Annotated in this window: 56 protein-coding genes and 1 riboswitch (2 of these 57 running past the window's edge); of the genes, 42 read left to right on the top strand and 14 right to left on the bottom strand. The window is 64.6% G+C overall.

What is annotated here, in order from left to right; genetic code table 11:
* The 6 genes in view from sufB to AOT83_RS09495 are tightly spaced (at most 15 nt apart) and all read left to right on the top strand, a layout consistent with a single transcriptional unit that may run on beyond the window.
* Positions 1 to 580: the final stretch of a Fe-S cluster assembly protein SufB gene (gene sufB, locus AOT83_RS09520; protein ID WP_057965914.1), read on the top strand. It extends 848 nt beyond the left edge of the window; 580 of the gene's 1,428 nt are visible here — the last part of the coding sequence; its start codon lies off the left edge, out of view; it ends in the stop codon at positions 578 to 580.
* A 3-nt stretch (positions 581 to 583) separates the two neighbouring features.
* Entirely contained in the window at positions 584 to 1,750 is a 1,167-nt protein-coding gene (gene sufD, locus AOT83_RS09515) for a Fe-S cluster assembly protein SufD (RefSeq protein ID WP_057965913.1), read from the top strand.
* 15 nt (positions 1,751 to 1,765) lie between these two features.
* Entirely contained in the window at positions 1,766 to 2,530 is a 765-nt protein-coding gene (sufC, locus tag AOT83_RS09510; RefSeq protein ID WP_046253847.1) for a Fe-S cluster assembly ATPase SufC, read from the top strand.
* Positions 2,531 to 2,532: 2 nt separating this feature from the next.
* Positions 2,533 to 3,816 carry a cysteine desulfurase gene (locus AOT83_RS09505; RefSeq protein ID WP_057965912.1) on the top strand — a complete coding sequence of 428 codons (1,284 nt, stop codon included), beginning with the start codon at positions 2,533 to 2,535 and terminating at the stop codon, positions 3,814 to 3,816.
* Complete coding sequence (gene sufU, locus AOT83_RS09500; RefSeq protein ID WP_044103925.1) at positions 3,813 to 4,280, top strand: Fe-S cluster assembly sulfur transfer protein SufU; 468 nt, start codon at positions 3,813 to 3,815, stop codon at positions 4,278 to 4,280. Before AOT83_RS09505 ends, sufU begins: the two co-directional genes overlap by 4 nt.
* Entirely contained in the window at positions 4,277 to 4,621 is a 345-nt protein-coding gene (locus tag AOT83_RS09495; RefSeq protein ID WP_030093465.1) for a metal-sulfur cluster assembly factor, read from the top strand. The genes sufU and AOT83_RS09495 overlap by 4 nt, the downstream gene beginning before the upstream one ends.
* On the opposite strand, the gene AOT83_RS09490 is transcribed toward AOT83_RS09495, so the two are convergent.
* Both AOT83_RS09490 and AOT83_RS09485 read right to left on the bottom strand, forming a co-directional pair.
* Positions 4,618 to 5,385 (bottom strand): DUF5666 domain-containing protein, encoded by a 768-nt coding sequence (locus AOT83_RS09490; protein ID WP_057965911.1) that lies wholly within the window; start codon positions 5,383 to 5,385, stop codon positions 4,618 to 4,620. The two genes, AOT83_RS09495 and AOT83_RS09490, sit on opposite strands and share 4 nt — an antisense overlap.
* Positions 5,386 to 5,495: 110 nt before the next feature.
* Positions 5,496 to 6,257, bottom strand: a complete 762-nt coding sequence (locus AOT83_RS09485) for a DUF5666 domain-containing protein (RefSeq protein WP_220098494.1) — start codon at positions 6,255 to 6,257, stop codon at positions 5,496 to 5,498.
* 52 nt (positions 6,258 to 6,309) lie between these two features.
* On the opposite strand from AOT83_RS09485, the gene AOT83_RS09480 reads away from it, so the two are divergent.
* From AOT83_RS09480 to AOT83_RS09450, 7 genes are all read left to right on the top strand, one after another.
* Positions 6,310 to 7,437, top strand: coding sequence for an NADH:flavin oxidoreductase (locus tag AOT83_RS09480; RefSeq protein ID WP_057965910.1), 1,128 nt, complete (start codon positions 6,310 to 6,312; stop codon positions 7,435 to 7,437).
* Between the two features lie 43 nt (positions 7,438 to 7,480).
* Entirely contained in the window at positions 7,481 to 7,834 is a 354-nt protein-coding gene (gene trxA, locus AOT83_RS09475) for a thioredoxin (protein WP_030093461.1), read from the top strand.
* A 66-nt stretch (positions 7,835 to 7,900) separates the two neighbouring features.
* Positions 7,901 to 8,710, top strand: coding sequence for an enoyl-CoA hydratase (locus tag AOT83_RS09470; RefSeq protein WP_057965909.1), 810 nt, complete (start codon positions 7,901 to 7,903; stop codon positions 8,708 to 8,710).
* Between the two features lie 37 nt (positions 8,711 to 8,747).
* Complete coding sequence (locus AOT83_RS09465) at positions 8,748 to 10,376, top strand: ABC-F family ATP-binding cassette domain-containing protein (RefSeq protein WP_030093459.1); 1,629 nt, start codon at positions 8,748 to 8,750, stop codon at positions 10,374 to 10,376.
* Positions 10,377 to 10,494: 118 nt separating this feature from the next.
* Positions 10,495 to 10,677, top strand: a complete 183-nt coding sequence (locus AOT83_RS09460) for a helix-turn-helix domain-containing protein (RefSeq protein WP_030093458.1) — start codon at positions 10,495 to 10,497, stop codon at positions 10,675 to 10,677.
* 64 nt (positions 10,678 to 10,741) lie between these two features.
* On the top strand, positions 10,742 to 11,374 hold the full coding sequence (locus tag AOT83_RS09455) for a hypothetical protein (protein ID WP_057965908.1): 633 nt from the start codon (positions 10,742 to 10,744) through the stop codon (positions 11,372 to 11,374).
* Positions 11,375 to 11,452: 78 nt separating this feature from the next.
* Positions 11,453 to 12,022, top strand: a complete 570-nt coding sequence (locus AOT83_RS09450; protein WP_057965907.1) for a hypothetical protein — start codon at positions 11,453 to 11,455, stop codon at positions 12,020 to 12,022.
* On the opposite strand, the gene AOT83_RS09445 is transcribed toward AOT83_RS09450, so the two are convergent.
* The 3 genes from AOT83_RS09445 to acnA are packed head-to-tail and all read right to left on the bottom strand — an operon-like array spanning position 12,019 to position 15,911.
* Complete coding sequence (locus AOT83_RS09445; RefSeq protein WP_057965906.1) at positions 12,019 to 12,549, bottom strand: DinB family protein; 531 nt, start codon at positions 12,547 to 12,549, stop codon at positions 12,019 to 12,021. The two genes, AOT83_RS09450 and AOT83_RS09445, sit on opposite strands and share 4 nt — an antisense overlap.
* A complete protein-coding gene (locus AOT83_RS09440) occupies positions 12,533 to 13,105 on the bottom strand; it encodes a TetR/AcrR family transcriptional regulator (protein WP_030093454.1) in 573 nt (190 codons plus the stop codon). Before AOT83_RS09440 ends, AOT83_RS09445 begins: the two co-directional genes overlap by 17 nt.
* A 16-nt stretch (positions 13,106 to 13,121) precedes the next feature.
* Positions 13,122 to 15,911: an aconitate hydratase AcnA gene (acnA, locus tag AOT83_RS09435; RefSeq protein ID WP_057965905.1), complete on the bottom strand. Its 2,790-nt coding sequence runs from the start codon at positions 15,909 to 15,911 to the stop codon at positions 13,122 to 13,124.
* A gap of 269 nt (positions 15,912 to 16,180) precedes the next feature.
* Between acnA and AOT83_RS09430 the strand changes: the two genes are divergently transcribed.
* From AOT83_RS09430 to AOT83_RS09390, 9 genes are all read left to right on the top strand, one after another.
* The gene (locus AOT83_RS09430; protein WP_030093452.1) at positions 16,181 to 16,738 is read left to right on the top strand and encodes a DUF6676 family protein; all 558 of its coding nucleotides are present in this window, start codon (positions 16,181 to 16,183) and stop codon (positions 16,736 to 16,738) included.
* A gap of 316 nt (positions 16,739 to 17,054) precedes the next feature.
* Complete coding sequence (locus AOT83_RS09425) at positions 17,055 to 18,500, top strand: NlpC/P60 family protein (protein WP_057966029.1); 1,446 nt, start codon at positions 17,055 to 17,057, stop codon at positions 18,498 to 18,500.
* 38 nt (positions 18,501 to 18,538) lie between these two features.
* Positions 18,539 to 19,261 (top strand): NlpC/P60 family protein, encoded by a 723-nt coding sequence (locus AOT83_RS09420; RefSeq protein WP_057966028.1) that lies wholly within the window; start codon positions 18,539 to 18,541, stop codon positions 19,259 to 19,261.
* Positions 19,262 to 19,442: 181 nt separating this feature from the next.
* Positions 19,443 to 20,591: a MoxR family ATPase gene (locus AOT83_RS09415; RefSeq protein ID WP_057965904.1), complete on the top strand. Its 1,149-nt coding sequence runs from the start codon at positions 19,443 to 19,445 to the stop codon at positions 20,589 to 20,591.
* On the top strand, positions 20,588 to 21,559 hold the full coding sequence (locus AOT83_RS09410) for a DUF58 domain-containing protein (RefSeq protein WP_030093448.1): 972 nt from the start codon (positions 20,588 to 20,590) through the stop codon (positions 21,557 to 21,559). Before AOT83_RS09415 ends, AOT83_RS09410 begins: the two co-directional genes overlap by 4 nt.
* Positions 21,556 to 22,566 (top strand): VWA domain-containing protein, encoded by a 1,011-nt coding sequence (locus AOT83_RS09405; RefSeq protein WP_030093447.1) that lies wholly within the window; start codon positions 21,556 to 21,558, stop codon positions 22,564 to 22,566. Before AOT83_RS09410 ends, AOT83_RS09405 begins: the two co-directional genes overlap by 4 nt.
* Positions 22,567 to 22,641: 75 nt before the next feature.
* The gene (fabG1, locus tag AOT83_RS09400) at positions 22,642 to 23,388 is read left to right on the top strand and encodes a 3-oxoacyl-ACP reductase FabG1 (RefSeq protein WP_057965903.1); all 747 of its coding nucleotides are present in this window, start codon (positions 22,642 to 22,644) and stop codon (positions 23,386 to 23,388) included.
* A gap of 71 nt (positions 23,389 to 23,459) precedes the next feature.
* Positions 23,460 to 24,269 (top strand): NADH-dependent enoyl-ACP reductase InhA, encoded by an 810-nt coding sequence (inhA, locus tag AOT83_RS09395; RefSeq protein ID WP_030093445.1) that lies wholly within the window; start codon positions 23,460 to 23,462, stop codon positions 24,267 to 24,269.
* Positions 24,270 to 24,277: 8 nt separating this feature from the next.
* Positions 24,278 to 25,300 (top strand): ferrochelatase, encoded by a 1,023-nt coding sequence (locus AOT83_RS09390; RefSeq protein WP_057965902.1) that lies wholly within the window; start codon positions 24,278 to 24,280, stop codon positions 25,298 to 25,300.
* Here AOT83_RS09390 and AOT83_RS09385 read toward each other — a convergent pair.
* A complete protein-coding gene (locus AOT83_RS09385) occupies positions 25,297 to 26,124 on the bottom strand; it encodes a hypothetical protein (protein ID WP_057965901.1) in 828 nt (275 codons plus the stop codon). The genes AOT83_RS09390 and AOT83_RS09385 overlap by 4 nt on opposite strands.
* Before the next feature lie 65 nt (positions 26,125 to 26,189).
* On the opposite strand from AOT83_RS09385, the gene AOT83_RS09380 reads away from it, so the two are divergent.
* The 8 genes from AOT83_RS09380 (at position 26,190) to AOT83_RS09355 (ending at position 32,569) form a co-directional block, all read left to right on the top strand.
* Positions 26,190 to 26,615 (top strand): NfeD family protein, encoded by a 426-nt coding sequence (locus tag AOT83_RS09380; protein WP_030093442.1) that lies wholly within the window; start codon positions 26,190 to 26,192, stop codon positions 26,613 to 26,615.
* Positions 26,616 to 26,645: 30 nt separating this feature from the next.
* Complete coding sequence (locus tag AOT83_RS09375) at positions 26,646 to 27,800, top strand: SPFH domain-containing protein (protein WP_030093441.1); 1,155 nt, start codon at positions 26,646 to 26,648, stop codon at positions 27,798 to 27,800.
* 61 nt (positions 27,801 to 27,861) lie between these two features.
* A riboswitch (M-box (ykoK) riboswitch) is annotated at positions 27,862 to 28,030 on the top strand.
* A gap of 231 nt (positions 28,031 to 28,261) precedes the next feature.
* Entirely contained in the window at positions 28,262 to 28,399 is a 138-nt protein-coding gene (locus tag AOT83_RS27830) for a hypothetical protein (protein WP_044103922.1), read from the top strand.
* Positions 28,400 to 28,536: 137 nt separating this feature from the next.
* Positions 28,537 to 29,841, top strand: a complete 1,305-nt coding sequence (locus tag AOT83_RS09370; protein WP_057965900.1) for a CBS domain-containing protein — start codon at positions 28,537 to 28,539, stop codon at positions 29,839 to 29,841.
* The gene (locus AOT83_RS09365) at positions 29,838 to 31,559 is read left to right on the top strand and encodes an Nramp family divalent metal transporter (RefSeq protein ID WP_057965899.1); all 1,722 of its coding nucleotides are present in this window, start codon (positions 29,838 to 29,840) and stop codon (positions 31,557 to 31,559) included. Before AOT83_RS09370 ends, AOT83_RS09365 begins: the two co-directional genes overlap by 4 nt.
* An 86-nt stretch (positions 31,560 to 31,645) precedes the next feature.
* Complete coding sequence (locus AOT83_RS28345) at positions 31,646 to 31,777, top strand: hypothetical protein (RefSeq protein WP_256364546.1); 132 nt, start codon at positions 31,646 to 31,648, stop codon at positions 31,775 to 31,777.
* A gap of 52 nt (positions 31,778 to 31,829) precedes the next feature.
* A complete protein-coding gene (locus AOT83_RS09360; RefSeq protein ID WP_057965898.1) occupies positions 31,830 to 32,198 on the top strand; it encodes a DoxX family protein in 369 nt (122 codons plus the stop codon).
* Positions 32,195 to 32,569, top strand: coding sequence for a DoxX family protein (locus AOT83_RS09355; protein WP_057965897.1), 375 nt, complete (start codon positions 32,195 to 32,197; stop codon positions 32,567 to 32,569). The genes AOT83_RS09360 and AOT83_RS09355 overlap by 4 nt, the downstream gene beginning before the upstream one ends.
* On the opposite strand, the gene AOT83_RS09350 is transcribed toward AOT83_RS09355, so the two are convergent.
* Entirely contained in the window at positions 32,566 to 33,297 is a 732-nt protein-coding gene (locus tag AOT83_RS09350; protein WP_030093436.1) for a TVP38/TMEM64 family protein, read from the bottom strand. The genes AOT83_RS09355 and AOT83_RS09350 overlap by 4 nt on opposite strands.
* A 180-nt stretch (positions 33,298 to 33,477) precedes the next feature.
* Between AOT83_RS09350 and mutA the strand changes: the two genes are divergently transcribed.
* From mutA to AOT83_RS09330, 4 genes are read left to right on the top strand one after another with little or no spacing between them, the layout of a single operon-like run.
* On the top strand, positions 33,478 to 35,304 hold the full coding sequence (gene mutA, locus AOT83_RS09345; RefSeq protein ID WP_057965896.1) for a methylmalonyl-CoA mutase small subunit: 1,827 nt from the start codon (positions 33,478 to 33,480) through the stop codon (positions 35,302 to 35,304).
* Between the two features lies 1 nt (position 35,305).
* The gene (scpA, locus tag AOT83_RS09340; protein WP_057965895.1) at positions 35,306 to 37,585 is read left to right on the top strand and encodes a methylmalonyl-CoA mutase; all 2,280 of its coding nucleotides are present in this window, start codon (positions 35,306 to 35,308) and stop codon (positions 37,583 to 37,585) included.
* Positions 37,586 to 38,545, top strand: coding sequence for a methylmalonyl Co-A mutase-associated GTPase MeaB (meaB, locus tag AOT83_RS09335; protein ID WP_057965894.1), 960 nt, complete (start codon positions 37,586 to 37,588; stop codon positions 38,543 to 38,545).
* A 21-nt stretch (positions 38,546 to 38,566) separates the two neighbouring features.
* The gene (locus AOT83_RS09330; protein WP_030093432.1) at positions 38,567 to 39,115 is read left to right on the top strand and encodes an exonuclease domain-containing protein; all 549 of its coding nucleotides are present in this window, start codon (positions 38,567 to 38,569) and stop codon (positions 39,113 to 39,115) included.
* Here the strand turns inward: AOT83_RS09330 and AOT83_RS09325 are convergent.
* The gene (locus AOT83_RS09325) at positions 39,104 to 40,156 is read right to left on the bottom strand and encodes a putative nucleotidyltransferase substrate binding domain-containing protein (protein WP_057965893.1); all 1,053 of its coding nucleotides are present in this window, start codon (positions 40,154 to 40,156) and stop codon (positions 39,104 to 39,106) included. The two genes, AOT83_RS09330 and AOT83_RS09325, sit on opposite strands and share 12 nt — an antisense overlap.
* Positions 40,157 to 40,171: 15 nt before the next feature.
* Positions 40,172 to 41,044, bottom strand: a complete 873-nt coding sequence (locus AOT83_RS09320) for a LysR family transcriptional regulator (protein ID WP_057965892.1) — start codon at positions 41,042 to 41,044, stop codon at positions 40,172 to 40,174.
* A 91-nt stretch (positions 41,045 to 41,135) separates the two neighbouring features.
* On the opposite strand from AOT83_RS09320, the gene AOT83_RS09315 reads away from it, so the two are divergent.
* Positions 41,136 to 42,392: an MFS transporter gene (locus AOT83_RS09315; RefSeq protein ID WP_057965891.1), complete on the top strand. Its 1,257-nt coding sequence runs from the start codon at positions 41,136 to 41,138 to the stop codon at positions 42,390 to 42,392.
* Positions 42,393 to 42,610: 218 nt separating this feature from the next.
* On the top strand, positions 42,611 to 45,820 hold the full coding sequence (ileS, locus tag AOT83_RS09310; RefSeq protein ID WP_057965890.1) for an isoleucine--tRNA ligase: 3,210 nt from the start codon (positions 42,611 to 42,613) through the stop codon (positions 45,818 to 45,820).
* Between the two features lie 10 nt (positions 45,821 to 45,830).
* On the opposite strand, the gene AOT83_RS09305 is transcribed toward ileS, so the two are convergent.
* Complete coding sequence (locus AOT83_RS09305) at positions 45,831 to 46,400, bottom strand: class I SAM-dependent methyltransferase (RefSeq protein ID WP_193601820.1); 570 nt, start codon at positions 46,398 to 46,400, stop codon at positions 45,831 to 45,833.
* A gap of 136 nt (positions 46,401 to 46,536) precedes the next feature.
* Here AOT83_RS09305 and AOT83_RS09300 point away from each other — a divergent pair, with 136 nt between their 5' ends.
* Positions 46,537 to 47,907 (top strand): DNA polymerase IV, encoded by a 1,371-nt coding sequence (locus tag AOT83_RS09300; protein ID WP_081343738.1) that lies wholly within the window; start codon positions 46,537 to 46,539, stop codon positions 47,905 to 47,907.
* Here the strand turns inward: AOT83_RS09300 and AOT83_RS09295 are convergent.
* A complete protein-coding gene (locus AOT83_RS09295) occupies positions 47,872 to 48,789 on the bottom strand; it encodes an asparaginase (protein ID WP_057966026.1) in 918 nt (305 codons plus the stop codon). The genes AOT83_RS09300 and AOT83_RS09295 overlap by 36 nt on opposite strands.
* A 101-nt stretch (positions 48,790 to 48,890) precedes the next feature.
* On the opposite strand from AOT83_RS09295, the gene lspA reads away from it, so the two are divergent.
* The 4 genes from lspA (at position 48,891) to dnaE (ending at position 55,326) form a co-directional block, all read left to right on the top strand.
* Entirely contained in the window at positions 48,891 to 49,556 is a 666-nt protein-coding gene (lspA, locus tag AOT83_RS09290; RefSeq protein WP_324610507.1) for a signal peptidase II, read from the top strand.
* Complete coding sequence (locus AOT83_RS09285; RefSeq protein ID WP_046253815.1) at positions 49,553 to 50,470, top strand: RluA family pseudouridine synthase; 918 nt, start codon at positions 49,553 to 49,555, stop codon at positions 50,468 to 50,470. The genes lspA and AOT83_RS09285 overlap by 4 nt, the downstream gene beginning before the upstream one ends.
* Positions 50,467 to 51,381, top strand: a complete 915-nt coding sequence (gene rarD, locus AOT83_RS09280; protein WP_057965888.1) for an EamA family transporter RarD — start codon at positions 50,467 to 50,469, stop codon at positions 51,379 to 51,381. The genes AOT83_RS09285 and rarD overlap by 4 nt, the downstream gene beginning before the upstream one ends.
* A 387-nt stretch (positions 51,382 to 51,768) precedes the next feature.
* Positions 51,769 to 55,326 (top strand): DNA polymerase III subunit alpha, encoded by a 3,558-nt coding sequence (gene dnaE / locus AOT83_RS09275; protein WP_030093421.1) that lies wholly within the window; start codon positions 51,769 to 51,771, stop codon positions 55,324 to 55,326.
* Here dnaE and AOT83_RS09270 read toward each other — a convergent pair.
* On the bottom strand, positions 55,323 to 55,700 hold the full coding sequence (locus AOT83_RS09270) for a metalloregulator ArsR/SmtB family transcription factor (protein ID WP_057965887.1): 378 nt from the start codon (positions 55,698 to 55,700) through the stop codon (positions 55,323 to 55,325). The genes dnaE and AOT83_RS09270 overlap by 4 nt on opposite strands.
* A 171-nt stretch (positions 55,701 to 55,871) precedes the next feature.
* On the opposite strand from AOT83_RS09270, the gene AOT83_RS09265 reads away from it, so the two are divergent.
* Positions 55,872 to 56,288: a DUF5313 domain-containing protein gene (locus AOT83_RS09265; RefSeq protein ID WP_030093419.1), complete on the top strand. Its 417-nt coding sequence runs from the start codon at positions 55,872 to 55,874 to the stop codon at positions 56,286 to 56,288.
* Between the two features lie 7 nt (positions 56,289 to 56,295).
* On the opposite strand, the gene AOT83_RS09260 is transcribed toward AOT83_RS09265, so the two are convergent.
* Together AOT83_RS09260 and AOT83_RS09255 are read right to left on the bottom strand one after the other, a co-directional pair.
* The gene (locus tag AOT83_RS09260) at positions 56,296 to 57,111 is read right to left on the bottom strand and encodes a DUF6498-containing protein (RefSeq protein WP_256364547.1); all 816 of its coding nucleotides are present in this window, start codon (positions 57,109 to 57,111) and stop codon (positions 56,296 to 56,298) included.
* Between the two features lie 5 nt (positions 57,112 to 57,116).
* Positions 57,117 to 57,671 carry the 3' portion of a hypothetical protein gene (locus AOT83_RS09255; protein WP_057965886.1) on the bottom strand. Its footprint extends 204 nt past the window's final position, so only the last 555 of its 759 coding nucleotides appear in the window; the start codon falls outside the window, past its right edge; the stop codon is at positions 57,117 to 57,119.

Below are 57,671 nucleotides of genomic sequence, written 5' to 3'. Positions count from 1 at the left end.
CAAGCGTGCCCGGGCTGAGGCGGGGGCCACCATGGAATGGGTCGACGGCAACATCGGCTCCAAGGTCACCATGAAGTACCCGGCCGTGTGGATGACCGGTGAGCACGCCAAGGGTGAGGTGCTCTCCGTGGCCTTCGCGGGCGAGGGACAACACCAGGACACCGGCGCCAAGATGCTGCACCTGGCGCCGAACACGTCGAGCAACATCGTCTCCAAGTCGGTGGCGCGCGGCGGTGGGCGGGCCTCCTATCGGGGCCTGGTCCAGGTGAACAAGGGGGCGTACGGTTCCCGTTCAACCGTCAAATGCGATGCGCTGCTGGTCGACTCGGTCAGCCGCAGCGACACCTACCCCTACGTCGACATCCGCGAAGACGATGTCACGATGGGGCACGAGGCAACCGTCTCGAAGGTCAGCGACGATCAGCTGTTCTATCTGATGAGCCGCGGCATGACCGAGGACGAGGCGATGGCCATGGTGGTGCGCGGATTCGTGGAGCCCATTGCCAAGGAACTGCCGATGGAGTACGCGCTTGAGCTCAACCGTCTCATCGAGCTGCAAATGGAAGGCGCGGTCGGTTAAGACATGTCGAATCTCACTGAAGCCGTAGAGGGTGCGGCTGTCAACAAGGGTGAGCTGTTCAGCTCCTATGACGTCAGCGCATTCGAAGTGCCCGGCGGCCGTGACGAGCTCTGGCGTTTCACCCCGTTGCGCCGGTTGCGTGGTCTGCACGACGGCAGTGCCACCGCGACCGCCGAGCCCACAGTGGCTGTCGGCACTGTTGACGGTGTGACGGTCGAGACCGTGGACCGCACCGATGAGCGGCTCGGCCGGGGCGGCGTACCTTCGGATCGAGTTGCCGCGCAGGCGTACTCGTCGTTCTCGAAGGCGACCGTCATTTCCGTCGGTAAGCAGGCGGTGGCCGCGGACCCGATTGAGATCACGGTGACCGGTCCCGGTGCCGGGCAGGTGGCTTACGGGCACACCCAGGTTCAGGCCGGCGAGCTTTCGGAATCGGTGGTGGTCATCGACTACCGAGGCAGCGGAACGTACGCCGAGAACGTCGAATTCGTGCTCGACGATGCCTCCCGGCTTACCGTCGTCTCGATCGCCGACTGGGCCGATGACGCGGTGCATGTCTGCGCACATCACGCCAAGCTCGGCAAGGACGCGGTACTGCGCCACATCGCGGTCACCCTGGGCGGCGATCTGGTCCGTCTCACCGGCACTGTCCGGTTCGGTGCGCCGGGAGGTGACGCCGAGTTGCTCGGTCTCTACTACGCCGACGACGGCCAGTTCTTCGAGCACCGGCTGCTGGTGGATCACGCTCAGCCCAACTGCCGCTCCCATGTCACGTACAAGGGTGCGCTGCAGGGTGATCCGGCTTCCGATAAGCCTGACGCGCACACGGTCTGGATCGGTGACGTGCTCATCCGCGCCGAGGCCACCGGAACCGACACCTTTGAACTGAACCGCAACCTGATCCTCACCGATGGCGCCCGGGCCGACTCCGTGCCCAACCTCGAAATCGAGACCGGTGAGATCGCCGGGGCCGGGCACGCCAGTGCCACCGGGCGTTTCGATGACGAGCAGCTGTTCTACCTGCGCTCGCGCGGTATCGCCGAGGAGGATGCGCGCCGACTGGTGGTGCGCGGCTTCTTCCAGGACATTATTGGCCGGATCGGGATCGAGTCAGTGCGCGACCGCCTCACCGCGGCCGTCGAAAACGAACTCGCCCAGACCAACTCGTAGATAGAAAGCAACTCAATGACCACTCTGGAAATCAAGGACCTGCACGTCAGCATCTCGCCCAACGAGGGCGAGGCCATCGAGATCCTCAAGGGCGTCAACCTGACGGTGAACTCGGGGGAGACCCATGCGGTCATGGGCCCCAACGGTTCCGGGAAGTCCACGCTGTCCTATGCCATCGCCGGACACCCCAAGTACGAGGTGACCTCGGGGTCCATCACCCTCGACGGCCAGGACGTGCTGGAACTGTCCGTCGACGAACGCGCGCGTGCTGGTCTTTTCCTGGCGATGCAGTACCCGGTCGAGGTGCCCGGAGTCTCGATGTCGAACTTCCTGCGCACGGCCGCCACCGCCGTGCGTGGCGAGGCTCCGAAGCTGCGCCACTGGATCAAGGAAGTCAAGGAAGCGATGGGAGAGTTGGAGATCGACTCCGCCTTCGCCGAGCGCAGCGTGAACGAGGGCTTCTCGGGCGGCGAGAAGAAGCGCCACGAAATCCTGCAGCTGGGCCTGCTCAAGCCGAAGATCGCCATCCTGGATGAGACGGACTCCGGCCTTGATGTCGACGCCCTGCGGATTGTGTCCGAGGGCGTGAATCGCTACGCGGAGCGTGAGCACGGTGGCGTGCTGCTGATCACCCACTACACCCGGATTCTTCGTTACATCCAGCCGCAGTTCGTGCATGTCTTCGTCGGCGGGCGCATCGTCGAGTCGGGCGGTCCTGAGCTGGCCGACGAGCTGGAGGAGAACGGCTACGTGCGCTTTACCCAAGCGGTGGGAGCCTGACCGTGACGGCCACGGTGCCGCTGGACACCACCCGGATCTCGGAGATCAGGGATGCCTTCCCGATCCTGAGCCGGACGGTGCGTGGCGGTAAGCCGTTGGTGTACCTGGATTCCGGTGCGACCTCGCAGCGGCCCATCCAGGTTCTCGATGCCGAACGTGTCTTTCTCACCGAGCGCAACGCCGCGGTTCATCGCGGTGCACATCAGCTGGCCGAAGAAGCCACCGATGCGTACGAGGGCGCGCGGAACACCATCGCTCGTTTCGTGGGTGTCGATGACGGCGAGATCGTCTTCACCAAGAACGCCACCGAATCGCTGAACCTGGTGGCGTACACCCTCGGTGACAGCCGGTTCGGCCGTGCGGTGGGCCCGGGCGACGAGGTCGTCATCAGCGAGCTGGAGCATCACGCGAACCTTGTTCCCTGGCAGGAGCTTTGCCGCCGCACCGGGGCCACCTTGCGCTGGTACGGCGTCACCGATGACGGTCGCATCGATCTGGATTCACTGGAGCTCACGGGTGCCGTCAAGGTTGTCGCCTTCACGCACCAGTCCAACGTGACGGGTGCGGTGGCTCCCGTTGCCGAGCTGGTGCGCCGCGCTAAATCCGTTGGTGCCCTTGTCGTGTTGGACGCCTGCCAGTCCGTCCCGCATATGCCGGTGAACTTCCGTGAACTGGGTGTCGACTACGCGGCGTTCTCAGGGCACAAGATGCTCGGCCCCTCGGGTGTCGGCGTGCTGTACGGCCGTCGCGAACTGTTGGAAGCCATGCCTCCGTTCATCACGGGTGGCTCCATGATCGAGACGGTGACCATGGAGGTCAGCACCTACGCGCCGCCGCCGCAGCGATTCGAGGCCGGTGTGCCGATGACCTCGCAGGTGGTCGGCCTTGGCGCTGCCGTTGACTACCTCAACGCCATTGGCATGGAAGCCGTTGCCGCGCATGAATATCAGCTGGTATCGGCCGCGCTGGCCGGGCTCGGAAGTGTCGAGGGCGTTCGTATCGTCGGTCCAACGGAGAACGTCGACCGTGGTGGCGCGGTCTCCTTCGTGGTGGACGGAATCCACGCGCACGATCTGGGTCAGGTGCTCGACGACGAGGGTGTGGCGATACGGGTCGGGCATCACTGCGCCTGGCCGCTGCATCGACGCTTCGGTATCGCGGCGAGCGCCCGGGCTTCCTTCGCGGTCTACAACACCCTGGATGAAGTCGACCGATTGGTGGTAGGAGTCCGTCGCGCGCAGGAGTTTTTCCTGGGCGAGCGGAGCGACAGGGGATCGTTCCTGTGAGGCTTGAGCAGATGTACCAGGAAGTCATCCTGGATCACTACAAGCATCCGCATCATCGCGGGCTGCGTGAGCCGTTCGCGGCCGAGGTGCACCACGTGAACCCGACCTGCGGCGATGAGGTGACCCTGCGAGTCACCTTGGATGACAACAGAATCGCCGATGTGTCCTATGACGGACAGGGCTGCTCGATCAGTCAGGCCGCGACCTCGGTCCTGACGGATCAGGTGATCGGGCTGACCGTGGATGAGGCACTCAAGACGGTGGCCTCGTTCAACGAGATGATTTCCTCACGCGGCACCATTGACGGGGACGAGGATGTCATCGGTGACGGCGTCGCGTTCGCGGGAGTTTCGCGGTACCCGGCCCGTGTAAAGTGCGCGCTCCTAGGATGGATGGCATTCAAAGACGCTCTCGTGCAGGCAGACGCCGCGACCAGCGGCACTACTGAGAAGGTGAAGCGATGACCGAAGTGTCAGCGGAAGTGAAGCTTCTCGAAGATCTCGAAGAGGCAATGCGTGACGTTGTTGACCCCGAGCTGGGAATCAACGTCGTAGATCTGGGACTTGTGTACGGGCTCAACGTCGAAGAGGGCGAGAGCGGCAAAGTCGCCATGATCGACATGACGCTCACCTCGGCGGCATGCCCGCTGACCGATGTCATCGAGGACCAGTCGCGTAACGCGCTAGTGGGCGCCGGGCTGGTCAACGAGATCAAGATCAACTGGGTCTGGGTGCCGCCGTGGGGCCCGGACAAGATCACCGACGATGGTCGGGAGCAGCTCCGGGCCCTCGGCTTCACCGTCTAGTGCTGGTGGTGGCCTTCTTGGCCGCCTTCGCATGAGCCGTCCTTCGCGGCGCGAAGGGTGATCGTCGCGGCCTGCAGATTGCCCGAAGCGTCATCGGCGCCGTGTGCGGCGAGACACTTGCCTGCGGCGATCGCGCTCTGGGCCGCCGGAGCACGCTTGGCATAGGCGGTGTCGTTGTTGACAGTCACCGTCTCCGGGGTGGCGGCTCTGCCGTTCGGGTCGGTGGCGGACACGGTGATGGTGTTTCCGCTGACGGCGGAGACTGTCCCGCGAACAGCCTGATGCTCGGGGCGTTTCTCCGATGTCGGGGCCGGGGAAGACTCGGGCGAACCCTTCTTGTGTGCTGGTGCGCAGTTGCCGTCCTCGGCAGGCCAGATCATCACCCGGCGGGCCGTTGGCGGGTTGGAGTCCTGTTGTGCCATCGCGGCGATACAGCTTCCGGTGGTGACGTCGGACAATTGCGCGGAAGTGATCTCGGAGACTTTCGTGGATTGACTGAATCCGACGGTCGCGGTGCCGTCCTTCTTGGTCACCTGGATGGTGCTGCCCGAGACCGAGGCGATGAGTCCGGCTACATGGTCCTTCCCGTTGTGTTCACCGTGGGGTGCGGCCGAGGACGTAGCCGGTGCCGATGAATTCGTGGACGCGCCGTTGGTGTTTGTAGGCGTGCCGCAGGCGGCCACCGAAAGCGCGGTGAGTCCGGCGAGTGCGAACAGTGCGCCGCGGGCGAGCCGTGGTGGGGCGGGTGTCTGGTGTGGGGACATCGGTGTTCTCCATGTTCGATGAATGGGACACCTCAGCGTGCTGGCGCGGGCTGAGGGTGCGCTCCGGCATGCGTGAGAAGTTGCTGTGTATCGCGGATGCCAGATCGGACCTATCGCGGGGCAGGTCCACATCGCCCGTCGGTCGCCGGGCCTAGGTCGATCTTGGTGGCCTGCAGCACTCCCTCGGCATCTTTGGTGCCGTGTGCATCCGCGCATTTGCCGGCGATGATCGCGGTGGCCTCGGTGGGTTGCCGTTGGTCGTAACGGGTGTCGGCGGTCACCGTGACGTTGGTCTGAATCTCCGACGCCCCACTGGGATCGGTATTCGACACCACGATGGTGCTGCCATTGACCGACGCGACGGCACCCTGGACGCTGGGGCCGCCGAATGGGGGAGGTGAACCCCCGGGTGCGCCGCCCGGTGGTGGCCCCGGCGGTATGCCGGGAGGTGGTGCGCCGCCGGGTGGTGTCTCCAGCGCACATTTGTTGTCCTCGGCCGCGCTGATCAGCACCCGTTGCGCCGTGGCCTGTTCCGACTCATCTGCCCCGGCTGTCGCCTGCACGCTGACGCAGCTGCCCACGATCACATCGGACAGGTCCGCGGGTTGCACCTCGGTGAGCTTGGTCATGGTGTTGAAGTCGATATCAATGCTGCCCACGGGGTTGGTCACCTGGACCGTGTGCCCCGACACCGAGGAGATCAATCCGCCCGCCCTGTCGTGCCCACCTGCGTGCCGTATGACAGTGGTCGAGGCAGGGCCCGCTGACGGCTGGGCCGGCTTATCCGCGGAGCCACCACACGCTGCGCTGGCGAACACGACGACTCCGGCGATCACGAGCAACGTAGGCCGTGGCCGGAGATTTGGTGACATGGTTGACCACGTTATCCGGAATGGATCAGGCGTCGGCGTAGTTTGACACCTCGTGACCGACGTGAGACCAGACGTAGCGCCCCTTTTCGAACCGTTCACCGTGAAATCGCTGACCGCCCCCAATCGGTTCGCGATGGCGCCGATGACACGATCGGCTTCTCCCGGTGGTGTCCCGGGCGAGAACGTGGCGGCGTACTACCGCCGCCGCGCCGCGGGAGGTGTTGGGTTGATCATCACCGAGGGCGTCTTCATTCCCGACGATGCCGCGGGCGGTCAGGCCAGCGTTCCACGCCTGATCGGCGACGACGCACTGGCGGGATGGTCGGCGGTCACCGACGCCGTGCACGGCGAGGGATCGGCGATCGCGGCCCAACTGTGGCACCAGGGTGTCGAGCGCGGCGCCGATCCGGAGTTCAATCCCCAGGTGGAGTCGGTGAGCCCGTCGGGTCTGGCCGGAGATGCTTCCCCGCTGGGCCGAGCGCTGCTGACCGGTGAACTTGCTCCGCTCGCAGAGCAGTACGCGACGGCGGCGCGCAACGCCAAGGCGGCCGGATTCGACGCCGTTGAACTACACGGTGCGCATGGCTACCTGCTCGACCAGTTCCTGTGGGAGCGCACCAACATTCGGGCCGACGGGTATGGCGGATCGATCGTCGATCGAGTGCGATTCCCGGTCGAGGTGGTGCGGGCCGTACGCGCGGCCGTCGGGCCCGATTTCCCTATCCTGTACCGGTTTTCACAGTGGAAGCAGGCTGACTACACAGCCACCCTGGCCGATAGCCCCGCAGAGCTGGAACGTTTGCTCGCGCCACTTGTCGAGGCAGGCGTGGACGTTTTCCACCCGTCCACACGTCGCCACTACGTACCGGCGTTCTCGGATCTGGCGGGGGCCGATGGAGAGCTGAGTCTTGCCGGTTGGACCAAACGTGTCACGGGCTTGCCGGCCATTGCCGTCGGCTCCGTGGGATTGCAGACGGAGTTCAAACCCACCGAGGTCCGGGACATCGAGCCCGCGCCCGTTGAGGCGGTGTTGCGGCAGTTTGCCGACAACGAGTTCGACGTCATCGCCGTGGGCCGCGCGCTGTTGTCGGATCCCGACTGGGTGAACAAGCTGCGCACCGGCCGGCAGGAGGAGTTCGTGGGATTCAACATCGGCAAGGCCCTGGCCGCGCTGTACTGAGGGCCCCTGGAACATCACGCACCCCGGCGACGTTGAGGACAACATGGCAACACGTGACATCACCGCTGACGCGTTCAACGACTTGGTCCACGACAACGACATCGTGCTCGTGGATTTCTGGGCGTCTTGGTGCGGGCCGTGCCGCCAGTTCGGGCCGGTGTTCGAGGCGTCTTCGGAGGAGAACCCCGACGTCGTCCACGCAAAGGTGGACACCGAGGCCGAGCAGGCGCTGGCCGCGGCGGCGAACATCCGGTCGATTCCCACGCTGATGGTGTTCAAGCAGGGCCAGCTGGTGTTCAACCAGGCCGGTGCGCTGCCCCCGGCATCGTTGGCCGACCTGGTGCAGAAGGTCCGCGATCTCGACGTTGAGGCCGCACTGCGCGAACAAGAGGCGTAGCGCGGCCCGCGCGGTACCGCGCGGAAACGATTTGGTGCAACCCGCCGCGGTCGGTTATATGGACGCATGAGTTTCGTGCTGGTCGACCGTCCGCGTCCGGATATTGCCTTGGTCACCCTGAACCGGCCGGAGCGGATGAACGCGATGGCGTTCGATGTGATGCTGCCCTTCAAGCAGACGCTTGTGGACATCAGTCATGACAACGATGTGCGGGCCGTCATCATCACCGGGGCCGGCAAGGGGTTTTGTTCGGGTGCCGATCAGAAATCTGCTGGGCCCATCCCGCATATCGGGGGATTGACCCAGCCGACGATCGCGCTGCGCTCCATGGAGCTCCTTGACGAGGTCATCCTCACGCTGCGCCGGATGCATCAGCCAGTGATCGCGGCCATCAACGGCGCCGCCATCGGCGGTGGCCTGTGCCTGGCGCTGGCCTGTGATGTCCGGGTTGCATCGGAGGCTGCGTACTTCCGGGCTGCCGGTATCAACAACGGGCTGACCGCCAGCGAGCTGGGCCTGAGTTATCTGCTGCCGCGTGCCATCGGCACCTCCCGCGCTTCGGACATCATGTTGACCGGCCGCGACGTCGAGGCCGACGAGGCCGAACGCATCGGTTTGGTATCCCGCAAGGTGGCCTCGGAATCCCTGCTGGAAGAGTGTTACGCGATTGGAGAGCGCATCGCCGGGTTCTCCCGTCCAGGGATCGAATTGACCAAGCGCACCATTTGGAGTGGGCTGGACGCCGCTAGCCTGGAAAGTCACATGCACCAAGAGGGCCTGGGCCAGCTGTACGTCCGGCTGCTCACCGACAACTTCGAAGAAGCCACCGCCGCCCGCAAGGAGCAGCGTAAAGCGGCCTTTAGAGACAAGCGCTGACAGCGCGAGACGCTACACAGCATTCAAGGAGTAAGTAGTGATTACCGCGACGGACCTCGAGGTCCGCGCCGGCGCCCGCACGCTCGTCTACGCGCCGGGCCCCGCGTTACGCATCCAGCCCGGCGACCGCATCGGGCTGGTGGGCCGTAACGGGGCGGGCAAGACCACCTCGATGAGAATTTTGGCCGGCGAGGGTGAACCGTATGCCGGCTCGGTATCCCGTATCGGTGAAATCGGTTATCTGCCACAGGATCCCAAGGAAGGTAACTTGGATTTGCTGGCACGTGATCGGGTGCTTTCGGCGCGTGGCCTGGACACCATCATCAGCGATATGGAGAAGCAGCAGACGCTTATGGCCGAGCTGGCCGATGAGGCTCAGCGCGATAAGGCGGTTCGTCGCTACGGGCAGCTGGAGGAGCGCTTCTCCTCGCTGGGTGGGTATGTCGCCGAGAGTGAGGCGGCGCGTATCTGCTCGAGCCTCGGTTTGCCTGAACGGGTGCTGATCCAGCCGCTGCGCACCCTTTCGGGCGGTCAGCGGCGCCGTGTGGAGTTGGCCCGGATTCTGTTCGGAGCGGCCGAGGGTGGCGCTGGATCGAACATGACGTTGCTGCTCGACGAGCCGACCAACCACCTCGATGCGGACTCGATCGGCTGGTTGCGCGGCTTCCTGCAAAACCACGAAGGCGGGCTCGTGGTCATCAGTCACAACGTCGAGCTGCTGGCCGATGTGGTGAACAAGGTGTGGTTCCTGGACGCGGTCCGTGGCGAGGTCGACGTCTACAACATGGGTTGGCAGAAGTACCTGGACGCACGGTCGCTGGATGAACAACGGCGCCGGCGCGAGCGGGCCAATGCCGAGAAGAAGGCCTCGGCCCTGCGCACCCAGGCGGCCAAGATGGGCGCCAAGGCAACCAAAGCCGTTGCCGCACAGAACATGTTGCGCCGAGCCGAGAAGATGTTGTCCGGGCTCGACGAGGAGCGGGTGGCCGACAAGGTGGCCCGCATCAAGTTCCCGACGCCCGCCGCATGTGGCCGGGTGCCGCTGGTGGCCAAGGGACTGACCAAGAACTACGGATCTTTGGAGATCTTCACCGGGGTGGACCTTGCCATCGATCGCGGCTCGCGGGTTGTGGTTCTCGGACTCAACGGTGCGGGGAAGACGACGTTGTTGCGGCTGCTCGCGGGCGCCGAAACCGCCGACGCCGGCGCGCTGGAGCCCGGCCACGGCCTCAAGCTCGGATACTTCGCACAGGAGCACGACACCCTGGACGATCACGCGACGGTGTGGGAGAACATCCGCCACGCCGCTCCGGATACCGGGGAGCAGGAGCTGCGCGGGATCCTGGGTGCCTTCATGTTCAACGGCCCACAGTTGGAGCAGCCGGCGGGGACGTTGTCCGGCGGTGAGAAGACCCGCCTGGCCCTGGCCGGTCTGGTCGCCTCGACCGCGAATGTGTTGCTGCTCGATGAGCCGACCAACAACCTGGATCCTGCATCCCGTGAACAGGTTCTAGACGCGCTGCGCAGTTACCTCGGCGCGGTCGTTCTTGTCACCCACGACCCGGGGGCCGCCGAGGCGCTAAATCCGCAACGTGTCGTGTTGTTGCCGGACGGCACCGAAGACTACTGGTCCGACGAGTACCGGGACCTCATCGAGCTGGCCTGACCATCCTCGTTCGCCCTAGGCGTCTCATACACACGCGTGATCACATTTGCGCTATGGTGCAACCGGGTCGAGCCGCAGCCCACAGGGGCCGCGGCATGGAGTCGGGAGAGAGGTCGCGATGGCCAAAACGCGCGACGAGGAACGCGTCGAGCTGAAGGCGGCATACGAGCAGGGTGCGAGTATCCGCACACTTGCTGCGGATGCCGGCCGATCGTATGGGTACGTGCATCGTGCCCTCGTGGAATCGGGTGTGGCGCTGCGCGGGCGCGGCGGCCCGAATCGGCGCGGCCGCAAGGTTTAACTGGCGTCCGACACGCAGTGTGCCCGTTGAGCTTTCGGGCGACAATTGTTGCTACCGTTATGCGATGCGAGGACATGGCGGTATCCGGAAAATCGGCGTGCTGGCGCTGGCGGCATTGACGGCATCCGGTTGCGCCGGTCAGGTGCGCCAGGTGGACGAGGCGGTGTCGCCCGTGGCCACCACGACGGCGTTGCCGCAAACGTCGACACCCGCCCCGGAGACCTTCCGTGTCACGGCGTGCGAGACGGTCAGCGGTGGCGGCGGCAAGAACGTCGCCACCCAGCTGCGGGATGTGCGGGTGGGCAAGCAGGACGACTACGACAGGGTCACCTTCGAATTCGGGCCGGACGCCAAGAGCAAGGTGGCGCTGGACAAGCTGGTGGTTCCCAGGTACACGGTGGACAGCCCCACCAGCGTGTCCGCGGGCCCCAAGGGAGACAACGTCATCGTTGCCGGATCCGCCCTGCTCGGTGTGCTCTTCGACGGCGCGTCCGCGCATGAGACCGATAAGCCCATCCGGTCTTATCCGGGGCCGAGTGAGATCAAGCCGAAGGACTTCCCGATCCTGGCAGAAGCCGAGCAAGGCGAGGACTTCGAGGGGAAGGTGCGGTGGGCGCTGGGCCTGAACAAACAGCGCTGCCCTCAGGTGAGCACGCTGACAAATCCGCCTCGTCTCGTGGTCGATCTGCCGCACTAGCGGAGTTGTGACCGGGCACCACCGCCTGCGCCACGGTTAGCAACCCAGGACAATCCCCGCCCGAACGCCAGCGGTTCGGTGCGTGAGGCCGTACATTCGCTAACCATGTATCGATACCTGGTACCGCCTGTACTAGTAGTCGGCTCGCTCGTGGGTGTCCCGCAGGCGACAGCCGCACCGGAGTGCCCGACGTTGACCGATGGTGGCGCCGAGAACTACGCCAACGTCCTGCACGATGTGCGCATCGAAACCCTCGATGACCTCGACAGGGTGACGTTCAGCTTCGGGCCCGACAAGCTGGCGCCGCCGACCGGGCCCGTCACCTACTGGCAGGCACCACCGTTCTCGGTAACCCCGGTGAGCGGCGGATACGCGGTGGCATTTCGGGGCGCCGCGGCACACGACACCGTGCTGGGAACGTGGGACCGCCCCGAGAACCAGCAGGTGAAGTCCTTTCCGCAGCCGAAGGATCTCGGCGCGCCCGCGGGCGCCCCGGTGGTTCGATCAGCTCGACTGCTGCAGGACCCTGACATCTTCAAAGACAAGAACGGCGTGATGGCGTGGAAGGTCGCTGCGCAGGCTTCGAAATGTCCGGTGGTGTACATCGCGGACACGCCCGCGCGCGCCGTCATCGACTTCCCGCACTAGTCCGCCGGCAGGCGGGAAACATCGTGCAGGTGATGCACCGGGTCGTGCACGAAATACAGACCCAGTGTCTCGACGGTGAAAACTGAACCGTTGCTTCGCCTTCCGCGACGGCTTAGCGAGCCTGCGGGCACCCCGGCGAAGGCGGCGGCGATGGCTTCGCCCGCGGTGGCCAGCTCCCGCGCCACCGTCTGCGGGTCCTGTTCGGCGTACCTGTCTTCGATGGCGGTCTTGTCCTGGTCCCAGTTCTCGAACAGCGGATCCTCTTCGCCGAGCATCAGCTGCAACCGGGTCAGGAAGATGCGGAACACGTCCCGGACGTGGGCGCCGTACTCCAGCGGCGACCAGGTCTGCTCATCGGGACGTTGGCGCACCTCTGGCCGGGACAAAACCGGCTGCCACGCCGCCAGGTTGCCCCGCACGATATCGGGTATCTGGGTGAAAGATATTGTGGCGGGATCAAATCCACACTCCGTGCAGCGGTTATCCAGGACCCAGGTCCAGTCCTTGATATCAGGAGTGATCGGCACGGCGCACCGAGTCCTCGACGAGATCCAGGACGCGGCTGAGGCTTTCGGTGGACTCTCCGGCGGCCAGGCGGGCCACCAGGCCATCGAGCACCAGATCCAGATACCCCAGGATCACCTCACTGGGCACGTCCTCACGCAACCGGCCGGCCTTCTTCTGGCGTTGCAGCCGTGCCAGTGTGGCGGTGTTGAGTTCTTCTGATCGCTGGTTCCAGCCCCGCCGGAATTCGGGGTCGTTGCGCAGCTTGCGGGCGATCTCCAAACGCGTGGCCAACCAATCGAACTGATTGGGGTCGGCCAGCATGTCGCGCATCACCTGCACCAGACCCTCGCGGCTGGCGACATTCGCCATCCGTTCGGCGTCTTCGCGGGCCAGCGCGAAGAACAGCGTGTCCTTGTCGCGGAAATGGTGGAATATCGCCCCCCGCGACATGCCAATGGTGTGTTCGAGGCGGCGCACGGTGGCGCCGTCGTACCCGTACTCGGCAAAACAGCGCCGCGCGCCATCAAGGATCTGGCGGCGACGAGCCGCGAGGTGATCCTCGCTAACGCGCGGCACTGTTGTTCAGCCGTTTCTAGCCGGCCAGCATGTTCCGCAGCACGTACTGCAGGATGCCGCCGTTGCGGTAGTAGTCGGCCTCACCGGGGGTGTCGATCCGGACTACCGCATCAAACTCGACCTTGGAGCCATCGCCCTTGGTTGCGGTCACGTGCACGGTCTTCGGTGTCGAGCCCTCGTTGAGCTTCTCGATACCGCTGATGTCGTACGTCTCGGTGCCGTCGAGCTTGAGCGAGGCCGCCGATTCCCCGGCCGGGAACTGCAGCGGAATCACGCCCATACCAATCAGATTCGACCGGTGGATGCGCTCGAACGACTCGGTGATCACAGCCTTGACGCCCAGCAGGCGGGTGCCCTTGGCGGCCCAGTCGCGCGAGGAACCGGAGCCGTACTCCTTGCCGCCCAGCACCACCAGCGGGATGCCCGCCTTCTGGTAGTTCACCGAGGCGTCATAGATGAACGACTGCGGGCCGCCCTCCAGGGTGAAGTCGCGGGTGTAGCCGCCGGACACGTCGTCCAGGAGCTGGTTACGCAGGCGGATGTTCGCGAACGTGCCGCGCACCATCACCTCGTGGTTACCGCGTCGCGAACCCAGCGAGTTGTAGTCCTTGCGGTCTACACCGTGCTCGTCGAGGTACTGCGCTGCCGGGGTGCCCGACTTGATCGAACCGGCCGGTGAGATGTGGTCGGTGGTCACCGAGTCGCCGAGCAGGGCCAGCACCCGCGCACCCTTGATATCGGTGACCGGCGTGGGCTCCAGCGGCATCCCGTCGAAATAGGGCGCCTTGCGCACGTAGGTGGACGTGTCGACCCACTCGAAGGTGTTGCCCTCAGGGGTGGGCAGACCGCGCCAGCGCTCGTCACCCTTGAAGACATCGGCGTAGGAGTTGGTGAACATCTCGCGGTTGATCGACGAGGCGATGGTCTCCTCGATCTCGGAGGCGCTGGGCCAGATGTCCTTCAGGTAGACGTCGTTGCCGTCGTGGTCCTGTCCCAGCGGGTCGGTGTCGAAGTCGAAGTCCATGGTGCCCGCGATGCCGTAGGCGATGACCAGTGGCGGGGAGGCCAGGTAGTTCATCTTGACGTCGGGGGAGATGCGGCCTTCGAAGTTGCGGTTGCCCGAAAGCACGGCGGTGACCGACAGATCGTTGTCGTTGATGGCCTTGGAAATCTCGTCGGGCAGCGGGCCGGTGTTACCGATGCACGTGGTGCAGCCGTAGCCGCCCAGGTAGTAACCGAGCTTCTCCAGGTAGGGCCACACGCCCGCCTTGTTGTAGTAATCGGTGACGACCTGCGAACCCGGTGCCATGTTGGTCTTGACCCACGGCTTGGTGGTCAGGCCCTTCTCGACGGCCTTCTTGGCCAGCAGCGCAGCGCCCAGCATGACCGAGGGGTTGGAGGTGTTGGTGCACGAGGTGATGCCCGCGACCACAACCGCGCCGTGGTCCAGGACGAAGTTGCCGCGCTCGGCGGACTTCACGGTGACCGGCTTGGTGGGCCGGCCCTCGGCGCCGTTCGCGGCCGACGGCACGACGGCATCGTCTTCGGCGAAGGACAGCACCGCGGCATCGCTTGCCGGGAACGACTCTTCAACGGCCTCATCGAGGTTCGTGTGAGGAGCGGGGTGGTTCTCTTCGACGTAGTTGTGGATGTCCTTGCGGAACGCGTTCTTCGCGTCGGACAGCTCGATGCGGTCCTGCGGGCGCTTGGGCCCGGAGATGGAGGGCACCACGGTGGCGAGGTCGAGTTCCAGGTACTCCGAGAAGGCCGGCTCGTGGTCGGCGTCGTGCCACATGCCTTGTTCCTTGGCGTACGCCTCGACCAGCGCGAGCTGCTGGTCATCGCGGCCGGTCAGGCGCAGGTAGTTGATGGTCTCCTCATCGATCGGGAAGATCGCTGCGGTAGAACCGAATTCGGGGCTCATGTTGCCCAGGGTGGCGCGGTTGGCCAGCGGCACCTCGGCCACACCCTTGCCGTAGAACTCGACGAACTTGCCCACCACACCGTGCTTGCGCAGCATGTCGGTGACGGTCAGCACCACGTCGGTGGCGGTGACGCCCGGCTGGATCTCACCGGTTAGCTTGAAGCCGACGACCCGGGGGATGAGCATCGAGACCGGCTGGCCGAGCATCGCGGCTTCGGCCTCGATACCACCGACACCCCAGCCGAGGACGCCGAGGCCGTTGACCATGGTGGTGTGCGAGTCGGTACCCACACAGGTGTCCGGGTAGGCCTGGCCGTTACGGGTGAAGATGGTGCGGGCCAGGTACTCGATGTTGACCTGGTGCACGATGCCGGTGCCCGGGGGGACAACCTTGAAATCGTCGAAAGCGCCTTGGCCCCAACGCAAGAACTGGTAACGCTCGGCATTGCGCTCGTACTCGAGTTCGACGTTGCGCTCGAAGGCGTCGGCGGTGCCGAAGACGTCCAGGATCACGGAGTGGTCAATGACCATCTCGGCGGGGGAGAGCGGGTTCACCTTGTCGGGATCGCCGCCCAGTGCCGCCACCGCTTCACGCATGGTGGCCAGGTCGACCACGCAGGGCACGCCGGTGAAGTCCTGCATGACCACGCGTGCCGGGGTGAACTGGATCTCGACGCTCGGCTCGGCCGAGGGATCCCAGTTGGCCAGCGCCAGCACGTGTTCCTTGGTGATGTTCGCGCCGTCTTCGGTGCGTAACAGGTTCTCCGCCAACACCTTCAGGCTGTAGGGCAGTTTCTCGGTACCGGGCACGGCATTGAGGCGGAAGATCTCGTATGACTCATCGCCAACCTGCAGAGTGCCGCGCGCGCCGAAGGAATTCACCGATTCATTGCTAGTCACATCAGCTCCAGAGCTCGAAGGTCACCCGCCGGCGGGCTGTGCCAGGCGGGGTTCCGGAGGCGCCACCGCAGATGGCTGCCTTCCATCGATAGTCTAACAGTACGCTTGTCCCGTAATAAGGGGGATGCCCAAATTTCACCCGCCATTCCCGTCGTGGCATCGGTCACTGTCGGCCAGGGTGTCGTTATGCACGCGAAATGCTGCGGGTCTACCTGCGCAACACCGCGCCCGGTGCGGGTTAGATTGATCGCGTGACGCCGCAGCACTTGCCCACCTTCATCCCCGCCGAGCTGTGCCAGGCGGTGGGCGTCTCGGTCCAGACCGCGGGCACCGATCCGCTCGGCTGGTCGGTCAAGTGCCTGGAGATGGCGCGCGCGGATGTCAACGAGGACGGAGTCGCCGCCCCGTCGGCGGATGTCGCCGGATTAAAGGATGTCATCGCGAAGGCGCACGCCAAGAACATCGACCTGAAGGTCGTGGCGCTTCCCAACAATCCCTGGATCGATACACCGTTGCGCGATATCGCCACCGAGATCGGCAAGGACCACCCGGACTCGACGGTCCTGGTCATCAGTCCGTCCTACGCCGGTACCTACAGCGCCACGTTCGACAGGGTGACGCTGGAGGCCGGGCAGGACGTCGCCAAGACGGGCAACGCCGTGCTCTCTGCGAACAACTTCGTGAACGAGATCGGGCGAGAGCACTTCTCATGGACGGCGCTGACCATTGCGCTTGTCCTGCTCGTCGCGGCGGTGTGCGCCGGAATTACGCTCGTGCGCGGCCGATTCGCGAACGACTCGGTTAAGTAACGATTTGCAAACCATTCGCGCAGCCTGTTTTTTCATGAAATAGCCGCGCGCAGTATGGAACCGGGATGATCTGCCGGTATTCAATTCGGGGCAATTAACCGTCAGAAGACGTGTCGCCAATTCCCTGTCAGGGCCCAATTAATTACAACTTTGTAATTTGTGACTAAAGTTTCATTAGTTGCAAAAGTGACGTACGGTGCAAGTGGCGCCAAAGTGGTTAGTGCGTCTTATGTGACAACTGGGAGCGTGTCGGGGAAGGGCCGCTATGACAGAGAAGGCTCGCCGCACGCCGAAGATCGAGGAGACGGCAGACCGCATGAAACGGACAGTCCCGCAGCATTTCGCGGACCGTTTCGCGGTCCGTGGCAAACGAACCGTAGTGACCGCGCTGATGGTGCCGCCGCTGATGACCGCCAGTCTGATGATGTGGCCCACCACGCTGCCCGTAACCTCCGCCGAGCCGAACGACATGGCCTCGCTGATCACCCAGCTGGCCGATACCAATCAGCAGATCGAACAGCTGACCGCCGACGTGCAGACCCAGCAGGAATCCATCAACAAGGGTCTGGTCGATCTGCAAGACGCGCGCGATAACGCCGCCGCGGCCGGTCAGGCGGTTGAAGAAGGCCAGCGCGCGGTCGACGCCGCCAATGGCGCCATCGCCGAGGCGCAGGGCAAGTTCGACCGGATGGCCGTGGCCACCTATATGGCAGGGCCGTCTGGCTCATACCTGACGGCGACCAATCCCGACGATGTGGTGCGCCTTGCTTCGGTGACCAAGAGCGTGGAATCGAGCTCGCAAACCGTCATGGACAACCTGCGCCGGGCACGTACCGAGCAGGTGAACAAGCAGTCACAGGCACGGGCCATTCAGGAGAAGGCCGACCAGGCGACGGCGGATGCGCAGAAGCAGCAGGACGATCTGGTGGCTGCGATGCACGACGTGCAGAAGAAGCTGGAATCCCAGCGCGGCATAGCCTCGGAACTGGCGGCAAAGAAGAAGAGCGCCGAGGCGCAGCTGGCCGCCGCCCGTGGGCCGGAGTTTTCCGCATCGGCCGCAAGTGCGCGGGTGATCAATCCGAGCGCTGCCATCGCAGGAAACGGGAACGAATGGACCGAGGGGCCGGCTCCCGCTGCCGCGGGTGGTGGCGAATGGGATACCACGCTGCCGATGATCGCCAGCGCCAACGTGCCTACCGATCCGACGCAGACCATCAACATGGTGCTGGGCATCGGCAACACCGCCGCCAATGTCGGCCAGTCCGCGGTATGCGGTGTGATCGGCATGTTCTGCCCCAAGGCTGCCCCGGCGGCCGCCGCCTCCAGTGAAGGCGGCGAGTACATCCCCAAGGTCTACGGCCGGGAAAACGTGGAACGGGTGATTGCCCGTGCGGGCAGCGCGATGGGCACGCCGTACTCATGGGGCGGCGGTTCGTACAACGGCCCGACCCGCGGAATCGATTCCGGCGCAGGAACTGTCGGTTACGACTGCTCCGGACTGATGATGTACGGATTTGCCGCGGTCGGCATCAGGCTCAGGCACTACACCGGGTATCAGTACAACTCCGGACGCAAGGTGCCCAGTGCGCAGATGAAGCGCGGCGACATGATTTTCTACGGCCCCAACGCAAGTCAGCACGTGGCCCTCTACCTCGGCAACGGTCAGATGCTCGAGGCGCCGAACACCGGCGACGTGGTCAAGGTGTCGCCGGTGCGGACCAGTGGCATGACGCCCTTTGTAACCCGACTGATTGAGTGGTGAAATCGGTGAACGCAGCGAGAACGACGAAATTGCTCAAGGTGCAGGGCCTCTTTGTATTACGTGCCGCCCTCGCTGTCGGGATCGCTATCGCACTGGTGCTGTTCATGGGTGTGCCGCGTGCCACCGCCGATGACAATCCACTTGGGCCGAATGTCGGTACCGCCTTCCTCAACGCTCTGGGGTTGAACCCGTCGGGCGGCGACTGGGACAACACCCTGCCCTTCGCCGGGCCGAGCCAGGGTGCGGACCCGGCGAAGATCATGAACGGGGTCATGGGGGTCGGACAGACCGCATTGGGCGCATTGGGCATCGGTGGCAATCGCGCATCCGCGGGCGCAGGACGTCCGCTCGTGTACGGCCGGCAGGCGGTGGAAGCAGTGATCCAGCGCGGCGGCACCCAGCTGGGTGTTCCGTACTCGTGGGGTGGCGGCACCGTCCGAGGCCCCAGCGGCGGCGTCGACTACGACGCGGGCAAGGTGGGCTTCGACTGCTCGGGCTTCACCATGTTTTCCTACGCGGCGGCCGGCGTGAAGCTTCCCAAGTACTCCGGTGACCAGTACAACGCGGGCCAGAAGATTCCCGTATCGCAGGCCAAGCGTGGGGATCTGCTCTTCTACGGACCGGGTGGTTCCCAGCACGTGGTGATCTACCTGGGTAACGGTCAGATGCTGGAAGCCAGCGGCAGCGCCGAAAAGGTGACGGTGTCGCCGGTCCGCACGGGCGGGATGACTCCCTACGCCGTTCGTATCATTGCCTGGTAGCTCTTCTGATCTCTCAGGTGAGCTAGAACGGCGCGCCAGCGAACGGGTACGTGGACCAAATCCCGGGATGCTGGAATAGTGGACCGGAGGCGCCGCCCAGGGTTGGGTGCCGCCCGCAGGGACATGGCTACCAAGAAGCCACCGAAGTAGCACGGAATCGTCAGGCAGAGCCGGAGGGAAGTTGATGTCATCACCAGGGTCACCAGGGGGAGGTGCCGGTTACTCCGGCGGAAGCGCCGGCCTCGCGCCGCACGCCCCGCAGGGTGCGACATCACCGGCCCTGGCCGCCGAGGTGCAGAACCTCGAGCGCGCCATCTTTGAGGTCAAGCGCGTCATCGTGGGTCAGGACAGGCTCGTCGAGCGAATTCTGGTCGGTCTGCTCGCCAAGGGGCACGTGTTGCTCGAAGGTGTGCCCGGTGTTGCCAAGACGCTGGCGGTCGAGACTTTCGCCAAGGTGGTGGGCGGGTCGTTCTCCCGTGTCCAGTTCACCCCGGACCTGGTGCCTACCGACATCATCGGTACCCGCATCTACCGCCAGGGCAAGGAAGAGTTCGACACCGAGCTCGGCCCGGTGGTGGCCAACTTCCTGCTGGCCGACGAGATCAACCGCGCGCCCGCCAAGGTGCAGTCGGCCTTGCTCGAGGTCATGGCTGAGCGGCACGTCTCGATCGGTGGCAAGACCTACCCGATGCCCAAGCCGTTCCTGGTGATGGCCACACAGAACCCGATCGAGAACGAGGGCGTGTATCCGCTTCCGGAAGCACAGCGCGACCGCTTCCTCTTCAAGATCAACGTCGACTACCCGACTGTCGAAGAAGAGCGCGAGATCATCTACCGGATGGGTGTCACGCCGCCGGAGCCCAAGCAGATCCTGTCCGCGGAGGCACTGCTGCGCCTTCAGGATCTGGCCGCCAACAACTTCGTGCACCACGCCCTGGTCGACTACGTGGTTCGGGTTATCTCGGCCACCCGCAACCCGGCGCAGTTCGGGCTGGGCGATGTCGCCAACTGGATCTCCTACGGCGCCAGCCCCCGTGCGTCGCTGGGCATCATCGCGTCGGCCCGTGCGCTGGCACTGGTTCGTGGACGCGATTACGTGATCCCGCAGGACGTCATCGAGGTCATCCCGGATGTGCTGCGTCACCGCCTGGTGATGAGCTACGACGCACTCGCCGACGAGGTTTCCGCCGACACCGCCATCAACCGGATTCTGCAGACGGTGGGCCTGCCGCAGGTGAATGCCGTGCCGCAGCAAGGGCATTCGGTGCCGCCGGCGATGGTCGGGACGAACGGCCCGGCCCCGGCAGCCCATAACGCCGCGCCCAGGTGAGCACACCCAGCCCGGGCAGCGCCCGGCCGGTAGACATCCCGTCCCTGCGTCGGGGTGAGATCCGTGATCCGCAGCTCTCGGCAGCGCTGCGGACCTTGGAACTGAAGATCCGCCGCAAGCTTGACGGGGTGCTGCACGGCAACCACCTCGGGCTGATTCCCGGTCCCGGATCGGAGCCGGGGGAGTCCAGGCTCTATCAGCCCGGTGACGACGTGCGCCGGATGGATTGGTCGGTGACCGCGCGAACCACGAGCCCGCACGTACGCCAGATGATCGCGGACCGCGAGCTGGAGACCTGGCTGGTGGTCGACATGTCGGCAAGCCTGGATTTCGGGACGACCAACTGTGAGAAGCGCGATCTCGCGGTCGCGGCAGCGGCCGCCATCATCTTCCTGAATAGCGGTGGCGGAAACCGGCTGGGCGCGCTGATCGCCAACGGGGACAAGATCGTTCGGCTACCGGCGCGGTCCGGACGTGCCCACGAGCAGGACATCCTGCGCAGCATCGCCACCATGCCGAAGGCGCCACAGGGTGTCCGCGGCGATCTGTCACTGGCGATCGACGCACTGCGGCGCCCGGAGCGCCGACGCGGCATGGCGGTCGTCATCAGCGACTTCCTTGGCCCCATCAACTGGATGCGGCCGCTGCGCGCCATCGGGGCCCGGCACGAGGTGTTGGGCATCGAGGTGCTGGACCCGCGCGACATGGAACTTCCGGATGTCGGTGAGGTGCTCCTGCAGGACGCCGAGACCGGCATCACCAAGGAGTATCGGATCGACGAGAACCTGCGCCGGGATTTCGCTCAGGCGGCGGCAAGGCATCATGAAGAGGTGGCACGCACATTGCGTCGTTGCGGTGCACCGCTTTTGAGTCTGCGGACCGACCGTGACTGGATCAACGACATCGTGAGATTCGTCTCTCAACAGCGCCGCGGTGCGGTCGCCGGGACAGGAGCGGGGGCTCGATGAGTGATCTGCCGTTCTTCGGGCCGATGACTCTCACGGGCTTTACCCACCCGTGGTTCTTCCTGGTCCTGCTGCTGGTGGCCGCGCTGGTCGGCTTGTATGTGTTTGCGCAGTATCTGCGCGAGAAGCGGGTGCTGCGATTCGCCAACACCGAGCTGCTGGATTCGGTCGCCCCGAAACGTCCGCGCGCCTGGCGGCACGCGGCCACCGCGCTGCTGGTGGTGGGTCTGATGGTGCTGACTATCGCACTGGCCGGGCCCAGCCATGACGTGCGGATTCCCCGGAACCGCGCCGTGGTGATGCTTGTCATCGATGTCTCGCGGTCCATGGAATCGACCGACGTCGCCCCCAACCGTCTGGGTGCCGCGAAGGAAGCCGGTAAGGAGTTCGCCCGCAACCTGACCCCGGGTATCAACCTAGGTCTGATTGCGTACGCGGGCACCGCGACGGTGCTGGTCTCGCCGACCACGAACCGCGACGCGACCGTAAACGCCTTGGACAACCTGCAGCTCGCGGATCGGACGGCCACGGGTGAGGGCATCTTCACGGCGCTGCAGGCCATCGCGACAGTGGGCGCGGTCATCGGCGGCGGCGACAAGCCACCGCCCGCGCGCATCGTGTTGATGTCCGACGGTAAGGAAACAGTGCCGTCGAACCCGGATAACCCCAAGGGTGCCTACACGGCGGCCCGCACCGCCAAGGATCAGCAGGTACCGATTTCGACGATCGCGTTCGGCACCAAGGACGGGTACGTCGAGATCAACGGGCAGCGCCAGAACGTGCCGTACGCCCCCGACATGATGGAGAAGGTGGCCAAGTTGTCGGGTGGAGAGACCTATACGGCCTCCACGCTCGGTCAGCTCAAGGAGGTGTACGCCAACCTGCAGCAGCAGATCGGGTACGAGACCATCCGCGGCGACGCCAGTGTCGGATGGTTGCGTCTGGGTGCTCTGCTGGTGCTCGCGGCGGCCTTCGTTGGCCTGGTGATCAACCGGCGTCTGCCCAACTGAGTCGGCCGTCCGCGCGGCGGCTCGTTTGGGCCAGTCGTTTAGGAAGAAGTCTAAGAAGACGATAAGTTGGGTCTCATGTCTGATGCTCTCGACGCTAGCGTCGCCCGTCCCGACTTTGTCTCTCGTTCTGTGCTGGTTACCGGTGGTAACCGGGGTATCGGACTTGCGATCGCGCAACGTCTTGCCGCTGACGGGCACAAGGTGGCGGTGACCCATCGTGGATCCGGGGTGCCGGAGGGCTTGTTCGGGGTGGAGTGCGATGTCACCGACAACGATGCCGTCGACCGGGCTTTCAAAGAGGTCGAGGAGCACCAGGGACCTGTCGAGGTGCTGGTATCCAACGCGGGCATTGCGCAGGACGCATTCTTGATGCGCATGACCGAGGAGAAGTTCGAGAAGGTCATCAACGCGAACCTGACCGGAGCATTCCGGGTGGCCCAGCGGGCGTCGCGCACGATGCAGCGCAAGCGCTTCGGCCGGATGATCTTCATCGGTTCGGTTTCCGGCACGTGGGGAATCGGTAACCAGGCCAACTACGCGGCCTCCAAGGCCGGTGTCATCGGCTTGGCGCGCTCGATCGCTCGGGAGCTCTCCAAGGCGGGTGTCACCGCCAACGTGGTCGCCCCTGGTTTTATCGACACCGAGATGACGCGCGCGCTCGACGAAAGGGTCCAGGAGGGCGCACTGGAATTCATCCCGGCGAAGCGAGTGGGCACTGCCGCTGAGGTCGCCGGGGTGGTCAGCTTCCTGGCGTCCGAGGATGCCAGTTACATCTCCGGTGCAGTCATCCCGGTTGATGGCGGCATGGGCATGGGCCATTAGAAGGACGTTTCGGACATCGATCAGTGTGGCCGCGCGACGAGCGTGGGCATCGCAATTACCTAAGGAGAATCGTGGCAGGACTACTTGAGGGCAAGCGGATCCTGGTGACGGGCATCATCACCGATTCGTCGATCGCGTTCCACATCGCGAAGGTCGCGCAGGAGCAGGGCGCACAGCTGGTGCTCACCGGATTCGACCGGTTGCGTCTCATCGAGCGCATCACCCAGCGCCTGCCCGAGCCCGCGCCGCTGCTGGAGCTCAATGTGCAGGATGAGAAGCACCTGGACAGCCTTGCCGAGCGTGTCACCGAGGTGATCGGAGAGGGCAACAAGCTGGACGGCGTGGTGCACTCCATCGGTTTCATGCCGCAGACCGGCATGGGGCTGAACCCGTTCTTCGAGGCTCCGTTCGAGGATGTGGCCAAGGGGTTTCACATCTCGGCGTTCTCTTACGCCTCGCTGGCCAAGGCTGTGCTGCCCATCATGAACCCGGGCGGCAGCATCGTAGGCATGGACTTCGACCCGACCCGCGCGATGCCGTTCTACAACTGGATGACCGTGGCCAAGAGCGCACTGGAATCGGTAAACCGGTTCGTCGCGCGCGAGGCCGGTGCGGCCGGTATTCGCTCGAATCTGGTTGCCGCCGGTCCCATCCGGACGCTGGCCATGAGCGCGATCGTCGGCGGCGCGCTGGGCGAGGAGGCCGGCCAGCAGATGAGCGTGCTCGAAGATGGTTGGGACCAGCGTGCCCCGATCGGCTGGGACATGAAGGACCCGACACCCGTCGCCAAGACCGTGTGTGCCCTGCTCTCGGACTGGCTGCCCGCCACCACCGGCGACATTATCTTCGCTGACGGCGGCGCACACACGCAGCTGCTCTAGGGGCACCCATGCTCTTTGACGCGGTGCTTCTCCTGTCCTTCGGCGGGCCCGAGGGGCCGCTGGAGGTTCGGCCGTTCCTGGAGAACGTCACCCGCGGTCGCGGGGTTCCGCCGGAACGTCTCGACGAGGTGGCCGAGCACTACTTCCATTTCGGCGGTGTCTCACCGATCAATGGCATCAATCGCGCCCTGATCGCCGAGATCTCGCGCCAGCTGGAGCTGAGCGGACGCCCGCTGCCGGTGTTCTTCGGCAACCGCAACTGGCACCCCATGGTGGAAGAAACCGTTGCCGACATGCGCGACAAAGGGGTTCGGCGGGCAGCGGTCTTCACGACCTCTGCCTGGGGCGGTTATTCGGGATGCACCCAATACGTGGAAGACATTGCGCGGGCCCGGGCGGCGGTGGGCGACGGAGCACCCGAGCTGGTCAAGCTTCGTCAGTACTTCGACCACCCCGCCTTGGTGCAGCTTTACGCAGAAGCGGTGACCGCCGCGGTGTCGGGGATGCGGGAGACGCCCCGGCTGGTGTTCACCGCGCATTCCATCCCCATCGCTGCCGACCAGCGGCACGGCCCCGACTTGTACAGCCGACAGGTGCGCTACCTTGCCGAGCTGGTTGCCGACGCGGCTGGCTACCAGGATTACGACGTGGTGTGGCAGTCCCGCTCCGGCCCACCCCAGGTCCCGTGGCTCGAACCCGACATCGTCGATCATCTTGCGGCCCTGAAAGATCGGGGCATTCGCTCCGTCGTGGTATCGCCCATCGGGTTCGTCTCGGACCATCTGGAGGTGGTGTGGGACTTGGACAACGAGGCGCGTGAGTATGCGGATGAACACGGCATCGAATTCGCGCGTGCGGCGACACCGGGTGCGGACGAGCGATTCGCACGGGTGGCGGTCGACTTGATCGCAGAGGTTGCGGACGGCACGCCGCCACGGCGAGCGGCCGGAGCGAACCCGGTCCCCGGATACGGGTTCAGCGTGAACGGCGCCCTGTGTTCGCCGCTGTGCTGCGGTCGCCAGGAGGTCTAACGCGCGGCGTCGATGATGGCGGCTGCGGCTGCCATCCGCGCCTCACGCACCAGGATGACGAGGGGCCGCAGCACATCGGCGACCGCGCCGTCATCGAGGGCGCCGGGTAACTCCATGACCTCGGCCGCCGCGGTAGCTATGGCCTCGACCTGGTTGGCCGAATCCAGGACGCGCACCGCCCGGTGTGGCGCGTAGTCGGGCAGGCGATGCCCGCGTAGCGTGGAAAGCACCTCTTCGACCAGGGCGCGGGGGTCTGCATCTGCCGTGTCCACGACCCTGTCGAGGCGGTTGAGTGTTGCTGTGGCAGTCCGGACTGCCTGGCGTAGTTGATATTCGGCTTCCCCAAGATCTGGTCCGGCTTGCGCTGGGATTCGCGCGGGGAGCGAATACACGGTCCAGGATAGGCCAACGGTCTCATCGCGATCCTCGTCATACTCTACAGCGGGAACCAATCCTATTGCCGTGGAGTTGTTTTGGCGGTCGCTGAGCACAATCGCCTCGCTGGCCTCCATCGCGTCACGTTGGAACTGGGTATTGGCAGGCAGGCCGCGCGGGTCGCCGGGAGCGGGCAGGATCACATGGATATCGGGGACACCGTGTGGCTGGCCGGTGGCGGTACGGACCGTCTGGAGTAGGCCGATAGGGCCGTTGTCGTCCATATCGGGCCACGAAAGTCCCGTGTGGCCGGCGGCGACAGCGTCGTATGCGGTGACCAAATGTCTTGGCGCCCACGCGATAAGGGCATCGATGACGTCGTCGGGAGCCGCGCGGCCAGCCAGCCACGCGCTTGCCCACACCGCCAGGGACACACTCGGATTCGCCATAGTGCTCGCAGTCTAAGGCCCCGTATCCGCCCCCACCAGTTGCCCACGCGGTCTAATGTGGACCCATGCCGATTGTGTGGCTTGTCGCAGGCATCCTGCTTGCGGCCGCCGAGCTGATGACAGGTGACATGTTCCTGTTGATGCTCGGCGGTTCGGCCCTGGTCACGGCCGGTGCCGGCTGGGTGTTTGACATGCCGTTGTGGGCAGAGGGGCTGGTCTTCGTCATCAGCGCGATCATTCTGCTGGTCGGCGTGCGGCCTGCTCTGCGCAAGCGGCTGACGGCAGGCCCGATTCTGCACACCAACGCCAAGGCGTTGGAGGGTAAGAGCGCCATTGTGATTGAACCGGTCGATGACGTCCATGGGCTGGTTCGACTCGGCGGCGAGATGTGGTCCGCGCGCAGCCTGGAGAAGTCTGGCCGATTCGAGCAGGGTGAGACGGTGACGGTTGTTCAAATCGACGGCGCGACGGCGGTTGTCGAGAAGATCTAGCGCAAGAATTCCAGTGACAGGAGTACGGGTATGGGAGTAGCTGCCGGAGCCTTTGTGCTCATCGTCTTGATCATCCTGGGCGTCACCATCGTGCTGAAGTCCGTGGCACTCGTCCCGCAGGCGGAAGCTGCGGTGATCGAGCGTCTGGGGCGGTATTCGAAGACCGTGAGCGGGCAGTTGACCATTCTGGTGCCGTTCGTCGACCGCATCCGCGCCAAGGTTGATCTGCGTGAGCGGGTGGTGTCCTTCCCACCCCAACCGGTGATCACCGAGGACAACCTGACGGTGAACATCGACACCGTTGTCTACTTCCAGGTCACCAACCCGCAGGCCGCGGTGTACGAGATCAGCAACTACATCGTCGGTGTGGAACAGCTCACCACCACCACGCTGCGCAATGTGGTCGGTGGCATGACGCTGGAGCAGACGCTGACCTCACGCGATCAGATCAACGGCCAGCTGCGTGGCGTGCTCGACGAGGCCACCGGACGCTGGGGGCTGCGCGTCGCACGCGTCGAGTTGCGATCCATCGACCCGCCGCCTTCGGTGCAGGAGTCGATGGAAAAGCAGATGAAGGCAGACCGCGAGAAGCGCGCCATGATCCTGTCGGCCGAAGGTGCCAGGCAAGCCGCGATTCTGTCGGCGGAGGGGCAGAAGCAGGCCCAGATCCTTGCCGCCGAAGGCTCGCGCCAGTCGGCGATCCTGGCCGCTGAGGGTGAACGCCAATCCCGCATCCTGCGTGCCGAGGGCGAGCGTGCCGCTCAGTATCTGCAAGCCCAGGGCCAGGCCAAAGCCATCGAAAAGGTTTTTGCCGCAGTGAAATCCGGTAAGCCCACTCCGGAGTTGTTGGCATACCAGTACTTACAGACATTGCCGAAGATGGCTCAGGGTGAAGCCAACAAGGTGTGGCTCATTCCCAGTGACTTCGGTTCGGCATTACAGGGATTCACCAAACTGCTGGGTGCTCCCGGCAGCGACGGAGTGTTCCGCTACGAGCCTTCCCCGGCCGATGAGTCGACCGAGCGCCCCGAGGACGACGCCACCGAGGTCGCCGGATGGTTCGAGACAAAGACCACTCCGGAAGTCGCTGCGGCAGTTGCCGCGGCGCAATCCGCAGCCCAGGAAATCGGGGCAGCGGACCCCGCGATCGATCCCGCCAACCGTCACGGACTGCCGGGGGCGTGAGAACGACGCGGGCGCAGTCTGCTTGACAAGGTGATTCCTCCGGCCCATCATGGGTAGCGGTTCAGCACCTTGCTAGGTGAGGCTCCTACGTGAATACAGGCCACTGATCTGACGACGTCGAGAGACGCCCAAGGTTAGGACAGGTCTTCCCGGACTAAGGGATGACCCGAAGTGGCTTCCGCGAGCGGACACGTCACGTAGTGCCGAAGCCCTGACGAGAGGGGTGCATACCGGACGCCCTGAGTGTTCGGTGATTCCTCTTGTGGTCGCTGTTCCACACAGCAGGCGCCCGCGTGCGCCCCGACGGCAAGGAGGTGAGGCACAACCGTGATATCCGGTGACAGTCCGCATAGACAACAGCTGCCGCATACCTTGCTGCTCATTCGAGGCTGAATCCTCGCTCTAGCCAACGTGTTTGACGTTCGCGTTCAGGTATGCGGCTTCCCAAAAGGAGTCCGATCATGAACACCACATTCAACGCAGTACGCCGGCTGTGGACACGTAACCGGCTGACCCCGCAAGAGCGCGCCAACCTCCAACTGGCGTACTCACCGCTGGCGGTTGTCTCGGCGTCTCTTGGGGCGCACCCACCGCGGTAACCCCGAGGGGCATCGCCATTGGGTCCACGCACAGCCGATTCACAGTGCGTGGACATTCGGAATTCATTCGAGGCCAATACGCTTCGGCCGCCCGCTGGGCGGACGAAGCGTATTGGTCCAATCGCTGAGGAGTCGGCATGTCTACTTCGAGTAATGCGGCTGTGCCGCGGGTGATCCAATTTTCGGACCTATTGAAGGCCCCGGTAGTCGCACGTTCCGGTGACACAGTAGGCCGATTGGAAGACGTCATCGTTCGGTTCCGTGGGGCAGATGAGTACCCGATCGTCACCGGCTACGTCGTCGACATGGGTGGACGCAGGGTCTTCGTCTCCTCAGACGCGGTTTCCGCCGTGGCGCCTGCACGAATTGAATTGAGTAAGAACAAAGTTGATCTACGCGGCTTTGAACGTCGTGGCGGGGAATACCTGCTCGACGAGGACGTACTCGATCACCGGTTTATCGATGTGGAGAATGCCGAACTGGTGCATGCCTACGATATCGAGCTGGTGGAATCGCCGGAAGGGTGGATTCTTGCTCGACTCGATACACGGCGTCCGGCAAGGTTTTTCGGCCTGATAAAGGCCGGGGCCGGCCAGGCCGGTAGGGACTGGAAGGCCTTTGAGCCGATGATCGGTCACGGCGGTTCCCTGCTGGCACGCCGCGTCGGCGGGAGAGTGAACACCCTCAAACCCGCCGAAATCGCCGACCTACTCGAGGATGCCACCAAGGAAGAGGGCGGCGAGATCCTCGACCGGGTCCGCGACAACCCCGAACTCGAAGCCGATGTATTCGAGGAACTCGACTCCGATAAGGCCAGCAAGCTGTTCCAGGACATGCCCGATGCCGAGGTCGCCGCTCTCCTTGGCAGGATGCGTGCCGATGACGCGGCGGATGCGATCTTCGATCTGCGCCAGTCGCGTCGCCGGGCTGTTTTGGAGCTGATGCCGGGTCCACAACGCACCAAAGTGGTCACGTTGATGGGCTTCAGCCCTGAGTCGGCCGGTGGTCTGATGAACGTCGACATTGTTTCGTGCGTGCTCGGCAGCAGCGCCGTTGATGCGCTTACTGCGATCTCTGAGGCGAAATCCCTACAGCCCGAGGCGCTTCTGAAGGTGCACGTGATCGCCGATAACGGTGAATTGGTGGGTGTCGTGTCGGTGATCCGGCTGCTGCAGGCCGATCGTGACGTCGCCGTGGAATCGATCATGGACGATGATCCGGTGCGGGTCTCCCCGGAGGCCGACCTCACCGATGTCGCGCTGTTGATGGCCGACTACAACCTGGCTTTGATTCCCGTTGTCGATGAGGCAGACACGGTGCTTGGCGTGGTCACCTATGACGATGTGCTGGCCGCGTTGATCCCCGAGGATTGGCGTCGCCGTGAACCGGCTCCGCGTCCGGTGCGCCAGATCGCTTCGAGCCCAGACGGAGTCAGCCCATGAGCGACAAGGGAATGGTCGACGCGACGTTGGGAAACTCGGAGAACTTCGTGGCGGGGAGACCCGGAGTCGCCACGGTGCAGCCGAAGAGCGCGGTGCTTGACTCAGCGCATCTGGGCGACATCGAGGGCGCTTTCGGCAAGATCAGTGTGAGTGATCCAGGCCAGGCGCGGACCTTCAAGACCCGGATGGCCACCATGGCTGCGATCCTGGGGCCGGGCATCATCGTCATGGTCGGCGACAACGACGCCGGCGGTGTGGCGACGTACGCCCAGGCCGGTCAGAGTTATGGATACAGCTTGTTGTGGGTGCTTCTGCTGCTCATCCCGGTTCTCATCGTCAACCAAGAGATGGTGGTTCGGCTCGGCGCGGTGACCGGAGTCGGACACGCGAGGTTGATCAACGAACGGTTCGGCCGTGGTTGGGGCTGGTTCTCCGTGGGGGACTTGTTCATCCTGAACTTTCTGACCCTCGTTACTGAATTCATCGGTGTGGCACTGGCCTCCGAGTACCTGGGAGTGCCCAAGTACTACACAGTGCCCGTTGCCGCGATCGCGCTGATTCTCATCATGGCCACCGGGAGCTTCCGCCGTTGGGAGCGCGCCATGTTCGTGTTCATTGTGATCACGCTGCTGCAGATCCCCATGTTCTTGATGTCGGATCCGCAGTGGGGAAGGGCAGCACACGATTTCGTGGTGCCAGGAATCGAAGGAGGAATCAGTTCGGGTGCGGTACTGCTGATCATCGCCATGGTCGGCACCACCGTGGCGCCATGGCAGCTGTTCTTCCAGCAGTCGAACATCGTGGACAAGCGCATCACTCCGCGGTTCATCGGATATGAACGTGCTGACACCGTTATCGGCTCACTCGTGGTGGTGATAGGTGCGGCCGCGTTGCTGATGACGGCCGACTACGCAGCCCGCGTCACCGGGAACTCTGGTCCGGACAAATGGGGCGACGGTGGCGACGCGGGTCTGATCGCCGGCTGGTTGGGACAGGCTCAGCCATTGCTGGGCAAGATCTTTGCCATCGTCCTGCTGGATGCGTCGATCATCGGCGCGGCGGCGGTCACCCTGGCGACCAGTTACGCGTTCGGAGACACCTTCGGGCTCAAGCACTCGCTGCACCGGAGTTTCAAGGACGCCAAGCCGTTCTACTTGTCCTACACCGTGATGGTCGGCGTGGGGGCCGCCATCGTGCTGATCCCGCACGCCCCGCTCGGGCTGATGACCACCGCGGTGCAAGCCCTGGCCGGCCTGCTGCTGCCCAGCGCGAGCGTGTTCCTGTTGTTGTTGTGCAATGACAAGGCGGTGCTGGGTCCGTGGGTCAACAAGGCGTGGCTCAACATCGTGGCTGGGCTCATCGTCGGTGTGCTGCTGTTCCTTTCCGGCATCTTGATGGCCACCACCCTTTTCCCGGACCTGGACGTCGTGCAGGTTGCCGGTGACCTCGGGGTAGGAGTCGCGGTCCTCGGGGTGTTGATAGGGATTGGCCTGTGGTGGGTCTCGGGCAGGCACGGCGTCGATCCGGCGGTGATAGCGATGAACAAGGCCCTCGAAGGCGTGGACGCCCGGACCTGGCGTATGCCTCCGCTGGCCCTACTGGAACCGGTCACGTGGAGTCCGGCGACGAAGCTGGGCATGCTCGCCCTTCGGGGATACCTGGTTGTCGGTGCCATCCTGTTGGTGGTGAAGGCAATTCAACTTGCACACGGAAGTTGAGTGTCTGCCGGGGTAACCCGTAATGAAATCGTTGGGAAGACGCGGTCGCGCTGGATTCTGCCGGCGCGACCGCGTCCAATGAAGACATGAGTATTCGCGCGTTGCGACTTTTCCTGGAGCGCCATCGGTTGACCCCGCAGGAGCGCGCCAACATGCAGCTGGCTCATTCGCCGCTGGCGGTTATCTCGGCGTCCCTCGGAGCGCACGCACCGCACTAGCCGAAATCGGCCGGCCATCGACTACCCGATGTTGTGGTGGTTGACTGGAGCAATGAGCAACGACGCTTTCGTATCTCCCCGAGTCTTGGCTTTGCTGGGTTCCTTTCAGGCGATCGACGCCGCGCTGTGCGTCCAGCCTGTTCCCTATGTAGCCAAATGCCTTGATGACGTGCATTATCCACAGCAAAACCGTTGGATTTTCGCGCCGATCAAGGCCGCGTCCGCGATAGGCCTATTGGGTGGAGTCCGTTTTCCGGGGCTTGCCAAACTGACGCTGGTGCTGCTCACCATCTACTTCAGTCTGGCAGTGGGCGCGCATCTGCGGGTGCGCGATATCGGTGTCAATGCGCTATCAGCCTCGACCTTGCTGGCCACCTACAGTGTGCTGGCAGCCAGGGGATTGGCGGCGAAATCGTCATGACAGAACGGCGTTTGGCGACACCGACGGTACTGACCGCGTTGGCGGTCGTGCAGGCTGCCGATGCCGCGGCATGCGTCCGTCCGATCAAACCGATCAAGGATGCGCTGGAGAAAGTGGGTTTGCCACCACGGATCTGGTGGGTTCTGCCGGTCGTCAAGTTGGCTTCGGCTGTGGGGCTTCTCGGCGGTATCCGGTGGACGGCATTGGGTCGGCTGACCGCCTTCATGCTCACCGTCTACTTCACCCTGGCAGTCGGCGCACACATCCGTGCGCACGACCAGGCATTCCGCGCATTGCCCGCGGCAAGCCTGCTGGTGTGGTTCGCCGTTCTCGCGGGCAAAGGGTTCCAGGAGCGCGAGTCCGCGGTTTAGCCGCCGACCCGTTCGGGTTCATCGGAGGCCTCGGGCGTGGCGATTTCGGTGTGCGTGCGCTTGTAGCGCCGGATCTCGTACAAGATGCCCAGCACGCCGATCACCGACGTGGCCAAAGAAACCATGAAGAGCGTGCCGCTGATGTGCCCGGTGAGTGCATCACCGAGTACGACGACGGCAAGGGTGCCCGGAAGCAGGCCGATGAACGTGGCCAGCGTGTACGGCAATACCCGCACCGCAGAGGCGCCGGCCGCGTAGTTGAGCACCGAGAACGGCACGGCCGGGATGAGCCGCATGGACATCACGGCGATCCACCCGCGACGGCGTAGTTGATCGTCGACGTTCTTCACGCCGGGACGGTGATGCAGCGTGCTGAGCTTCCACCCCAGCGCCCGCACACCCCACAGCGCGAGCACCGCGCTCGCGGTGCTCGCGACGACGGCCAGGAGTACGCCGAGCTGCGTGCCGAAAAGCAAGCCGGCGGCCAGGGTGAAGGCAGTGCGTGGGAACGGCAGCACTGTCACGATCGTGTGTGCGGCGAGGAAGGCCAGTGGGAACCAGGGGCCGAGCTCACGGGCCCAGTCCCGCATCTGCAGGGCGGTCGGCAGCGGAAGAAACAGCACGGCCGCGGCCACGATGAGAACGGCCACACCGGTCCATAGCAGCTGCCGCGGCGGAATCCGTCGCGCTGCCGCGACGGACGCGCCCCAGACCTGCCGGAATCCCATGGTCGTCAGCCTACGGAGGTCGGATGAACGAACGGGACAGGACACGGGTGTCGCGATGGCCGTGCCCCCGTACTGGGCAGTAGTCGATGGCGTCATTTAGCCTGATGACTAAGTGTGATAGGCATTTCGGCATGGAGTGCCATATATGTCGCTCGACGACGAGCAGCAGGGAGCAGTTTCGTGACTGTTGAGGTACCCGAGATCAGGCATGACTTCGCACGGTGGCAGAAGAACGTCGCCGGGGTATTGGCCAAGTCGACGCGCAAGGCTGTCGAGGATCTGCCCGCCGACCCCGAGCGACTGCTCGACTCGCCAACGTACGACGGGATTGCGATCCGTCCGTTGTACACGGCGCTCGATGAGCTTCCCGAGTCGTCCTTGCCCGGACAATGGCCATTTGCCCGGGGTGGTGATCCGCAACGCGATGTGAACAGTGGATGGAAGGTCGCCGAGCGTTTCGACGGTGCCGCTGCCGATGCGGCGCTCCTGAATGAGGCCATTCTCGACGCCCTGGGGCAGGGCACCAGTGCCGTCGTCCTGGCCGGTCTTGCACCCGAGGCTGTAGGGCGCGCGTTGCAGGACGTGTACCTCGATCTGGCTCCGATCCAGGTGGAGGCCGGTGCCGAGCTGATCGGGGTGGCCGAGGCGATCTTCGCGGTGCTGGATGCCTACGAGGGAAATGCCGCCGGTGTTGTGGTGGACCTTGGCGCCGATCCGCTCGGGGACACGTTCACCGGCCGTTCGGGCGTCGCGATCGACGACGCGGTGGCGTTGGCCAGGCGCGCGGCCGCTCGGACCGGGCAGATCCGCGCCATCACCGCAGACGGCACGATCGCCCACGAACTCGGCGCCAGCGACAGCCAGGAACTCGCGGTCGCGATAGCCGCCGGGGTTGCCTACCTGCGGCTATTGCAGAACGCGGGCCTGGGAATCGCGGAAGCATTGCGGCAGATCAGTTTCCGCTTCGCTGCGACCGATGATCAGTTCCTGTCGATCGCAAAATTCCGTGCCGCCCGAGTGCTCTGGGCGCGGGTGGCTGAGGTGGCCGGCGCGCCCGAGGCCGGCGGAGCTCTCATGCACGCGGTGACTTCAGAGCCGATGATGGCCCAGCGTGATCCGTGGGTGAACATGCTGCGCACCACTTTGGCCGCTTTCGGCGCCGGAGTAGGTGGCGCGGACAGCGTGCGGGTACGACAATTCGACGACGCGATCGTCGGTGGACTGGATTCGGTATCCCCGGCGTTCTCCGCGCGAATCGCCCGAAACACGCAGCTCCTGCTCATCGAGGAGTCCCATGTCGGCCGGGTGCTCGACCCGGGTGGCGGCTCCTGGTACATCGAGGACCTCACGGAAACCCTTGCGCAGCAGGCATGGTCGCTGTTCACCGAGATCGAGGGCGCCGGGGGATTCCAGGCGGCCGCCGAACTGATTCGGGAACGCATCGCCGCAACGCGCGCCCAGCGTGCCGACGACATCGCTCACCGGCGTACCTCGGTGACCGGAGTGAACGAATTCCCGAACCTGTCGGAAGCGCCGCTGCCACCACATGCCGCGGTGGGTTACCGGTACGCCGCCGAATTCGAGGCCCTTCGTGATCGCTCCGACGCAGCCCTGGCGGCGTCGGGCGCGCGTCCGGCCGCGCTGCTGATTCCGCTGGGTCCGCTGGCAGAGCACAACGTGCGCACCACCTTCGCCTCGAACCTGTTGGCCTCAGGCGGTATCGAGGTCGTCAATCCCGGTGTACTCGACGCCGGATCCGTCGCGGGTGCCGTGGCGGATGCGGGAGCACGCATCGCGGTGATCTGTGGGACCGACGCCCGCTACGCCGCTGAGGCGGGTGCGGTTGTCGATGCGGCCAGGGCGGCGGGGATCGCCGACGTCTACCTTGCGGGACCCGAGAAGTCCGTCGCGGAGGTCGCGCAGACGTCACGACCCGATGGCTATCTGACCATGAAAATCAATGCTGTCGAAGCGCTTTCAGCCATATTGACCAAGTTGGGGGCGTGACATGACTGACCTCACGGATCTTTCGGTATCCGACACCACCCTGGGCAGTTTCGCTGATGTACCGCTGCACGGTGACCGTGCGCCGGTCGCGCCGGACGCTGCCGCCGTCGCGGCCGCGGTGAGTACCGCCGCCGGCGCTCACGGGTACACGCCCGAGCAACTCGACTGGGAGACGCCCGAGGCCATCACCGTCAAGCCCATCTATACCGCCGCAGACCGAGATGCCGTGCGGGAGCAGGGGTACCCACTGGATACCTTCCCGGGGCAGGTGCCGTTTCTGCGCGGGCCGTACCCGACGATGTACGTCAATCAGCCGTGGACCATCCGCCAGTACGCGGGCTTCTCCACGGCCGCCGAATCCAACGCCTTCTACCGCCGCAACCTGGCCGCGGGCCAGAAGGGCCTGTCGGTGGCCTTCGACCTGGCGACCCACCGCGGATACGACTCGGATCATCCGCGAGTCCAGGGCGACGTCGGCATGGCCGGTGTGGCCATCGATTCCATCCTGGATATGCGTCAGTTGTTCGACGGGATCGACCTGGGGTCGGTATCGGTGTCGATGACCATGAATGGCGCGGTGCTTCCGATTCTGGCGCTGTACGTGGTGGCCGCTGAGGAACAGGGTGTCAGTCCCCAGCAGCTGGCCGGGACCATCCAGAACGACATCCTCAAAGAGTTCATGGTCCGCAACACCTACATCTACCCGCCGAAGCCGTCGATGCGGATCATCTCGGACATCTTCTCCTACACCAGCGCCAAGATGCCGAAGTTCAACTCGATCTCCATTTCCGGCTATCACATCCAAGAGGCCGGTGCCACAGCCGATCTCGAACTGGCATATACCCTGGCCGACGGCGTCGAGTACATCAAGGCGGGGCTGGAGGGCGGCCTGGACATCGATGTGTTCGCGCCGCGTCTGTCCTTCTTCTGGGCCATTGGCATGAACTTCTTCATGGAGGTGGCCAAGCTGCGGGCCGGGCGTCTGCTGTGGAGCGAGCTGGTGGCGCAGTTCGATCCGAAGAGCGCCAAATCGCAGTCTCTGCGTACGCATTCGCAGACTTCCGGCTGGTCGCTGACCGCGCAGGATGTGTTCAACAATGTCGCCCGCACCTGCATCGAGGCGATGGCCGCCACCCAGGGGCACACCCAGTCGCTGCACACCAACGCCCTGGACGAGGCGTTGGCGCTGCCCACCGACTTCTCGGCACGTATCGCACGCAACACCCAGCTGCTCATCCAGCAGGAGTCGGGCACATGTCGTCCGATCGACCCATGGGGTGGCTCGTACTACGTGGAGTGGCTGACCCATCAGCTCGCATCTCGTGCGCGCGAGCACATTCGGGAGGTCACCGAAGCCGGCGGGATGGCGCAGGCCATCGATCAGGGCATCCCGAAGCTGCGCATCGAGGAGGCCGCCGCACGTACTCAGGCACGCATTGACTCGGGCCGTCAGCCGGTGATCGGCGTCAACAAGTACCAGGTGGTCGAGGATCAGCAGATCGAGGTGCTGAAGGTCGAGAACTCGCGGGTGCGCGCCGAACAGCTGGCCAAATTGCAGCAGTTGCGTGCCGAGCGTGATAACGACGCGGTGCAGCGTGCACTTGATGAACTGACCAGGGCCGCGGCTGATTCCAGCCGTGCCGGGGAAGACGGATTGGGCAACAACTTGATGGCGCTGGCCATCGACGCCGCTCGCCACAAGGCGACGGTCGGGGAGATCTCCGACGCGCTGGAGAAGGTCTACGGGCGCCATCAAGCCGAAATCCGTACCATCAGCGGCGTATACCGCGACGAGGTGGGAAGGGATGGCGCCGTCAACAGCGTGACGCAAGCGACCGAGCTCGTGCAAAAGTTCGCCGACGCCGATGGTCGCCGGCCGCGTGTGCTGGTCGCCAAGATGGGCCAGGATGGGCACGACCGTGGGCAGAAGGTGATCGCAACGGCCTTCGCCGATATCGGTTTCGACGTGGACGTGGGCCCGCTGTTCCAAACGCCGGAGGAAGTCGCACGCCAGGCCGCCGACAACGACGTGCACGTGGTCGGGGTGTCCTCGCTGGCCGCGGGGCACTTGACTCTGGTGCCGGCGCTGCGCGAGGCCTTGGCAGAGGTGGGCCGCCCCGACATCATGATCGTCGTCGGCGGTGTCATCCCGCCCGGTGATTTCGATGAGCTGTACGCGGCGGGTGCCGCGGCCATCTTCCCCCCAGGGACCGTCATCGCTGAGGCCGCGATTGGGTTGTTGCACAAGCTGGCTGAACGACTCGGATACAAGCTCGCGTAAATGGACCTGAGCAACGCGATCCGTTCGGGTGATCGTTCCGCGCTCGCGAAAGCCATCACGCTGGTGGAGTCGACGCGCCCGGATCACCGAGCGCAGGCTCAGCAGTTACTGCTGGACATCTCGCCCGATGCGGGAGAAGCACTACGGGTCGGTATCACCGGTGTGCCCGGGGTGGGCAAGTCGACCACCATCGAGGCCCTCGGCATGTATCTCATCGAGCAGGGACACCGGGTGGCGGTGCTGGCGGTCGATCCGTCATCCACTCGCACCGGAGGATCGATCCTCGGTGACAAGACCCGGATGGGGCGGCTCTCCGTACATCCCGATGCGTACATCCGTCCCTCTCCCACCTCAGGAACGCTGGGCGGGGTCGCCAAGGCGACCCGTGAGACGGTGGTGCTGCTGGAGGTGGCCGGGTTCGACGTCATTCTCATTGAGACCGTCGGTGTCGGACAGTCCGAGGTCACCGTCGCGAACATGGTTGACACCTTTGTGTTCCTGACGTTGGCACGCACCGGAGATCAGCTGCAGGGCATCAAAAAGGGTGTCCTGGAGCTCGCCGATATCGTGGTGGTGAATAAGGCCGATGGCGCCCATGCCATCGAGGCCCAGAAGGCCGCACGGGAATTGTCGGGTGCCCTACGCTTGATCTATCCGCATGACACCCTCTGGCGCCCACCGGTTCTCACCATGAGCGCATTGGAGAACAGCGGGGTGTCCGAGATGTGGGAGACCGTCTTGCGGCACCGCGAGGTATTGACGGAGGCGGGGGAGTTCGGCGCCAAACGCCGTCGTCAGCAAGTCGAATGGATGTGGGCGATGGTGCGTGACGCGGTGCTGGATCGGGTGCTCAACGCGCCGGATGTGAAGGCGGCGCGGGCGGATATCGAACAGCAAGTGCGCGAGGGAACCTTGACGCCCGCCCTGGCGGCCGAGCAATTGCTCAAGCTCAGCTCGTAGTCGCGCGCGAGAGGATGTTCCGTGGCCCTGGTCTTTCTCGATACCGAGACCACTGGGCTGCACCGTGAGCGAGAGCCATGGGAAATAGCGATCATTCGCCGTACCGATGCCGGGCAGCGGCAGCTGCACCTGTGCGTGGACGTTCAGGATCTGGATCTGGAATCGGCGGATCCGGCCGGCCTTGAGATCAGCGGTTTCCACAAACGTCATCCGCAGGTGCGTCTGCGCCCGCTGCAGTTCCCGCGCGTCTTCCGTGCCGCTGAGGCAGCGTCGCTCGTCGGGGAATGGACGGCGGGAGCCACGATCGTCGGGGTGATACCTCAATTCGACGCCGAGTGTCTGACGCGAATGTTCTTGGCACACGGGGTTCACCCGGCGTGGAATCCGGATCTTGTCGATGTTGTCGCAGTGACGGCGGCCCGGATCCGTGAACGCGGATTGATACCGGACGCCGACTATTCGAACCTATCGCTGCAATTCGGGGTCAGAACGCCGAGTGCCGGTCAGCGGCACACGGCCCTGGGCGATGCTCGCTGGGCCATGCGCTGGTACGACCGGTTATCGGAATGAGGACGTCGAGGACAGGTAGATGAGCTTGCGCCGGATGCCGGCGATCTCGCGCGCCACGGAGCGCAGCACCGCGCGTTCCTGTGGGGCAAGGGAGGCCAGTGACACGGTGTCGGACAGCTGCCGTCCGTCCTGCCAGGCTGCGGCCCGGGACCGCCACCGAAATCGCAGCAGCCACGTGAAGCAATCCCGCAGCGTCGAGGCATCGTCGGAGTCCAAGACCTTGGCCGCTGAGGCGGCGTCGAGGCGATCCGGTGTCGCGAGGGCGTCCGATCCGGCGGCCAAAGCCGCCCAGCGGGCGATCTTCACCACGGGATCGATCGCGGCGACCTTGAGGTCGACAGCATCGGACTGCGTGGCGAATATCCGCAATCGCGAGGGGAAACCGGCGCGGACGGCCACCGCGTCCTGAAGCATGGCAAGCCGGATGGCGTAGTGCCGCTGTGCACAGCGGACGTTCTCACTGCGAAGTGCGTTGTCGGACAACAATGATCCCGAGTCAACCCCGCGAGAGTCGGCCATCAGTCCCGCCATCACGACACCCCGGTCCTCGGGCGGGTTGGCGCACCAACGTTCGATTCCCTCGAACCAGTTGGCCTTGCGGCGGCAGAATCGGCCGCGACTTGCCAGGACTCCGTTGGCATCGCTGCCGATGTCTGCACGTTCGAGCATGGCGTGGACCTGAGCGGCCGTCTCCATGAGGTACGTCTTGCCGTCAGCGTCAACCTCGTCGTCGACGACAAGCAGCGTCTCTACATCGGAACCGGGTGCCGCCTCGCCCCGGGCCACGCTTCCCGAGACGAACCAGGCCCAGCCCGGATTCACACCGTTGGTGACGAGTCGTGCCGACGCGTGGATGCTATGCCGCAACGCTTCCGACCACGCTGCAGCCAGCGCTGCTTCCGGTGTACGCGCACGCACTTCGCGTGCCACCGCCGCCCGGACCGCGGTCACGGCCGCATAGAACTGTGCCTCGTCGGCGGCGATATCGATCTGCGTTATGGCCAGGGCGATCCCGTTCTCGGGCGGCACGTCGGCAGACATGGGGATGATTGTTACCTAGGTCGAGGCGATGGCGTGGGATATGAAATCTCGTACCGGGCGCGAAAGAGGCTGCCCGGAGCTCCAGATGATGCCGACGTCCCGGTGTGCGTCGGCATCCACGAGGCGCAACATCCTGAGATCGGGTGGGTAGGTGGTGGCATCGACGGGGAGCACCGTGATGCCCAGGCCCGCCGCCACCAGGCCCGCGACGGTGGTGAGATTGCTCGATTCGAGCACTATGCGCGGCTGGAATTGTGCGGCAGCACAAAGCTCTTCGAGAAGACGGCGCATGCCGTACCCGGGATGCATCCCGATGAAAGGCTCGTCGGCCAGATCGATCATCGATACGTCTTCGGCTTGTGCCAGCCGGTGATCCGTCGGTACGGCCACTCCCAGGCGCTGCCGGAAGAGGTTGCGCCATGCAAGATTTGTACGGCGAGGACGCGGCGAAACAATCGCGACGTCGAGATCGCCGTTCGCGACAAGGTCATCAAGGCTGCCTGCGGCGCCCTGCTCCAGCACGAAGCGCACGTGTGGCGACGTCGCGGCGAAGCCGGCAATCAGCCGGGCGACGAGCGTGGGGCCAAAGGTGTGCAGGAATCCGAGCCGGATCTCACCTTCGGCGGGGTTGGCGAGGTCGTTGATGGTTCGGCGGGCGGAGTCCAGTTCCATCTGGGCGCGCCTGGCGTGCTGATAGAAGATCCGTCCCGACGGGTTCAGCGTAAGCCGCTTGCCGTGCCGGTCGAACAGTTGAGCGCCAAGCCGTCGCTCCAATCTGGCCAGCATCCGGGTGAGCGTGGGCTGGGCGATCTGCAGTTGCTCGGCGGCGGCGGTGACGTTTTGTCGTTCGGCGAGTGTGATGTACCACTCGTAGTCGCCGTCGGCCACGCTGCCACCTCCTTATATGCGCAAATTGAATTATAGATCGTCACATCGCTCATTTCCGTGATATGCCTGGTCGGGAGGAGCATTTCCTGTCATGGCGATGGCTCCAAGTACCGAGCACCCCCCGGCGATCAGCGCCGCCGATCCCATACCCCACGAGACGGGCACCGCCGGATATCGGCGTCTGACGGGCGCCCTCTTCGCCGCCGGGCTTGCGACCTTCGCCGCTCTCTACGGCACGCAGGCGGTACTCCCGGCGCTCTCTGCAGATTTCGGTGTCAGTCCCGCCGCCGCCGCGCTGACGGTCTCGGTGACCACCGGAATGCTCGCGCTGTCGATCATTCCGGCAAGCGCGCTCTCGGAGCGGTACGGGCGTACCCGGGTGATGCTGGTCTCGGCAATCGCGACGACGATCATTGGGCTACTGCTCCCGGCCAGTCCCACGTTCGCGGTGCTGTTGATCGGCCGTGCCGCCGAAGGTGCAGCACTGGCGGGGATTCCGGCTGTCGCGATGGCGTTCCTCGCCGAAGAAGTACATCCGGGCTCACTGGGTTCGGCGATGGGCAGATACATTGCCGGCACGACGGTCGGCGGACTTTCCGGACGGCTCGTGGCCTCCTCGTTGCTCGATGTGAGTAATTGGCGGATCGCCTTACTGGGCAGTGGCGCAATGACTTTGGTATGCACAGTGTTGTTCGCGGTGCTGCTGCCGAAGTCCCAGTTCTTTGTGCCCAAGCGGGTGCGGGTCGGCACCACGATGCGGGTCCTGGGCGTGCACCTGCGAAACCCGGTCCTGCTCATCATGTTCGGGTTGGCATTTGTGCTGATGGGCGGGTTCGTCACCGTGTACAACTACCTGGGCTATCGGCTGGTCGCCCCGCCGTTCGGTTTACCCACGGCCATTGCCGGTCTGTTGTTTCTGCTGTACCTGGCGGGAACGGTGTCCTCGGCGATGGCCGGGCGGCTGGCAGACCGTCGCGGCCGCGGCCTGGTGCTGATCTCGGCGGTGGCCATCACGGCGGTGGGGCTCGCACTGACCATCCCGGACTCGCTCATCACGGTGATCATCGGCGTGGGGGTGTTTACCGCCGGATTCTTCGCCGCGCATACCGTCGCGAGTGGCTGGGTTGGCGCCGTCGCGCAGCGTGACCGGGCGGAGGCGTCCGCGCTGTACCTATTCAGTTACTACCTGGGCAGCTCGGTGGCAGGCGCAGCGGGCGGATTGGCGTATCAGACCGGCGGGTGGGCGCTGACGGTGCTCTTCGTGAGCGCCCTCCTGGCGATTGCCCTGGTCCTGGCCGCCGTGATGATGCTCCGAAACCGGTTTGGCCATATCAACGCACCCGAATAGAATTGCCCTACAGACATCGATCCGGCCATCACCGGGGAGTCTCCGGAAGAAAGGCTCCGTGCGCAGCACGGATCGCCGAGTAGAGCCGGACGGGTAGGCCCGTCACAGCCTGTGTGAGAGGCCCCGGGCAAGTAGGGGCAAGCGGGGTGGTACCGCGGAGGTACGCCGACGGCGTCCCATCGTCCCCGTGCCGGCGAGCACAGGGAGATGTACCGACTATGCCTGATGGTCTTCGCGCAAGCGGCTCATCCACAGACGCGTACCCACGCACCGATCTTGGCGCCGATCAGCGCAGCGGATCACCGAATCTTCCCGCGTTGGAAGAACAGGTGCTGCGCTACTGGGACGCGGACGACACGTTCCGCGCCAGCATCGCCAATCGGGACGGCTCGCCGGAATACGTCTTCTACGACGGTCCGCCGTTCGCCAACGGGCTGCCTCACTACGGACATCTACTCACCGGGTACGTCAAGGACATCGTGCCGCGCTATCAGACCATGCGCGGACATCAGGTCTACCGCCGATTTGGTTGGGATACACATGGTTTGCCCGCTGAGCTGGAAGCCGAACGCCAGCTCGGCATCACCGACAAATCGCAGATCGACGACATGGGTATCGCCGAGTTCAACGACGCCTGCCGCGAATCGGTGCTGCGCTACACCAAGGAGTGGCAGGACTACGTCACCCGGCAGGCGCGCTGGGTGGACTTCGACAACGACTACAAGACGCTCGACCCGACCTTCATGGAGTCGGTCATCTGGGCGTTCAAGCAATTGTGGGACAAGGGACTGGCGTACGAGGGATACCGGGTACTGCCGTACTGCTGGCGCGACGAGACACCGTTGTCCAACCATGAGCTTCGGATGGACGACGACGTCTACCAGAGTCGCCAGGATCCCGCGGTCACCGTGGGGTACCGGATTGCGGGCAACGCGGACAGCCGGTGGGCGGCGCTCGACGGTGCACGCCTGCTGATCTGGACCACCACCCCCTGGACTCTGCCCTCGAACCTGGCCGTCGCGGTCAATCCAGAGGTGGCCTACGCGGTGGTGAAGCCCGAGGGTTCCGAGGAGCGTTACCTGTTGGCGCAGGCGCGAATCGGAGCCTATGCGCGCGAGCTGGGTGAAGAGCCGACCGTACTGGACACGTACACCGGGGCCGAAATGCTGGGCCTGCGGTACCTTCCGCCGTTCCCGTACTTCCAGCAGGATGCGTCACCGAATGCCTTCACGGTGCTCTCGGCTGAATACGTCACCACCGACGACGGCACCGGCATCGTGCATATGGCCCCCGCCTACGGTGAAGAAGACAAGAACGTGACCGACAAGGCCGGGATTACCCCCGTCACCCCGGTCGATTCAAAGGGCCGATTCGACGCCACCGTGCCCGATTACCAGGGCCAGCAGGTGTTTGATGCCAACGCGCAGATCATCAAAGACCTCAAGAACGGCACCGGTTCCGCGGCTATCAACGATGCCGTCCTGCTGCGTCACGAGACCTACGACCACTCGTACCCGCATTGCTGGCGCTGCCGAAACCCGTTGATCTATCGAGCGGTGTCGTCGTGGTTCATCAAGGTGACCGAGTTCCGCGATCGGATGGTGGAGCTCAACGAACAGATCACCTGGTATCCCGAACACGTCAAGCACGGCCAGTTCGGCAAGTGGCTGGAGGGTGCGCGCGACTGGTCAGTTTCCCGGAATCGATACTGGGGCAGTCCCATTCCGGTCTGGAAGTCGGACGATCCGGCGTATCCGCGCATCGATGTGTACGGAAGTCTGGACGAGCTGGAGCGCGACTTCGGGGTTCGTCCAACCAATCTGCACCGGCCGTACATCGACGAGCTGACCCGCCCCAACCCGGACGATCCGACCGGCAAGTCCACCATGCGCCGTATCCCGGACATCTTCGATGTCTGGTTCGATTCGGGCTCAATGCCGTACGCGCAGGTGCACTATCCGTTCGAGAACGCCGAGTGGTTCGACAATCACTTCCCGGCCGACTTCATTGTCGAATACATCGGCCAGACGCGCGGCTGGTTTTACGTCATGCATGTGCTGGCGACCGCGATCTTCGATCGGCCCGCGTTCAGAACCTGTGTGTCGCATGGCATCGTGCTGGGCAACGACGGCCAGAAGATGAGTAAGTCGCTGCGCAACTATCCCGATGTCAACGAGGTCTTCGATCGCGACGGATCCGACGCGATGCGGTGGTTCCTGATGGCATCGCCGATCCTGCGCGGAGGCAACCTGATCGTCACCGAGCAGGGCATCCGCGAGGGTGTGCGGCAGGTGCTCCTGCCGCTGTGGAACGCGTGGAGCTTCCTGCAGCTGTATGCACCCAAGCCGGGCACATGGCGCACCGATTCGACGCAGGTACTGGACAGGTACATCCTGGCCAAACTGGCGCAGCTGCGTGACGACCTCACCGCGGCCATGGATACCTGCGATGTCTCCGGGGCGTGTGAACACCTGCGGCAGTTCACCGACGCGCTGACCAATTGGTATGTCCGACGGTCACGTTCGCGGTTCTGGGACGAAGATGCGGATGCGATCGACACCCTGCACACCGTCTTGGAGACGACCTGCCGTCTGGCCGCACCGCTGCTGCCCCTGACCACCGAGGTGATCTGGAAGGGGTTGACGGGGGAGCGCTCCGTGCACCTGGCCGACTGGGTGTCCGAATCGGCACTGCCCGCCGATCCCGACCTGGTCGCCGCCATGGACGAGGTGCGAAAGGTGGCTTCCACTGGGTCTTCACTGCGTAAGGCCAAGAAGCTGCGGGTGCGCCTGCCGCTGCTGAAATTGACTGTCGCGGTGCCGAACCCCGAGCGATTGGAGCCCTACCGGGCACTGATCGCCGATGAGCTCAACGTGAAATCCGTGGAACTCACCGACGATATCGCTGGCTATGGCAAGTTCGAGTTGACCGTTAATGCGCGCGCCGCGGGCCCGCGGCTGGGTAAAGAGGTGCAAACCGTCATCCGTGCGGTCAAGGCCGGCGATTGGGCGCAGCAGGCCGACGGGACCGTCGTCGCGGCCGGAATCACCCTGCAGGAGGGCGAGTTCGACTCACGGCTGGTGGCCGCGGAGCCCGATTCCACGGCGGCCCTGCCCGAGGGCGGGGGACTGGTCATCCTCGATGACACCGTCACCGAGGAGCTGGAAGCCGAGGGATGGGCGCGCGATCTCATCCGGGAGCTTCAGGACCTTCGCAAGTCGTCGGGCCTGGAGGTATCCGACCGTATCGAGGTCACCCTCGAGGTTCCCGCCGAGCGCAGTGCCTGGGCCGAACGCCACCGCGATCTGATCGCTGGTGAAATCCTGGCCACGACACTGGAAATCGGCGAAGCCGGCCAGAATATGCGGACACCCGCCACCGATCTCGGTGACGGGGTCCGGGTGTCCCTGAAGAAGACGGCGGGCTAGTACGTCGGTTCTAGGCCGCCTTCACCGCGCGCCAGCGCTGATTGCCGCCGTCGAGGTGATGCTCGATATCGGTGAAACCCGCAGCCCGCAAGCGACCCGGCAGCGATGTCGTCGGCACCGGGTTGTAGGTGTCACCGATGTGCAGCAGCCGGAAGAACGTGGAATGCACTCCGTCGCTGCCGGCGAAGACACCGCCGGGGGCCAGCACCCTGTGCGCCTGCGCGAACAGCTGGTCCTGCAGATCAGCTGTCGGGACATGGTGCAGCATGGTGAAGCACACCACGGAGCTGAAGCGGTCGTCGTCGAAACCGAGCTTGGTGCCGTCACCCTGGATCACGGTCGCCTGATCGCTATAGAGCCGCTGCAGCCGCGAGGCCATGGTGTCGTCGATCTCGACGGCGGTCAGCTGCGGGGTGCGTTTGGTCAGCACGCGCAGATTCGCGCCATAACCGGGCCCGATCTCCAAGGTGTCCGCACCGAGCTCAACGTCCTGCAGCGCCCACGGCAGGAGCTGCGACTCGGTCTTACGTGCCCACATCTCCGAGCTACAACACCACCGGTGCACCAAGTTCATTGCCATGACATCAGGCTAGGGGCGCATCGGCTGTCCGAGTAGCGTGATTCAGCCATTTCTTATCGGCGTTCGGCCATCGGGTGGCGATCGTGGTGCTCAGCGCCGGACAGGGCATGTCCGACCTGCGCAATACGATGATCGCGTGTGTGCTGCCGGTCGATGGGTTCTGCACCTCGACATGGATGCCTTCTTCGCCTCGGTCGAGCAGCTGACCCGGCCAACCCTGCGTGAGCGACCGGTCCTTGTCGGCGGCACGGGAGGTCGGGGCGTGGTGGCCGGCGCGAGCTATGAGGCCCGGGTTTTCGGTGCCCGCTCGGCTATGCCCATGCATCAGGCGCGGCGCCTCGTGGGCATCTCCGCCGTTGTGCTGCCGCCTCGCGGGGCGGTGTACGGCGTCGCGAGCCGACGGGTGTTTGCGACGGTGCGATCGATGATTCCGGTGCTGGAACAGCTCTCCTTCGACGAGGCTTTCGGAGAGCCCGCCGAACTGGCCGGGGCCACAACCGAAACGGTAGGCCAGTACATCGAGGAACTTCGTTCCCGGGTGCTGGCCGAGACCGGGCTCACCGCATCGGTCGGGGCGGGGTCGGGGAAGCAGCTCGCCAAGATCGCATCGGGATTGGCCAAACCCGACGGGGTGCGGATCATCGCTCCGGCGGAGGAACGCGCACTGCTCGAGGATCTGCCGGTGCGCAAATTGTGGGGAATCGGACCCGTTGCCGAAGAGCGGCTGAACCGCCTGGGAATCAACACTATTGGCCAGTTCGCGGTGCTGCAGACCGGTGAGGTGGCCTCGGTGCTGGGCGGCACGATCGGCCCCGCGCTGCATCAACTCGCACGGGGGATCGATGAGCGTCCGGTCGCCGAACGTGCCGAAACCAAACAGATCAGCGCCGAATCCACCTTCGCCGATGATCTGACGACTCTCGATCAATTGCGCGAGGCCATCGAACCCATCGGCGCCCACGCCCATCGGCGATTGATCAAGCATGGTCGCGGCGTGCGTACCGTCACCGTCAAACTTCGGCGCTCAGACATGAGCATCCTGACCAGATCGGCGACTCTGCCCTACGCCACCACTGAACGTGCGGTACTGATGTCGGCTGCGCGCCGGCTGCTACTCGACCCTATTGAGATCGGCCCCATTCGCCTTGTTGGCGTGGGATTCTCGGGATTTTCCGACACCCAGCAGGCCTCTCTTTTTCCCGACCTGGACCAGACCGAATCGATTGCCGAGACCGATGAGGCCGCATCGGCTGTCGCCACGCCGGAACCACGTGCGGCGAGCTGGGGCGTCGGCGACGACGTCAGCCATCCCGAGTTCGGGCACGGTTGGATCCAGGGCACCGGGCACGGCGTCATGACCGTGAGATTCGAGACACGTGGCAGCGGGCCCGGCATCGCGCGCACCTTCGGTGTCGATGACCAGGATGTCACCCGTGCCGATCCGGTGGCCAGTCTGGACTGGCCGCAGGAGTCAGCCGAGCCGGTCGACGATGGCGCGCAGATCTGATCCGGTGGCCAGTGCCGCCATCAACAGCACCCGCGCCTGTGCGGAACGCAACCGGGGCACCACCACCGCACCGGCGTCGATCAATCTCTGGCCCGGCGCATATCCGGTCGTCAGCGCCCCGCCCGGCACCCGGGTGGTCACCAGCACGCGTATCCCGTTCTCAACGAGACGCGAAACTGTCTCGATGACAACATCATTGGCGTTACCTGCGCCCATTGATTCCAGCACCAGTCCCTGGGCGCCGGCTCGCACGTAGGCGTCGAGCGCCACCGCGTCGGCACCCGGGTACAGGCTGACGATGTCGACGCGGGGTAACGCGGCGCGGGTCACGGTGCCAAGGAATGGGGCGGGGGCATCGCAGCTGCGAACGAACACGCCGTCGCGCACGTGCCCGACGGTGGTGGCACCGGCGAATCCGGCGGGATCGGCCAGATCGATCTTGCGCAGGCCCGGCGCCGCATACACCTGCCCCGCGAAGCACACCACCACGCCCAGAGTCTCGCCGCTTGCGGCCACCGTCAACGCATCGCGAAGATTTCCCGGGCCGTCGGATTCGGGGTGGTCGCCACTGCGCTGCGCCCCGGTGAGGACGACGGGTACCTGCACCGCGCAGGTCAGCGCGAGCCAGAGCGCGGTTTCCTCCAAGGTGTCCGTGCCATGCGCGATGACGACTCCGGAGGCGCCGCCGGCGATATGGGCGCGGATTGACGCGGCGATCTGCTGCCAGCGCTGCGGGGTCATTTCCGAGCTGTCGATCGTCATCAGGTCGTCGACCACGACCTCGCCGTACCCTGACGCCGCGAGCAGGTCATCACCTGAACTGCGGTGCCGGGCAATGCCGTCGCTGCCTACCTCGGTCGCGATGGTTCCGCCGGTGGTCAGCAGCACAAGGGTCGGTGACGGGCCTTTGGGGTGAAGAGCATCGGGCACAGCGGCGATCATCGCAGACACGCTGCGCAAAGCGCCTCACCGAGTAAGGGATGATGGGTGGCGTGAGTGACGAGCCCGAGACCGCCCCGAAGCCCAAGCGGCGGATAAAACTGCTGCTCATCGTGGCGGCGGTGGTACTCGCGGTGGATGTCGTCAGCAAGGTTCTCGCCGTCAAACTGCTGCAGCCCGGTAAGCCGGTGCCCATCATCGGTGACACCGTCAGCTGGACGCTGGTGCGTAATTCGGGCGCCGCGTTCTCCTTCGCCACCGGATACACCTGGGTGCTGACTCTCATCGCCATCTCGGTTGTGGTCGGAATCCTGCTCATCGGCCGCCGGTTGGTCTCCACGTGGTGGGCGATCGGTTTGGGCATGATCCTCGGCGGTGCGCTGGGCAATCTCGTCGACAGGTTCTTTCGGGGACCCGGGCCGCTGCGCGGTCACGTGGTCGACTTCCTCTCGGTGGGGTGGTGGCCGGTCTTCAATGTGGCCGATCCGGCGGTGGTAGGTGGAGCGATCCTGCTGGTGGCGCTGTCACTGTTCGGCTACGACTACGACTCCGACGAGCGCTCGACGGGAGGAGCATCGAGCACAGACGAGCGCTCGACGGGAGGAGCATCGAGCACAGACGAGCGCTCGACGCGAGGAGCATCGAGCACAGACGACGAGACGACGGCGGACGACGCCGACGCGCAGGCTTCCCAGATCAAGCCGACATGACCTCGCGTTCCCTGCCGGTGCCCGACGGCCTGTCCGGCATGCGGGTCGACGCCGGGCTGGCACGCCTGCTCGGGCTGTCGCGCACGGCCGCGGCAACTCTCGCCGAAGAGGGCGCGGTGCTTCTCGATGGGGTTGCGGTCACCAAGTCCGAGAAACTCACCGCGGGCACCTGGCTAGAGGTCACCCTCCCCGAACCCAAGGCCCCGCCGGAGAATCGGGTCGAGGCCATCGAGGGCATGAAGATTCTCTACGCCGATGACGATCTGGTCGCCGTCGACAAACCAGCGGGCGTCGCGGCCCATGCCTCAGTCGGCTGGAGCGGTCCCACCGTGCTTGGCGGGCTCGCCGCCGCCGGGTTCCGGATGACTACCTCCGGTGTGCCGGAACGCAAGGGAATCGTGCACCGCCTGGACGTCGGAACCTCGGGCGTCATGGTTGTCGCGTTGTCGGAGAAGGCTTACACCGAGCTCAAACGCGCCTTCAAGTACCGGCGCGTCGAGAAGCGCTATCACGCTCTCGTACAAGGACATCCGGACCCGTCCAGCGGCACCATCGATGCCCCCATCGGGCGGCACCGGGGACACGACTGGAAGTTCGCCGTGGTCGAGGACGGGCGTCATTCGATCACCCACTACGACACCCTTGAGGCGTTCGTGGCGGCCAGCCTGCTGGACATACATCTGGAAACCGGTCGCACCCACCAGATCCGGGTGCATTTCTCGGCCATCAAACATCCCTGCTGCGGTGATCTGACCTATGGCGCGGATCCGACGCTGGCGGCCAAGCTCGGGCTGGAACGGCAATGGCTGCACGCCAAGTCGCTGGCCTTCACACATCCGGGCGATGGTCGCTGGATGGAAATCACCAGCGAGTATCCGGACGATCTGGCGCACGCGCTCGACGTCCTGCGATGAGTGGGATCGTCACCGCTCCCGAAGAGAATCGTCTGAAGTCCGGATACCTATTCGGTGCGGCCGCCTACTTCATGTGGGGATTGTTTCCCGCCTTCTTCCCTCTGCTGAAGCCGGCCAGTGCGCTGGAGATCCTGGCGCACCGGATGATCTGGACGCTGCTGCTGATGGTGATCGTCGTCGCCGTTTCCGGGCGATTGCGCGATCTCATCGCGATGGGGCCGCGCAACTGGTTCCTCCTCGCGGGTGCCTCGGCTCTCATCGCCCTCAACTGGGGTGTCTACATCTATGCCGTCAACTCGGGGCATGTCCTGGACGCCGCGCTCGGATACTTCGTCAACCCGTTGGTGACGGTGTTGTTGGGTGTGCTGATCTTCCGGGAGCCGCTCAGCCGATGGCAGTTGCTGGCCCTGGTACTGGCAGTCACGGCAGTCATCGTGCTCACGATCAACTACGGGCAGCTGCCGGTCATCACCTTGGTCCTGGCCGTCTCGTTCGCCGGGTACGGAGCCATCAAGAAGACGGTGACTGTCGATCCGCGGGTGAGCCTGACGGCCGAGGGAATCGTCGCGGCACCGTTCGCGCTGGCCTACGTGGCGTTTCTCGGTCTCGCCGGGCAGCAGCACTTCCTTGGCTATACCCCCGGTCACACCGCGCTGATCGTGTTCAGCGGCGTGGTGACGGCGCTGCCGCTGCTGATGTTCGGAATTGCGGCACAACGCATTCCACTGGTTACCCTTGGGTTGCTGCAGTACCTGACACCATCGCTGCAGATGCTCTGGGGTGTGCTGGTCAAGCATGAGGCGATGCCCCCGGAGCGGTGGGCCGGCTTTGCGCTGATCTGGGCGGCGCTGGTCGTCTTCACGGTCGACGCGGTGCTCAGTGCGCGCCGGGTGCGGCCCGCGACGACCTGACACGCAGTTACCGTCGCCGGCGCGCCATTGCGTTGCGCCGACGCCGGACACAGCGGATCGCACGCGATTCCCGCCGACTGGGTGCGCTGGGACTCGTCTCGAACTCGTGGTTGACGCCGTTGCGTGACGCGGCGCTGCGGGCCAGCCGGGGTATGTCCCTGCGGCAGAGGGATCGGGTGCTGCAACGGCAGCCGCCACCCGTGCGGGGGTTCGTCGGGAAAACGGGCCCTGACCGTTGCTGACGGGGCTTTTGTGACCGCTGTGATTCGGGTAGCTGGATGAGCGGGGCGACACACCCCCGACACGCCCGGGACTGTCGGACCCTCGCCATAAACTGACCCCTCTAGCGATTGACGCCCCCATCGTGGGTCGGTACGAAAGGCACGTGTGAGCTCCTCGAATTCTTCGTTCGTGCACCTGCACAACCACACCGAGTACTCGATGCTCGATGGTGCGGCGAAGATCAAGCCGATGCTTGCCGAGGTTGAGCGCCTCGGCATGACGGCGGTCGGCATGACCGACCACGGCAACATGTACGGCGCCAGCGAGTTTTACAACGTCGCCAGCGCGACCGGGGTCAAGCCCATCATCGGCATCGAGGCCTACATCGCGCCGGCCTCCCGGTTCGACACCAAGCGTGTCTTCTGGGGCGATCCGGGGCAGAAGTCCGATGACGTGTCCGGTTCGGGTTCCTACACCCACATGACGATGGTCGCCGAGAACGCGACAGGACTGCGCAACCTGTTCAAGTTATCCTCACTGGCCTCATTCGAGGGCCAGCTGGGTAAATGGGCGCGCATGGACGCCGAGCTCATCGCCGAGCACGCCAGCGGCATCATCGCCACCACCGGATGTCCTTCCGGTGAAGTGCAGACCCGGCTTCGTCTTGGTCAGGAGGCCGAGGCACTCGAAGCCGCCGCCAAATGGCAGCAGATCTTCGGCAAGGAGAACTTCTTCCTGGAGCTGATGGACCACGGGCTGTCCATCGAACGCCGGGTGCGCGAGGGACTGCTGGAGTTGGGCAAGAAGCTCGGCATACCTCCGCTGGCCACCAACGACTGCCACTACGTCACCAAGGATCACTCGCACAACCACGAAGCACTGCTGTGTGTGCAGACCGGCAAGACCATGTCGGACCCCACGCGCTTCAAGTTCGACGGTGACGGCTACTTCCTGAAGCCGGCGTCCGAGATGCGCGACCTCTGGGATGACGCTGTGCCCGGCGCGTGTGACAACACCCTGCTCATCGCCGAGCGGGTGCAGTCGTACGAAGACGTCTGGAGCTTCAAGGACCGCATGCCGGTGTTCCCGGTGCCCGAGGGTGAAGACCAGGACTCCTGGCTGCGCAAGGAGGTGGACCGTGGACTGGAGCGTCGCTTCGACGGCGTCCCCGGCGGGGTACCCGAGGAGTACTTCACCCGTGCGCACTATGAGCTGGACGTCATCAAGCAGAAGGGTTTCCCCGCATACTTCCTGGTCGTCGGGGACTTGGTCACCCATGCCAAGGAAGTCGGAATCAGGGTGGGCCCGGGCCGTGGATCGGCGGCCGGATCGCTCGTCGCCTACGCGCTCGGGATCACCAACATCGACCCCATCCCGCACGGGCTGCTGTTCGAGCGCTTCCTGAATCCGGAACGACCGTCGGCACCCGATATCGATATCGACTTCGACGACCGTCGCCGCGGTGAGATGGTTCGGTATGCCACGGATAAGTGGGGCAGCGACCGGGTCGCGCAGGTCATCACCTTCGGCACCATTAAGACCAAGGCGGCGCTGAAGGACTCGGCGCGTATCCACTACGGCCAGCCCGGATTCGCCATCGCCGACCGGATCACCAAGGCGCTGCCGCCGCCCATCATGGCCAAGGACATTCCGCTTTCGGGTATCACCGACCCCGAACACGAGCGGTACAAAGAGGCCGCCGAGGTTCGCACCCTGATCGACACCGATCCCGATGTGCGGACCATCTATCAGACCGCCCGTGGTCTGGAAGGCCTGATCCGCAACGCCGGTGTGCACGCCTGTGCCGTCATCATGAGCTCGGAGCCGCTCACCGACGCCATCCCGCTGTGGCGGCGCGCGCAGGACGGCGCCATCATCACCGGCTGGGACTATCCGTCGTGTGAGGCCATCGGCCTGCTGAAGATGGACTTTCTGGGGTTGCGCAACCTGACCGTCATCGGTGATGCGCTGGACAACATCAAGGCCAACAGGGGCATCGATCTGGACCTGGACCATCTTCCGCTGGAAGATCCGGCCACCTACGAATTGCTCTCCCGCGGTGACACTCTCGGCGTGTTCCAGCTCGACGGTGGGCCCATGCGGGATCTGCTGCGCCGCATGCAGCCCACCGGATTCAACGACATCGTGGCCGTGCTGGCGCTGTACCGCCCCGGCCCGATGGGCATGAACGCACACAACGACTACGCCGACCGCAAGAACGGTCGCCAGCCGATCAAGCCGATTCACCCCGAGCTGGAGGAGCCTCTCAGGGACATCCTCTCGGAGACCTACGGTCTGATCGTTTACCAAGAGCAGATCATGTTCATCGCCCAGAAGGTCGCCTCGTACTCCATGGGTAAGGCCGATGCGCTCCGCAAGGCCATGGGCAAGAAGAAGCTTGAAGTGCTGGAAGCCGAATACAAGGGCTTCTACGAGGGCATGACCAACAACGGCTTCTCCGAGAAGGCCGTCAAGGCGCTGTGGGACACGATTCTGCCGTTCGCCGGATACGCGTTCAACAAGTCGCACGCGGCCGGCTACGGATTGGTGTCGTTCTGGACCGCCTACCTCAAAGCCAACTACCCCGGCGAGTACATGGCCGGGCTGCTCACCTCCGTGGGTGACGACAAGGACAAGGCGGCCGTCTATCTCGCCGATTGCCGTCGTCTGGGCATCACGGTGCTGCCGCCGGACGTCAACGAGTCGGTCCACAACTTCGCCTCGGTGGGGGAGGACATCCGTTACGGGCTCGGCGGCGTGCGAAATGTCGGTGCCAACGTGGTGCAGTCCCTGATCGCGACCCGGGAATCAAAGGGCGCCTTCACCGATTTCTCGGACTATCTGCACAAGATCGACATCGCGGCCTGCAACAAGAAGGTCACGGAATCGCTGGTGAAGGCGGGGGCCTTTGACTCGCTAGGCCATTCCCGCAAGGGCCTTTTTCTCGTCCAATCCGATGCCGTCGACTCGGTGCTGGGCACCAAGAAAGCCGAAGCGATGGGGCAGTTTGACCTCTTCGGCGGTGCCGGGGACGACGACGCCGACGCATCCAGCGTGTTCGCCATCAAGGTGCCCGACGAGGAGTGGGAAGAAAAGCATAAGCTCGCGCTTGAGCGAGAGATGCTGGGGCTGTATGTATCCGGGCACCCACTCAATGGGGTGGCGCACCTGCTGGGCCGTCAGACCGACACCCAGATTCCCACGATCCTCGAGGGCGACATCGCCAATGACACTCAGGTGCGGGTGGGCGGAATCCTCGCCTCGGTCAACCGTCGGGTCAACAAGAACGGAATGCCCTGGGCTTCTGCGCAACTCGAGGACCTAACCGGTGGCATCGAGGTGCTCTTCTTCCCGCAGGCCTATTCGGTGTACGGTGCCGAGATCGCCGATGACGCGGTCGTTCTGGTGAACGCGAAGGTGGCGATCCGCGATGACCGGATTTCACTGATTGCTAATGACCTTGTGGTGCCCGACTTCTCGCAGGCTTCCGACGATCGTCCGGTTGCGGTCACGCTGCCGACGCGGCAGTGCACCATCGACAAGGTGACCGCACTCAAGCAGGTGTTGGCGCGGCATCCCGGGACCAACCAGGTTCATCTGCGTTTGATCAGCGGAGAGCGTGTCACCACCCTCGAACTCGATCAGTCGCTTCGGGTGACGCCATCATCGGCGCTGATGGGTGACCTCAAGGCACTACTCGGGCCGGGCTGCCTGGGCGGCTAAGTCTGCGCGTGTCGGGTCGCTGCGGCATCGGCGAGCTCGGGCACGACGGGATCGGCGGAGTCGAGCCATTCGGCTTGATCGGCCACCACACCGGTCAAGATCTTGCGTGCGGTCGCCAGTAACTCGGCGACGCGCGGTGAGGTCAGTGTGTACAGCACGGACAGTCCTTCGCGGCGGGCGGTCACCAGGCCGGCACGCCGTAATACGGCCAGCTGCTGCGACAGGTTGGCCGCCTCGATACCCACTTCGGGCAGCATTTCCGACACGGCTTGATCGCGCTCGCTGAGCAGCTCCAGCACCCGAATCCGCACCGGATGGCCCAATGTCTTGAAGAAGTCCGCCTTCATTCGGTACAGCGGTTGACGCGCATCCATATCCAGTCCACCTCACCACACAACAACTTGCAAAGATTAGCAACCCGGCAACACCGCAGGACAGGGGCCCGTCTATAGTTCCTGACGGCTCTCGTCGGGGCCTTACCTGTACTCAGCAGGGCTGTCTGCTGCTCACTCCGGCGAGAGCCGCATAAGACGCCAGGAGTGTGTATGACAACGGATCGGCCCACCGCGGGGCAGTACATCACCTACGCCTACGGAAAGCGCTTGCCCGACTCGATGCGGGATTGGGTGACCAACGACCTGTCCGGCCCCGGAGCGGTGCGGCGGCACATGATCCGGTACGTGATCCCGCCGCATTTCATCCTGGCGCCGTTCTGGCTCCTACCGGGTGGACTGCTCTTGCATGTGGCGATCACCCTGCCCATCTACGTCTGGGCGATCCTGATGACCCACGCTCTCAACAAGATCTGGCGCCGCTACCGGTTGGCCCAGCACGATCTGGACCCGAAACTCGCCGATATCGGTAACCGCGAAAAACATGCGCGCAAGCACCAGACCTACGCCCAGCGCTACGGCGCGCGCCCGGAGTCGACCGACACCTACTCCAGCAGCGACCCCATCTGAGAAGCGTTCAACGCCGCGTCCCTGTCCAGGGCTCTTCATTCTTCTTCCGCCGTGCTGCCTCTGCGTTCCGGTCCTTGGCCCATTGCTGCTCGAAGGTCAGTCCGGGCCGTGCGCTGGGGATCCGGTTCATCGCCCGGCTGAGCCAGCGCGGCGGGGTGGCCGGCTCCCACTGCGGGAACGTGACACTGAGCGAATACATGGTCTTCAGAACGACGAACACGCCGAACAGCGCCGAGGGTGCGTCGGTAACCGCGACCGCGAACATCCCGAAAATCAAGGTGAGGTGCACGACGGCAACGCGCATGAAGCCACGGCTTGCCATCACCTCCAGCTGCCAGAAAGACCAACGGCGCAGTGATGGAAGGTCGATCAGAAAGTCGACGGCCAGCGCGACAAGAACCTGCAGGCATCCGAATCCGACAGTGTGCCAATCGATGCCAATCAGTGCGGCCTTGCCGTTGTGGGTGAGCAGCAACACGATGACGGCCAGGAAGAACCCGTGCGCCGCCGAAAAGATGAGAGTCGTGAAGAGGAATCCCTTGATGAAGGAAGTTCGGGAGTAGCGCTGATCCGGTCCCGGTGCCTCGTACCGGAAGTGCCCATGGCGCGGACTCCACCGTTTGTGAAGAAGTGCCCGGAGTGCGACGAACAGGGACGCCACCACGGTCTCGAACCAGTAGACCGCCAGCGTCGTGCCGGCGGTCCACCCGCCCACGAACCAGCCGGTGAGGGGAATCGCGTTCACCGCGAGCATCGTGGCCAGGTGCAGAATCCGGTTGAGAGTCCCGGGGACCTCCGATGTCGTGGCCGAACCCTGCGGGATCACCGCTAGCCCAGAATGTTCACGGCGCGGGCCAGCACCAGCGCCACTGTGGACAGCGCGACCATCGACTGCAAGGTCATCAGCATCTTCGCCCAGCGCGACAAGGGCATGGTGTCGGTGGGGGAGAACGCGACGACGTTGGTGAAGCTCACGTAGAGGTAGTCAGGGAACTTCGGGCGCCAATCTGGCGGAGCGAGTTCGGGATTGGCCATCTGCGGAAACATGAAATCCGGGTGTGGCCGTTCGGTGGTGTGGCGCGCGAACGGTCCGCCGCGGTCGAACTCCCAGTACCACATGCCGAACACGATGATGTTGGTGATGAAGATGGCCAGGCCACTGCCCAGGAGTACCCGCGGATTGTCACCCATCTGCCCGGTGACGATCTTGTAATCCAGCAGCGCCGCCGAGATGGTGTTGTCGGCGGTGATCGCAGCGATCAGCACATATGTCGCCCAACGCCCGAGAGTTGTTGAACGCGTGAACTTTATCGGGTTCAGGATCACCAGGACTATCAGGAGCGCGGACTCAAGGGCCGGGAGCGGCCAGCGTGGCGTCAGATT

It is taken from the genome of Mycobacteroides sp. H001, from assembly GCF_001440005.1.
In the GTDB taxonomy this organism is placed as follows: Bacteria; Actinomycetota; Actinomycetes; order Mycobacteriales; family Mycobacteriaceae; genus Mycobacterium; species Mycobacterium gwanakae.
This window is presented reverse-complemented; position numbering and strand designations above follow the sequence as displayed.

Coding starts and splice junctions, on each gene's coding strand:
- trxA (WP_030093461.1), top strand. CDS start 7,481: ATGGCAACACGTGACATCACCGCTGACGCGTTCAACGACTTGGTCCAC.
- AOT83_RS09380 (WP_030093442.1), top strand. CDS start 26,190: ATGCCGATTGTGTGGCTTGTCGCAGGCATCCTGCTTGCGGCCGCCGAG.
- AOT83_RS09405 (WP_030093447.1), top strand. CDS start 21,556: ATGAGTGATCTGCCGTTCTTCGGGCCGATGACTCTCACGGGCTTTACC.
- AOT83_RS09425 (WP_057966029.1), top strand. CDS start 17,055: ATGAAACGGACAGTCCCGCAGCATTTCGCGGACCGTTTCGCGGTCCGT.
- AOT83_RS09375 (WP_030093441.1), top strand. CDS start 26,646: ATGGGAGTAGCTGCCGGAGCCTTTGTGCTCATCGTCTTGATCATCCTG.
- rarD (WP_057965888.1), top strand. CDS start 50,467: ATGAGTGGGATCGTCACCGCTCCCGAAGAGAATCGTCTGAAGTCCGGA.
- AOT83_RS09270 (WP_057965887.1), bottom strand. CDS start 55,700: ATGGATGCGCGTCAACCGCTGTACCGAATGAAGGCGGACTTCTTCAAG.
- AOT83_RS09325 (WP_057965893.1), bottom strand. CDS start 40,156: ATGTCTGCCGACGTGCCGCCCGAGAACGGGATCGCCCTGGCCATAACG.
- sufC (WP_046253847.1), top strand. CDS start 1,766: ATGACCACTCTGGAAATCAAGGACCTGCACGTCAGCATCTCGCCCAAC.
- fabG1 (WP_057965903.1), top strand. CDS start 22,642: ATGTCTGATGCTCTCGACGCTAGCGTCGCCCGTCCCGACTTTGTCTCT.
- AOT83_RS09490 (WP_057965911.1), bottom strand. CDS start 5,385: ATGTCCCCACACCAGACACCCGCCCCACCACGGCTCGCCCGCGGCGCA.
- AOT83_RS09455 (WP_057965908.1), top strand. CDS start 10,742: ATGCGAGGACATGGCGGTATCCGGAAAATCGGCGTGCTGGCGCTGGCG.
- AOT83_RS09390 (WP_057965902.1), top strand. CDS start 24,278: ATGCTCTTTGACGCGGTGCTTCTCCTGTCCTTCGGCGGGCCCGAGGGG.
- AOT83_RS27830 (WP_044103922.1), top strand. CDS start 28,262: ATGAACACCACATTCAACGCAGTACGCCGGCTGTGGACACGTAACCGG.
- AOT83_RS09370 (WP_057965900.1), top strand. CDS start 28,537: ATGTCTACTTCGAGTAATGCGGCTGTGCCGCGGGTGATCCAATTTTCG.
- ileS (WP_057965890.1), top strand. CDS start 42,611: ATGCCTGATGGTCTTCGCGCAAGCGGCTCATCCACAGACGCGTACCCA.
- AOT83_RS09385 (WP_057965901.1), bottom strand. CDS start 26,124: ATGGCGAATCCGAGTGTGTCCCTGGCGGTGTGGGCAAGCGCGTGGCTG.
- AOT83_RS09350 (WP_030093436.1), bottom strand. CDS start 33,297: ATGGGATTCCGGCAGGTCTGGGGCGCGTCCGTCGCGGCAGCGCGACGG.
- AOT83_RS09285 (WP_046253815.1), top strand. CDS start 49,553: ATGACCTCGCGTTCCCTGCCGGTGCCCGACGGCCTGTCCGGCATGCGG.
- AOT83_RS09355 (WP_057965897.1), top strand. CDS start 32,195: ATGACAGAACGGCGTTTGGCGACACCGACGGTACTGACCGCGTTGGCG.
- sufD (WP_057965913.1), top strand. CDS start 584: ATGTCGAATCTCACTGAAGCCGTAGAGGGTGCGGCTGTCAACAAGGGT.
- AOT83_RS28345 (WP_256364546.1), top strand. CDS start 31,646: ATGAGTATTCGCGCGTTGCGACTTTTCCTGGAGCGCCATCGGTTGACC.
- AOT83_RS09365 (WP_057965899.1), top strand. CDS start 29,838: ATGAGCGACAAGGGAATGGTCGACGCGACGTTGGGAAACTCGGAGAAC.
- AOT83_RS09495 (WP_030093465.1), top strand. CDS start 4,277: ATGACCGAAGTGTCAGCGGAAGTGAAGCTTCTCGAAGATCTCGAAGAG.
- AOT83_RS09460 (WP_030093458.1), top strand. CDS start 10,495: ATGGCCAAAACGCGCGACGAGGAACGCGTCGAGCTGAAGGCGGCATAC.
- scpA (WP_057965895.1), top strand. CDS start 35,306: ATGACTGACCTCACGGATCTTTCGGTATCCGACACCACCCTGGGCAGT.
- AOT83_RS09485 (WP_220098494.1), bottom strand. CDS start 6,257: ATGTCACCAAATCTCCGGCCACGGCCTACGTTGCTCGTGATCGCCGGA.
- AOT83_RS09265 (WP_030093419.1), top strand. CDS start 55,872: ATGACAACGGATCGGCCCACCGCGGGGCAGTACATCACCTACGCCTAC.
- AOT83_RS09360 (WP_057965898.1), top strand. CDS start 31,830: ATGAGCAACGACGCTTTCGTATCTCCCCGAGTCTTGGCTTTGCTGGGT.
- meaB (WP_057965894.1), top strand. CDS start 37,586: ATGGACCTGAGCAACGCGATCCGTTCGGGTGATCGTTCCGCGCTCGCG.
- AOT83_RS09470 (WP_057965909.1), top strand. CDS start 7,901: ATGAGTTTCGTGCTGGTCGACCGTCCGCGTCCGGATATTGCCTTGGTC.
- AOT83_RS09305 (WP_193601820.1), bottom strand. CDS start 46,400: ATGGCAATGAACTTGGTGCACCGGTGGTGTTGTAGCTCGGAGATGTGG.
- lspA (WP_324610507.1), top strand. CDS start 48,891: ATGGGTGGCGTGAGTGACGAGCCCGAGACCGCCCCGAAGCCCAAGCGG.
- AOT83_RS09315 (WP_057965891.1), top strand. CDS start 41,136: ATGGCGATGGCTCCAAGTACCGAGCACCCCCCGGCGATCAGCGCCGCC.